Source organism: Amnibacterium kyonggiense, from assembly GCF_004364555.1.
Taxonomy (GTDB): domain Bacteria; phylum Actinomycetota; class Actinomycetes; order Actinomycetales; family Microbacteriaceae; genus Amnibacterium; species Amnibacterium kyonggiense.
Genome location: NZ_SOAM01000004.1, coordinates 114,007 through 171,677 on the forward strand (window position 1 = coordinate 114,007; position 57,671 = coordinate 171,677).

Consider the following 57,671-nt stretch of genomic DNA (forward strand, 5'->3'; position numbering starts at 1 on the left):
CTTGAGGAACGCGACGGACTCCCCCCGCCCCAGCTCCTCCGCACGAGCCGAGAACGCCCGGATGTCCTTCGGCAAGCAGCCGCCGCCGAAGCCGATGCCCGCGTTGAGGAAGCGACGCCCGATGCGCGCGTCGTACCCGATCGCGTCGGCGAGCTTGGTCACATCGGCGCCCGCGACCTCGGAGATCTCGGCCATCGCGTTGATGAAGCTGATCTTCGTCGCGAGGAACGCGTTCGCGGCGACCTTCACGAGCTCGGCGGTCTGGTAGTCGGCGACGACGAGCGGCGTCTCACGGGAGAGCGCGGTCGCGTAGACCTCGTCGAGCAGCGCCTTCGCGGCAGCCGCCGCGTCCTCCTCCGCCGGGAGGCCGTAGACGAGCCGATCGGGCGTGATCGTGTCTTTGACCGCGAATCCCTCGCGCAGGAACTCGGGGTTCCACGCCAGCAGAGCACCGGAGCCGGAGTCCTTCACCTTCTGCGCCAAGCGCGCAGCGGTGCCGACAGGAACAGTTGACTTGCCGACGACGAGGTCGCCGTCGGACAGATGCGGGATGAGTGCATCGATCGCCGCGTCCACGTACGTGAGGTCCGCGGAGTTGGACCCGCGCGCCTGCGGCGTCCCCACGGCGACGAAGTGCACGCGAGCGCCGCGCACCTGCTGCATCGACGTCGTGAACGCCAGCCGCCCGGTGGCTCCGGCCGACTTCAAGATCTCCGGTAGTCCGGGTTCGAAGAACGGCGCCTCTCCCGCGGCGAGCGCCTGCACCTTGCCGGGGTCGACGTCGACGCCGACCACCTCGTGCCCGAGCTCCGCCATCGAGGCCGCGTGCACGGCGCCGAGGTAGCCACAACCGATCACAGAGATTCGCACAGCAGCGCCGTCCTTCGAGTGAGGGAAGAAGGTGCCACAGCCGTTGTGGCGAGGGGATGGGTGGGGTCCACCGCGTTCGCAACCCTATGCAGGTCGGGAGCACCGAATCCAGGGCGGAGGCGGTCGACGACCGGCGACCGCCAGCCCCTCGACGGCCTGCTCCTACGCACGGGCCTCCGAGTCGCCGCGCCCGGCGTGGCTCCGCCCCAGCAGCCGCGAGTCCTCCTGTGCCGGCTGGAGCGCGGATCCGGATCGTGCGACGCGCGCGAGCAGGGTTTCGAACCGGTCGATCGCCGCGGTCTCCGACAGCACGCGCTGCTGGTAGCGCTGCCCGTTCTGGCCGAGTTCGTCGGCCCGCTCACTGTCGTTCCGCAGCTCGAGCGCGGCCGCCAGCAGCTCGGCGGGCGTCGCCGGCGCGATCCGGAGCCCCGCGTCGGCGGCGGTGACCTCGTACGCGGTGACGCTGCTCGGGTCCGTCGCGGCGATCACGGGGCGGCCGCTCGAGAAGTAGGAGGTCAGCTTGCTCGGCACAGCCATGTCCCGGAGGCCCGCGTGCTCGTTGACCAGCAGCGCGTCGGCAGCGCGAAGGGCCGGCTGATACTGATCCGCCGGAAGCGGGTCGAGGAAGCTGACGGAGCGGACCCCTTCGGCGGCGGCCTCGAGCCTCGCTCGCTCTCCCCCGTTGCCCATGAGCACGAATCGGACGGGCGCGCCCTGCTCGTCGGCGAGGCGCCCGGCCGCAATCACGTTGTCGAGGTCCTGCTTCTTCCCCATCGCACCGGAGTGCAGCACGATCGTCTCGTCGGAACGCCACTGGAGGCGCTCGCGGTCGGCCGATCGATCTCCGGGGACGGCCTGCTGCAGGTGGGTCCAGTTCCGGACGACCTCGATCCGCTCCGCCGGGGCTCCCAGCTGCTTGACGACCTCGGCGAACCTGGCGTGAATGACGCCGACGCCGTCCGTCTTCCGCAGCACGGCGGATTCCACTGAACAGATGAAGCGCACGACGGCGCTCCCCTCCGAGCCCCCCTGCGTCTCCACCAGCCCGGAGCTGTAGACGTCCTGCACCCACACCACGGAGGGGATGCTGCCCAGGTTGGCACGGAGCAGGGCGAGCCCGGTGGAGAACAGCGCGGGCGAGACGAAGAGCACCACGTCGGGTCGACCCCACCGGGTCGCCATCGCACGGAGCCCGAACGAGATCTCGGAGGCCAGCCGGCGCACACCGCTCGGCTGGGCGGGCACGTAATGCCGGAGGCGTCGGACCATCACCCCGTCGAGGCGCTCGGTCCTCCCCCAGCCCTCGTAGCCCGGGGTGATCCGCCACTCGGGGTAGTGCGGCATCGTCGTGATGACGCGCACCTTGTGGCCTCGCGCCGCCAGCCCGCGACTGAGCGCAGCCGTGTAGGGCGCGATGCCGGTCGGCTCGGGGGCATAGTTCAGCCCCACGACCACGATCTTCACTCGTCGCCCCCTCGACTCGATGTCCTCAACCTGCCACCCGCCAGTTCCGCCGACCTCGCCAGGAGCGCACGACGAAGCGCAAAGCAGATGGGCACGGGCGGATGCTTAGATCGTCACAAGACTGTGAACGGACTTGGACACCCCATCATGCCGAAGCACTGTTGCGCACACGTTTCGTCGGCCACCCTCCGGAACCGCGCCGCCGCAGCGGAGGACGAACTCACGCTTCTCGCGTCACGACCGCTAGCCTCAACAACGCAGCGTCGCCCAGGCCCGCCGCGATCGGCGTGCCCGCACCCGATCCGCTGACTGTGCGAGGAGCTGAGTTGCAAAGAACCCTCACCGTCGCACAGACCTATCCCCCCACCGACCTCCTTAACGGTCGGAATCCCCCAACCGGCCGGCTCAGATTTTCACCGCGCCGCCTGCAGTGGATCGTCACGCCAACCACGGGTCAGCTAGTGGCTGCCTGCCAACCCCGAACCTTCCGGGGAGATGAAATCCCGAGCCACTCAACCCACAACCGCCTGGCCGTCTCAACGCAGCACACGGCGCGGCACCACCGCGCGTGGCGCGGACTTACGTGAAGTTCGCTGACCGACGCGCCTTTCCCAGAACGAATTGAGCAGAGATTGCCAGCACGGCTGAGACTTCACGACCATCGCGGCGCCCTTCGCCTGACACCGCGTCGCTTGATCGCGGCAGCTATGCGACTGGCAACGTCCGCACGCATTGCCGCCGCGATGCAAGTGCGTAATCTGTTTTCTCGTTCATCCGTGGTCGGGGATGTTGAGGCCGTGGTCAGTCTCACGACTCACGGCCATCGCGCCCACAACGTCCATCGAACAATAGAGAGCATTGCCAGAAGTCCAGATAAACCCCGCAGATTAATCGTATGGCTTGACCCGGACTCCCCCAAAGATCTAACGCCTGGGCTCCGCCGACTAAGAGTTCGCGGATTGGAGATCAGGCACTCTTCAGAGTTCTACGGTCCACACACGAAGTACTTCCCATATGTCTCAATGATTCCGTCCCATGACATCCCGCTCGTCACGGCCGATGACGACATTCTCTATCCAAAACACTGGCTTAGAGACCTGGCGAACAGAGCAGCCTCAGACCGAGACACAATTTTCTGCTACCGAGCACACCGAATAGTCCTCGACGGCGACAGGCTCGCGCCTTACAACGAGTGGTCTTCGGTTCGCGATACAAACGCATCCATCACCAACTTCGCGACCGGCGTCATGGGCGCCCTTTACCCGCCCAAATTCCTAGACGCACTTCGAAATTCAGGCGACGCATTCAAGAGCAGCGCACTCTTCGCCGACGACGTGTGGCTAAACTCAATCGCGAGCAAGAACGGCATCCCCGTAGCTCAGGTAAACCCCTTGAGTGCCGGCTTCCCAACAGAGGTAGGCACGCAACAGGTAGCGCTGCATCACCATAATGTCGCGGACCTCGCCAATGACGAGTACCTCGCTAACACCTACGACGCGCGCACGATCGGCCTGCTCGTCGAAGCCAACCTAACCGAGCGCCCGAGTTAGACACCCGGTGAAGTTATTGCGAGCGAGATTCAAGCAGGTACGGCGACCTAATACGTTCGGAATTGCCATGAACCGAGAGTCTCGACCCCACCCGAGGCCACGAACTCCGGCCATAAAGCGCACAACGTTCAAAGAAGTCACCTAATGACTCCAGCGTATGCCCTGCTGCTCATTGTCACCGCAGGAACGATCACAGCTCAGACACTTATTGCCGCGCGATTCAACGTTGTTTCTCGAATCCTAATTTACGTTGTGGCGACTTACTTCGCACTTTCATACGTGGCTCGACCACTATACCTGACCACCTTTATGCCGGAATTCGGGCAACCGCTTTACGACCCGCGCCTATTCGCTACAGGCTACGCAGCGAGCTTGAATTCGGCGGGATGGATAGTTCTTGTCGGCCTAGTTTCATTCCTGGTGGGCCTAATAGCATGCACGCATATTGCGCGTAGAATTCATCGCTCGACGGAACTCCCGCTAAGGAACGAGCCAGTCGCACACGGGGTCTACTCCGTTCTTCTCGCAATCGCATGGGCAGGAAGGCTTGTAACACTCATCGCCGGTCCAAGCTCTCTTTCAGTCGTTGCTGCAGTCGGCTTGTTCGCGCCAGCGCTCTGGATGCTGACTTCGCGGCTCAGGACGAGATTGGATTTCGCCGCGCTGATTTTAGTGGCACTTGGTGAGGTTGCCTGGTCGGGGATTGATGCCAGCAAGACCCCCATCCTCACTTTCCTTGCAGCCGCCATCATGCGATTCAGCGTCTCGCACGGAATAAAAAGACTGGCGGTTGCACTTCCCGTGGTCGTCGCCTTCACTGTAGCCACCTTCGCGGCAATTCAACCCCTGAAGGGCATCGACACTACAAGCAACATCCTGGCCCAGAATAGTTCCGCACTGCAAGCTGTTTCGGCGACAGTGCTCCAACGCACCGACACCCTGACCACGGTCATAGATGCTATGTATTTTCCAAACCGCCCCTGGCTATCACTAGGCGATTACTTGAATAGCATGATCACTGGTTTCTTGCCGACCGGCCTACATCAATCAGTCGGCTTGCTGTGGACCACAGCCGTGAAGACAGCATCGTTCGCGCAGCAATTTCAAGGGGTTTATATTGCGACCGGAACAACCGCTGAGGGCTACGCCCAACTTGGCATGCCCGGTGTAGTCATCGAGAACTTCATTCTGGCAATCATAGTGCTGGCGCTCGGCCTCGGGCTAAATTCTCGGCGAATTTGGTTGGTCTGCTTCTGCAGCGCTTTCGCTTTCGACGCGTCTTTATACGAGGGCGGCCTACTCCAAATAGCAGAGGTTGGATCGGGAGCCATCCAGACAACATTGATTGTCATCGTGTTGTCCATGCTGATAAAGGCCCTAGGATCTGTCGCGCCGAGTAGTCCAACCACGCGCCTTGCGCCCAAACCGCAATATCAAAGCCCAAGCAGACCGTCGACTATCCGGAGACAACAAAATTGATAACAAACCTCTTGTCAGTCCTTCGACGGAACTTTCTAGTAGTCACAGCAACCTTTCTCGCAAGTATTTGTGTTGGTTTCGGGTATCTACTTGTCGTGCGGCCAACATATACAGCGACGGCTCAATCGTTCGTATCAATAAGCTCTGCTGCCAATGTCTCGGACTTAGCGCAGGGAAACGTCTATCTGCAGCAAATTGTAAGAAGTTATGCCAATGTCGCCGACAGCCCGCTGGTGCTGAATGAAGTTCGTAGCGAGTTAGGTCTGAAGGAGCCCGTTGGCAAACTCCAATCCGCTGTTCAAGCAAGCGTGCCGTTGAATACCGTTATTCTCACCATCTCCGCAAATCAGGCTTCGCCTACAGAAGCAGCCGCTCTTGCTAACAAGGTTTCGGACGTCCTTGCCGCGAAAGTCGTTAGCTTGACTGGCGACGACCAAAACTCCCAAGCACCTGTCAAGATCTCGGTGATCGAGCGAGCAACTCCACCCACCGAGGCGTCGAGTCCAAAGGGGGCGCTTGTCCTCGGACTCTCTGCCTTCATTGGGCTAGCTCTCGGAGCTATTCTCTCGATCGCCCGAGCCACGATCGACACGAAGATTCGATCCATCGGGCAACTCACCTCCATATCGACCGCTCCCTTGCTTGGCAGCATACTTTTTGATCGCACCCTGCGCGCTCAGCGTGCGATCGTACCGAGCCCCTCAAGTAGTCCAGTAGCCGAATCAATCAAGAATCTGAGGACAAATCTTCGGTACGTGGACATCGAGCACTCAAATAAGTCGATAGTCGTTACGTCCTCAGTGCCTTCCGAAGGCAAGTCCTTCACTGCAGTGAATCTCGCCATTGCGTTCGCCGCAGCTGGCCAACGCACTTTGCTGGTGGATGCAGATCTCCGACGGCCGAGCGTTGCTGCCTACCTCGGGCTTGATGGGTCGGTGGGATTGACGGACTTGCTCGCTCAAGAAAGCGAGCTTTCCAATCTTTTGCAGGAGTGGGGTCAACTGGGGCTCCACGTCCTACCCGCCGGCGAAACGCCTCCGAATCCAAGCGAGCTCTTGGAGTCCGAGCGGATGCGCGAACTAATGTCCCAATTTGCTCGGGTGTACGACGTGGTAATTTATGACGTGCCTCCACTTCTTGCCGTAACCGACGCGGCGATCATTGCCGCAAACGCGAGTGGCGCAATCCTCATTGCAGGCTTCGGTCAGGTCCGCACACAACAGGTCCGTGCGTCGCTTGCGCACCTCGAGGTAGTGCGTGCTCGACTGCTTGGCGTTGTCGCGACTATGGTCCCTCCCACAAACAATGAGTATGGGTACGCGTACTACGGCTACGAGGCAGAGCACCGTGCAGCAATAAGCCCCGCTCCGGAACCGGCTTGAGACCGACAACCGGTCTCAATTCGTCGCAGAGCAAGTGAACGCACAGCACACACTGCGAGGGCGCATAGCGCGCGGAGTAGGCGCAACACTCTACGCCCAGGGCGTCACGATAGTCATCCAACTGGCATCAGTGCCCCTCTTCCTGAGCAAGTGGGACTTGGGCACCTACGGAACTTGGTTAGTCATTGCCGCGGTTCCCGCGTATTTGTCCGTCGCAGACTTCGGCATATTGCCGTCAGCCGGGAACCAAATGGCGGCGCTTGTTGCGGGTCGCAGACACTCCGAGGCGGTGATCGTTTTCGCGAACGCGAAGGCACTTGTTTACGCGTCGACGCTTGTGCTCTCTGTGCTGTCGTGCGTTGCATTACTGACACCAATTCTGTCGGGTTGGCTTAACGCAGATGGGAGGACTGCTCTCCTACTGCTGATAGTCGGCGTACTGGCCAGTCAAGTTGGCGGCCTGGCCGAGATGATCTTCCGCGCGACCGGTAGGTTCGCCACGGGAACTTCGACTGCTGTGAGCGTACGACTGCTGGAGTTCTCTGGTTGGGCCGTGGGACTTTGGATCGATGGCTCATTTACCGCCGTGGCTGGCTGGGGACTCGCATTTCGCTTGATCGGCTTAATAGGCCTGATGGTTTTCGGCTCGCGCAGTCAGAACTCATTCAATTACGGCCTTCGCGCCGCCTCCTTCGCAGGCATACGCCCTCTCCTGCTCCCCGGAGCCGCAATCCTTGTCTTGGACTTATATGCAATTGTATCCGTTCAAGGTGTCACGCTCGTTGCAGCCGCCGCTCTCGGACCCTCGGCTGTTGCTGCCTTCAACATTTACCGCACGATATCGCGCACGGCGACGCAGGCAACCTCTGTTTTGAGCACACCGCTAGAGCCAGAGCTAGCCGCTGCGATCGGTCGGTCAGACACGAGCCGCGCCCGATCTGCATACCAGCAAGGACGTAAGTGGACGCTACTTTTGTCCTTGATCGTAGCCGTCATTGCGTTTGGCGCGACCCCGCTCTTTCTCCCTTTGTGGACTCACGGCCAGGTTCAGTGGGATCCACTCCTGGCGTTTGCCCTCCTGCTCTGGGCCGTCGTCGTCAGCGCGTGGTACATGCCTCGCGCTCTGTTGCGGGCGGCGAATCGGCACATCGGCTTGGCAGTGTGGGCGCTTGCGACTGCCGCACTGGGTCTCGTTATCGAATATTTAGCGGCACGTCTTGGTGGGCTTCACGGCCTAGCTTTTGGACTGCTGCCCTCTGAGATTCTCATCATGTGCATTGCAGTTTACTTCGCAAGTATGGAATTGCGGGTCGGACTGCCCACGTCGCCTGCATTCCGCACGACCAAACGTACAGATCGGTAGCAGTTAATGAAAATCCTCATGGTCGGCGTTCTTCGCCCTGGGTCAAATGGGCTTTCGCTAGCGGATGGCTTCCGCGACGCCGGAGCGAAAGTGACTGAGGTCGATCTGTCAGATCTTTCATATCCTAGAAGAGGCACCCGGTCATGGGCGGAGTTGAAGTGGCTGCGCAGGCACGGATCAAGAGCTGCCATGGAATTCTCGCTCCGACTTCGTCGCCAGTCGTTGGACAGATTTGACTTGCTCGTCGCGGTCAAGTGCGTCAACTTCCCTCAAGAACCTCTGCTTGAGTTTAACGCCGACAAACGCGTTCATGTTTCCTTTGACGACCTCGGGAATCCTGAAAATGTGAGCGATGCCTATCTGCGCCATGAACCGTATTGGGATGCGATTGTGACCACGAAGTCATATAACGTCCCAGAGATTCGCTCAAGAGGCGGTGTCCCAATATTCATCAATAATGCCTACGACCCGCGCCTGCATTTCAGCGATCTGCCTCTGTCCGCGCGCCGGTTCGATATCGGATTCATTGGCGCTCGCCGTCGCGACCGTGCTGATCTTGTGCGGGTTATGCACACTCACTTCGCGGAGAAGGCAATCATCTACGGCCCGGGCTGGCGGTCGGAAAGGTCTTCGCTCGTCGAGGTGCGCCCCGCCACCGGCGCCGCGGGCTTCGTCAAGGCGGCCGAGAGTTTCAAAGCTTCTTTAGTCCTCCTCAATAGCGACAACCGGGATTTGCAGACGGCTCGAACCTTCGAGGCGGCCGCCGCTGGCAACCTGGTACTCGCTAAAGACACTCCCGAGCATCGAGAGATCTACAGCGTGAACGAGGCTGTTTTCTTCAACACCCCGAGCGATCTGGCCGACTTAACCGCACGGATGGACCAGGACCCGACGTGGGCTCAACGCGTTGCGACCGCCGGCCACGACCGGGTCGTCGGGGGAAACAACGCATATTTCCACCGAGCAATGCAAATCATCAGCGAGATCTGATTCAGGCCGTGGGGCGAGGTTAAGCAAATGACAACGATTCTTCAATGCATGGCGAGCGTCCGTCCGTCGGCGGGCGGCCCGTCAACTTCATCGCGCGCTTTGGCTGAAGCGCTTCGCAGCCAGGGTGCTCGGGTCGTCACCGTCGGACACAACGACTCCGATAGGTCCTCCGACACTGAGGCTGGCGTTGTAAAACTTCCGATCCGACACCGAGGTCTCCAGTTCTCATTCGCGTACTTCGCGTGGCTCGTGGCCAATACAAGGAAGTTCGACTTCGTTCTCATATACTCACTATTCCTGCCACATTCTATTCTTTGTTCATTAGTCTGCTGGGCTTTCCGTGTCCCTTATGCGGTCCGCCCCCACGGAAGTCTCAATACGTCGGACTTGAGCCGGCATCGTTTCCGAAAAATGGCTTACCTTCGCACCTTCGGTCGATTTACGCTGCACTTCGCGCGTTTCATCTTCTGCACTGGAGTAGCGGAAGCGCAGCAAGCGCAGATCTGGACGAATACAAGGACGGTAGTGATACCGCTTGGTATCGACTGGGCCACTCTGCCAAGTAGTCCCGTTCATAGCGCCGACTCCGCAAGCATCCTATTCCTTGGGCGGATAACGGAGAAGAAGGGTGTCGATATTCTTCTGCGCGCCTTGCACCTGTTGCAGAAGGATGGCTACGCTTTCCGTGCGCGAATTGTTGGTTCAGATGACGATGGACTCTTGGCGAACTACCGAGCACTATCTGACTCGCTTGATCTTCGGGAAACGGTTGAGTTCTTGCCCTTCGCTGGCCCCGATCACCGCAGGAAGTATCTTCGCGAGGCTTCCGTGTTCGCGCTACCATCCAAAGACGAGAATTTCGGGATCGCTGTGGCTGAGGCACTGGGTTCCGGGCTCCCGGTCGTGCTTACACCCGGCGTCAGCCATGCATCCGCGGTCGAAGAGGTTCGCGCAGGAGTGGTAACAGACCGATCTCCCGAAGCTGTGGCCGCCGGTATCGCAAGTATCTTCGATCTGTCGGCTCAGGAGTATCAGTCCATGTCACGATCAGCGCGGCGTCTTGCGGAGACGCGCTTTAGTTGGCCTTCGACTGCTCAGATGCTGCTCGATGAGATTTAGAGATCTCAAGACCATGCGCGCGACTTGTAATGTCGTCGTGGTTATTTTGACAAAGGATGAGTCTGTCCACATCGCAAGGGCAATTGGTTCCGTGCGGCAGATACGACTCGATATCGACGTAGTCGTGGTCGATTCTGGGTCAACCGATGGAACAGTCGAGATTGCGAAGGGTCTAGGTGCAAGGGTTTTACACCGCCAGTTCGACTCGCACGCTCGCCAATTCAACTGGGCGCTATCAGAATTGGCGTCCGCAGAAGCCGACTGGATCATGCGTCTTGATGCTGACGAGGTAATTTCAACTTCCTTAGCGGATGAGATTTCCCGCGAACTTCCTCATCTGCCCGAAGACGTATCCGCCATTTACCTAAATCGACGTCATATTTTTTGGCGTACCTGGATTAGGCACGGCGGTCGTTGGCCGCTTTGGCTTTGTCGGGTTTGGCGTCCTGGGTCCGCACATGTCGAGGATCGCCTCATGGACGAGCACGTTATCGTCGACGTCGGTCGGTCCATCCGGTTTGAGGGCTCGTTTGACGACGTCAACCTCAAGCCGTTCTCCGATTTCGTCCGTAAGCATAATTCCTACTCAGACAGAGAGGCGGTTGACGCGCTATCTGTATGGCTGGGCTCCCGAACGATCGCCCGGAATGAGAGTGAAAAGCTCGGACGACAGGCCCGTGTCAAGCGTCTTCTAAAGCTTCACCTCTACCAGCGGCTTCCGCTATTTACCGGGCCGTTCGTCTACTACACCCTAAGGATGTGCGCTCAGGGAGGTATCCTTGATGGACGCGCTGGTGTCGTTTATCACTTCATGCAGGGATTATGGTATCGACTGCTCGTCGACGTGAAGTCTCGCGAGTTGCGTACTCTGATCAAGGATCTCGCGAATCGCGAGCATATCGTTCAGGTCGTGGCCGACTACAGCAACCTGGATGCAGCACTTGTAGCGGAAATCCTCTTCCCCGCGGCGCGCGCTTAGGCTAAATCAGTCAACTCGCTCGACTAGATATGCGGAGTTGGGCGCTGCTCACCGAGGATCCCCGCGATCTTCGCGATCGCGTACGCCTACGCGTCGTTCGTTTCCGCCAGATGACCCGTCAGGAGGGTGTCTGCCTTGATCGGGTGCGGCGCGGACTTCGGGTCGATGCACGGCGACCCCAAGAACAGGAACCGCTCTACAGCCTGCTCCAGCGCCGCGTCCATGCCGGCTGCGATTCCGTCTAGGTAAATCCCAGGATGAAGCCCGCTGGCTTCGGAGTGCCCGAGCTCGAGGCGCTCATCAATGAAGGTTCGCACTGGGCGCAACCACGAGTGGGCGAATAGTGAGCACGCGACTCATTGCCGCCTTCTCCACAGGCGTGACCCAAAGCCCGTAAGCGTGCTTGACGGCGACCTGCCGGGCCACGTACTCGCAGCGGAACGACCGGTTCGGCGGCAGCCAGGTCGCGGCGTCCTTGTCGCGCTTGTCCTGGTTGGTCGGGCCGTCGACGGCCAGCAGGCTGAGCGGATCGTTCGCGAGGCGGATCCGCTGCGCCAGTGACAACTGCTGCGCGCCGGTTCGCCACGCGTCACCGAGGGAGACGACGTGGTCGACCTGCACCGCCCGCTTGTGTTCCAGCCCCCGCTGGAACCTAATCGTCTCGCCGGTGTACGGGGCGCGCAGCACGCCGGACCGGACATTGCACCGCGTACCCGAGGGGTCGGCGAGGTCGCGCCGGAGGATGTCGTTCCGGGTGTCGCAGCCGTTGCGATCCGCATCGAGCCACGCGGCGCCGAAGTCGTTCGTGCGCTCGTACCCGGTCATCGGTGCTCGACCCCGCACCTGCAGCTCGCCGAGGAGGGTGAGCGCCGTCGCGCCGTCAGCCACTTGAGCAGGCGGCTGAGGCGACGCAGTGGACCGCGGCGATTCGGTCGCGATCGCCGCAGCCGGCACAGCCGGATTTGCGGGTGCGGGGACCGCCCGCTCGACGCCAGCGCGCGGGGCGGCGAGAAAGGCTGCGACGGCCAGTGCCGCGCCCATGCCGAGAGCGAGCCCCGTCACCACCCGTCGACGGGATGCGGGATGCGGTCGAGACCGGCGCCCGGCCGATCCCGCGCCCGGCTCTGTCGCCGCACTGCTGCCCGGCGACCACTGCCAGCGCTCCTGCAACGGATGGGAGGACATCAGCACACCGGCGGCACGAACTACCTCACGTCGGCGTTGGGACATAGTGGCCACCTCCTCGTGGCGCGGGACCGAATCGATCGAGGGAATGCGGGCGGCCAGGGTCGCGCCGCGCGTTAGGCACAGAGCTCGACGCCGTCAGCGGTGAGCAGGACGCGGCGGCTCTCGGCCGCGATCTCCGCTGCCGTCTTGCCGCCGATCGCGACCTCGCGCTGGAACCCACACCACTCGTGCCCCACTCCGGCGACGGAGAGCTGCGTGCTCGCGACGTCCATACCCTCGAGCAGTGCGGCAACGGTCCCCGCACGCTGCTTCGACAACGTGATGTCCGCCGCCTGGCTCGCGCTGCCCTGTGCGGAGGTCGCGCCCGCCACGGTCGTGTGACGGCGGGTCGAGATCATGCTCGCCGCGACGTCCTTCAGCAGCATCTTGGCCGCGGCGAGATCAACGAGTCCTGCAGAGCCGCCTCGGAAGTGGAGCAGGTCGTCTTCAGCACGAGCGGCTTAATCCAAACCGGCTTCAGCGGCACAAAGTGAACGGCAACGGGCGTCATGGCCGGGAGCGCCGAGTTCGGCGTTCCCGGTGAGGTGCTCCGGCAGCAGCTCGAGGCGGGCGCCGGCCTTCGCCAGCACCGCCGACCAGATCGCCGCGAGGTTCTTGCCCGCGGACTCCGTGAGCCGCGTCTGACGCCCGGCGACGTCGGTGATGCCGGACCAGTAGACCGTCACGCCCTTGAGTCCGGTCGGCAGGTCACCGCTCGCATCCATCTGCTGCGCGATCGACGCGGGGTCGCCGTACAGCAGGTCGTTCTCCGCGAAGTCGAGGGTACCTGTGGTCTGCAGTCCGCTCCCGACGACGACGATGCCGAGCGTCTTGCCGGCGTCGGTCGCTGCGGCGGAACCGATCGATCCCAGGAGATCGACTTCCGGCGTCTCCGCGACGCTCTTCGCCAGCGCGGCGCGGACCACCGACTTCGCGTCGTTCTGATCGGCGACGCAGATCGCGTCATCGTGTGCGAGCGAGCCCACCGGGATCGGCTTGGAAATCGTCGGCGTGCCGCTCGGCGTGACGCATGGTGACCGTGCCGTTGGAGGCGGCACAAGTAGCGCGGGTGCTCAATCGTCGTGGGGATGGGCGATCAGAACGACCTCGATGCCGACGAGAGGGTCACGCGATCGAGGCGATCACTCTCGCAGCGCGGTGTGGTGCTCCCGGTACCAGTCGACGGTGGAGGCGAGCCCGTCAGCGAGGCTGATCTTGGCGGTCCAGCCCGCCTCGGCGAGCTTGGTGACGTCGAGCAGCTTCTGCGGCGTCCCGTCCGGCTTCGTGGTGTCCCACTCGGTGTCCCCGGTGAACCCGACCACCTCGGCGATTGTCTCCGCGATCTCCTTGATCGTCACGTCCGATCCGGTGCCGACGTTGACCTGGGCAGGCCCGTCGTAGTGCTCGAGCAGGTGCAGGCACGCGTCCGCCATGTCGTCGACGTGGAGGAACTCGCGCCGCGGCGTCCCGGTCCCCCAGTTCGTCACCGCGTGCACCCCCGCCGCAGCCGCCTCGTCGTACCGGCGGATCAACGCTGGCAGCACGTGCGAGCCCTTGGGCGAGAAGTTGTCGTTCGGCCCGTACAGGTTCGTCGGCATCGCCGAGATCCACGGCAACCCGTACTGCTTCCGCACCGACTGCACGCCGAGGATGCCCGCGATCTTCGCGATCGCGTACGCGTCGTTCGTCTCCTCCAGGTGGCCGGTCAGGAGGGTGTCCTCCTTGATCGGCTGCGACGCGAACTTCGGATAGATGCAGGACGAGCCGAGGAACAGGAACCGCTCCACACCCTGCTCGAGCGCCGCGTCCATCACGTTCGTCTGGATCCGCAGGTTGTCGCTCAGGAAGTCGACCGGGTAGGTCGAGTTCGCGAGGATCCCGCCGACCTTCGCGGCGGCGAGGACGACGACCTTCGGCTTCGCCTCGCGGAAGAACGCGAACGTCTGGTCGCGGTCCTTGAGGTCGAGCTCAGCCGACGTGCGACCGATGACGTCCTCGAAGCCCTCCGCCTCAAGCTTCCGCACGATCGCGGAGCCGACGAGACCGCGATGGCCGGCCACGTAGACCCGCTCGGAACGGTCGAGGGGCGTCGGGGTGAAGGGCACGCCGCCCTTCAGGTCGGTGCCCGCGTCGCTCACGCGTCGACGCCCAGAGCCGCGTTCTTCTTGCTCGTCCAGGAGTCGAGCTTGACCGTGTCGATCCACGGGCGTCCCTCGTGCGCGAGCGCCTCGACGTCCGCGTCGACCATCAGCTTCGCGAGCTGCAGACCGTCGACCGTCGGGGTCCAGCCGAGCTCGGTCTTCGCCTTGGTGGCGTCACCGATCAGGGCGTCGACCTCCGTCGGGCGCAGGTAGCGCTCGTCGAACCGCACGTAGTCGTCCCACTTCAGGCCGACGTGCGAGAACGAGGTCTCGAGGAACTCCCTCACCGTGTAGCCGACGTTCGTGGCGAGCACGTAGTCGTCCGGCTGGTCCGCCTGCAGCATCCGCCACATGCCTTCGATGTACTCAGCGGCGTAGCCCCAGTCGCGGATCGCGTCGAGGTTGCCCATGAACAGCTCGTGCTGCTGGCCGGCTGCGATGCGAGCGACCGCGCGGGTGATCTTGCGGGTCACGAACGTCTCGCCGCGGCGAGGCGACTCGTGGTTGAAGAGGATGCCGTTCACCGCGTACATGCCGTAGGCCTCGCGGTAGTTCTTCGTCACCCAGTAGCTGTAGAGCTTCGCGGCGCCGTACGGCGAGCGCGGGTAGAACGGGGTGTTCTCGTCCTGAGGCGGCGGGGTCGCGCCGAACATCTCGGACGAGCTCGCCTGGTAGAAGCGGCAGTGCAGACCGGCGAGACGAACCGCCTCCAGCAGACGCATCGAGCCGACTCCGGTGGTGTCACCGGTGTGCTCCGGCTCGTCGAAGCTGACGCGGACGTGCGACTGCGCGGCGAGGTTGTAGACCTCCTGCGGCTTGATCTCGCTGAGCAGCGTGACCAGCCGCGCGCCGTCGGACAGGTCGCCGTAGTGCAGGAACAGCCGGGTGCCGATGTCGTGCGGGTCGGTGTACAGGTGGTCGATGCGCGCCGTGTTGAACGTCGACGCGCGACGGATCAGCCCGTGGACCTCGTAGCCCTTCTGCAGCAGCAGCTCGGCGAGATACGAGCCGTCCTGGCCCGTGATCCCGGTGATGAAGGCGACCTTCTTGAACGGCATGAGACTCCAGGTAGGTGGGGAGGCGGAGGGCAGGTTCGTGAACGCCCTCGGGCACGACCACTGTTCATGGTGCCATTTCCGGGCGCCCAGGGGCACCCCGAGGTCAGGTGACAGGAATGGCCTGCGTGCTCACCGAGTCGAAGGCACGGAAGGAGCGCGGCGCGATCACGGAGCGACGCCGTGGATCACGCGCTGCGTTCTGCCCGGGATCGGCTGACGTGCGTGGCGACCACCGAGGCGAGCAGCACGCCGACTCCGGCGCCGAGCGCGTTCGTCACGAAGTCGGTGAAGGACGCGACGCGATTCGGGATCACGAGCTGGATCAGCTCGGCCGACGCGCTCAGCAGCGCTGCCGCAGCGAAGGCGACGGCCCTGCGGCGGAGCAGCAGCTGGGCCGCGGCACCGACCGCTGCGAACATCAGCAGGTTCCCGCCGGTCTCGACGACGAGCCAGGCGAGGCGCTCACCGAACGCGTTCTTCGGCGCGATGGCGACGACGGTCCGCAGCACCATCGCTTCGGGGTGGAAGGGAACGACGAGCACGGCGACGACGAGCAGCAGGATCGCGACGGGGGCGGCGATCCTCCACATCCGAGGCACGATAAAGGTTGCTCGGCCGGTGCGGGTGAGCCGGGCCGGATCCCCGTCCGATCAATCGCGGTCGGCGGTACCGGCCGCGGAGGTCAGAGCTGCTCGAGGTCCTCGTCGATGCGGCGATACATCTCGTCGAGCGTCGAACGACGCCGTCGTTGTCCCTCGTGCTCCCCATCGACGGCTCGACGGAGTTCGCGTGCGGTGACCGTGTGCTGGCGCGGGTTGATCGGGTGAAGCATGGGTGGGTCCTTCGGGTCGGCGATCGGCATCGATCACCTGGTATGGGTGAGCGAATGCAATCGCATAGCACCAACGCGCACCAGTCCCTCGATAGAGGCGCATGGCACATTCGAAGCAGGCAGATACGGACTAGGACGGCGCCGTCGTCCGGGATGCATCGATGAGGACGCCGGGGAGCGCGCAGCCGCTGGAGGACCCCGCCACTGCGCTGCTCACACTGGGATCCCCGCATGACGGCCCACGTCAAATCGTCGTCGCGCCGATTCCGGCACGCGGCAGGTTTCGCACCTGCGGCGTTCTCGCATCTCGTCGACACGCGCAGGACACGGGAGCGACGGGATCATGGAGTGATGCGCATCTGGGGACGGGCGGCGGCGAAGGAACGTGCCCGACGCCGGCAGCTGCGGAAGGCCTACCGTCGCCGGATGCGCGAGCTCCGCCGGAACCACCCCGATGAGTGGCGCTCGGCTCCCTAGCGCGACGCAACGAGCGCACCGCCCCGTACTGGGGCCGCACGGAGTACCGGAATGACTCTAGAGTCGAGTCGTCCGCGGGTGTTGTTCAACGGCAGAACACCGATCTTCCAGATCGGCAGCGCAGGTTCGACTCCTGCCGCCCGCTCCACGCATCGTCGAAGGGCCGACCACCGCATCGGTGGGCGGCCCTTCGACGTCAGGCGGGGAGGACCTGCTCGAGCCGGTCCTTGAGCGCCGGCAGCAGCGTCGCCGAGAGCTGCGCGACGTGCGGCTCGCGCATCAGCGCGCTGTGCTCGCCGTCGACGCGCACCATGGTCGCCCGGCCGGTGAGCAGGGGCTGCCAGGAGTCGACGTCGATGCCGTTCTCGCGTGCCGCGACCACGACGGCGCGACCGGCGTACGGCTGCGCCCGATACCGTCGGCCGGCGAGCACGGACTGGTAGAAGAACGTGTCGAACTGCTGCTGGCCGCGGTAGCGGATCAGGCCGGCGGTCCGCGCGCGGGCGAGCCGGACGAACGCGCGCAGCGGTGACGTGTTCTGCAGCGAGGACTCCGACACGGGCGCGATCACGTGCTGCAGGCGCTCCAGAACCCCGCGCGGCTGCCGCTGCGCCAGCCGGCCGAACTGGCCCGTGACCGCCAGCTCGTTCGTCGCAGTGTCCGGCAAGAAGGTGTCGATGAGGCCGAGCAGGGCGACCTCCTCGCCCTCGGCGCGGAGCCGGTGCGCGATCTCGAAGGCGACCAGGCCGCCGAAGGAGTGCCCGAGCAGCCGGTAGGGCCCGTGCGGCTGCACCGCGCGGATGTGCTCGAGCGCCCGGTGGGCGTGCGCCTCCACGGTCCAGTCCGGCAGGGCTCGTCGCTCGAGGCCGTGCGCCTGGAACGCGGTGACGTCGAAGCCGTCGAGACGGCGAGCGAGCGGGAGGAACTGCAGGGCGAGTGCGCCGGCGCCCGCGAAGCAGAACACGCGACGGTCCTCCGCACCGGAGCGCAGGTGGACGACGTCGGGGTGCCGCTTCGTCGCCGCGGACCCGCGCCGGACGTGCTCCGCGAACGCGCGGAGCGTCGGTGCGCCCAGGAGGTCGGTCGACGCGAGCTCGAGGCCGAAGCGCTCCCCCACGTCCGCCAGCATCTCCTCGACGCTCAACGAGTCCCCGCCGAGGGCCAGGAAGTCGCCGTCCAGCGGCACCTTGTCGAGCCCGAGCACGCTCGCCCAGATCCCGCCGACGACCAGCTCGTGCTGCGTCCACGCGGTGTCGTCGACGTCCTGCGGCGCGTCGTCGGGCTGCGGCAGGTTGAGGCGGTCGATCTTGCCGCGCTCGTTCCGGGGCAGGGCGCTGAGCAGCACGATCGAGCCCGGCACCATGTACTCGGGGAGCTTCTCCCGCAGCCGGCGCCGCAGGTCGGCCACCGAGTCGGACCGGACGCGCGAGTGCTGCGCCACGTACGCGATCAGGCGAGTCGGCGCACCCTCGACGACCACCGGGATCACCACGGTCTCCGACACCTTCTCGTTCGACCGCAGGGCGTCCTCGATCTCGCTGATGTCGACGAGGTAGCCGCGCACCTTGATCGCGGTGTCGGACCGGCCCTGCAGCGTGAGGACGCCCTGCGCGTCGAGCCGCGCCAGGTCGCCGAGCAGGTACGTGCGGCGCCCGTCGGGCAGCGCGCCGAACTTCTTGGCGGTCTCCTCCTCGTTGCGCCAGTAGCCGCCCGAGATGGAGTCCGAGACGACCATCAGCTGGCCGACCTCGCCGGTCGCCACCGGCTCACCGTCGTCGCCGACGATCCGGAGCTCCCGATTCGGCACGGCCCGGCCGGCCGGCATCGCACCGGGGTCGACGGGCGTGCCGGGCGGCACGATCTGCTGGGCCGTCGCGCCGGCCTCGGACGAGCCGAGGCCGTTGACGAAGGTCGCTTGAGGCGCGTGCGCGCGGAAGGCGTCGACCTGGCGGCCGGTGATCCCCTCGCCGCCGGTCAACGCGGCCCGGAGCCCGTCGAGCTGCTCGTCGGGGCGGAGCTCCGCGGTGATCGCGTCCAGCAGGTGCGGGCTCGAGTAGAGCACGGTGATGCGTTCCCGCCGGATGACGTCGATGGTCGCCCGCGGGGTGTGCGTGCGCGCGTCGTGCACGTGGAGCGATGCACCGGTGAGCAGCGCCGCCTCGACGGTGACCGGGCCGAGGACGAACGCCATCGGGAACACGAGCAGGATCCGGTCGTCGGGGCCGGGCGCCCACTGCTCGACCGACACGTGCACCTCGTTGAGATGCTGGAGGTGGGTCTGCACGACCCCCTTCGGCCGGCCGGTGGAACCGGAGGTGAAGACGAGGAAGAGCGGATCCTGCCCGGATCGCTCGGGCACGAGCAGCGACGGGTCGACCGGTGCGTCGTCCGGTACCGCGGCGACGATCGTCGCGATGGGGAGCCCGAGTTCCTCCACCATCTCCCGGTGCGCCTCGTCGACGATGCAGGCGGTCATCCCGGAGAGCTCCGCGATGTCGGCGATGCGCGCCGGCGGCGCGAAGGGGTCGAGGTTCGTCCACACCCTGCCGAGGCGGGTCAGGGCGAGCGGGAGGAGTACGACGTCGACGTCGTGGGCGACCATCACCCCGACGGGCTCGTCACCCGCGGGAAGTCGGTCCCGCAGCCACGCCGCGATCTGGTCGATGCGATGCATGAGCGCCGAGTACGACCAGGAGCCGGACGGGCCGGTCAGCGCGAGCGCGTCCCCGCGCTCGGCGGCGACGCGCTGCAGGTGCGCGAACCAGTCGGCCTCGGCGGAGACGGCGGGCAGGGTCGAGGACGGATCCGGGTGGATCTTGGGGAGCATGAGCGGGCCTCCGCAGGGAGCCGCGGCGCAGCTGGGTGACTGCGCCGATGGGCTCCGGGGTTCGGGTCCGATGACCCTAACGCCTATGAGCACACGATGAACGGAGGCAGCACTGGATCCGAGCGACTCGTGCGCTCGATTCACGCCCTCCGAAATCGGCCGGAGGTGGGAGGGGCGCCCTCCACGAAGGCAGGGCGCCCCGCGCGGCTGATCAGGACTCCTGATCAGGAACTCAAGCGGGTATCGACGCCTCCGCCTGCTCCTCGAGCGCCGGCAGCAGCGCCGCCGAGAGCTGCCCCACGTGCGGCTCACGCATGAGGGCGCTGTGCTCGCCGTCGACGCACACCGTGGTGACCTGCCCGGTGAGCAGCTTGTGCCACGACCCGTCGTCGATGCCGCTGTTCTGCCCCACGATCACGACCGCTCGACCCGCGTACGGCTGCGCCCGGTACCGGCGGGCCGCGAGCACCGACTGGTAGAAGAACGTGTCGAACTGCTGCTGACCGCGGTAGCGGACCAACCCGGCCGTGCGGGCGCGGGCGAGCCGGACGAATGCACGGAGCGGGGTCGTGTGCTGGAGCGACATCTCGGACACGGGAGCGATCACCTGCTGCAGCCGCTCGCGCATGCCCTGCGGCTCCCGCGGCGTCAGCCGGCCGAACTGGCCCGTCACGGCCGTCTCGTCCATCGCCGCGTCGGGGAGGAACGTGTCGATCAGGCCGAGCACAGCGACCTCCTCGCCCTCGGCGCGCAGCCGCTGGGCGATCTCGAATGCCACGAGGCCGCCGAACGAGTGCCCCAGCAGCCGATACGGCCCATTCGGCTGCAACCGCCGGATGTGCTCCAGAGCACGACGCGCGTGCGCCTGCACCGTCCAGTCGGGCTTCGCCCGCTTCTCGAGGCCGTGCGCCTGGAACGCGGTGACGTCGAAGCCCTCGAGACGACGGGCGAGCGGCAGGAACTGCAGGGCGAGCGCGCCCGCACCGGCGAAGCAGAACACGCGACGGTCGGCCGGCCTCACTCGCAGGTGCACGAAGTCCGGATGCGCCTCGTTGGCGGCGGCACCACGGCGGACCTGCTCGGCGAACTCGCGCAGCGTCGGCGAGCGCAGCAGATCCGTGGAGGCCAGCTCGATGCCGAAGCGCTCCCCCACGTCCGCGAGCATCTCCTCGACGCTCAACGAGTCCCCGCCGAGCGCGAGGAAGTCGCCATCCAGGGGCACCTTGTCGAGCCCGAGCACGTTCGCCCAGATCCCGCCGACGACGAGCTCGTGCTGGGTGTACGACGTGTCGTCGATCTCCTGGAGCTCGTCCGTCGGCTTCGGCAGGTTCTGGCGGTCGACCTTGCCGCGCTCGTTCCGCGGCAGCGCCGACAGCAGCACGATGGAGCCCGGCACCATGTACTCGGGGAGCTTCTCCCGCAGCTGACGGCGCAGGTCGGCGACCGAATCAGGACGGACCGCCGGCCGCTGCGCCAGGTAGGCGATGAGGCGCGTCGGCTCCCCCTCGACGACGACAGGAATGACGACCGCTTCGGAGACCTTCTCGTTCGCGCGGAGCGCGTCCTCGATCTCGCTGATGTCCACGAGATAGCCGCGCACCTTGATCGCGGTGTCGGACCGGCCCTGCAGCGTGAGGACGCCGTCCTCGCCGAGCCGCGCCAGGTCGCCCTGGAGGTAGGTCCTGCGACCGTCCGGCAGCACGTCGAACTTCTTCGCGTTCTCCTCGTCGTTGCGCCAGTAGCCGCCGGAGATCAGCTCGCCGACGACCATCAGCTGGCCGACCTCGCCCGGTGCCACCGGCTCGAGGTCGTCGCCCACGATCCGGAGCTCACGGTTCGGCACGACGCGCCCCGCGGGCATCGCGCCCGGCGCGACCTCCATGTCCGGCGACACGATGTACTGCGTCGTCGACGTCGCCTCGGACGAGCCGAAGCCGTTCACGAACGTCACGCCCGGTGCGTGGGCGCGGAAGGCGTCGACGTCGCGGCCGGCGATGCCCTCACCGCCGGTCAGAGCGATCCGGAGTCCGTCGAGGGTCTCGTCCGCGGCGAGCTCGCCGGTGATGGCGGTCAGCAGGTGCGGGCTCATGCAGAGCACGGTCAACCGCTCGCGGCGGACCCAGTCGACCGTCGCACGCGGCGTGTGCGTGCGGGCGTCGTGGACGTGGAGCGAGGCACCGTTCAGGAACGCGACGTCCATGACCACGGGACCGGCGACGAACGCCATGGGGAAGACGAGGGAGACCCGGTCGTCGGGACCCGTGTCCCAGCGCGCCCGGGCGCAGTACGCGTCGTTGAGGTGCTGCGCGTGGGTCTGCACGACGCCCTTGGGCTTCCCGGTCGAGCCGGAGGTGAAGACGAGGAAGAAGGGGTCCTGCCCGGAGCGGTCGGGCAGCGGCATCGTGTCGTCGACCGGTGCGTCGTCCGGCACGTCCGCGAGGATCGTGGTGACGGACACGTCGAGGCCCTCGACCATCTCCCGGTGCGCCTCGTCGACGATGCAGGCCGTCATCCCGGAGAGCTCCGCGATGTCAGCGATGCGCGCCGGCGGCGCGAACGGGTCGAGGTTCGCCCACACGCGGCCGAGGCGGGTGAGCGCGAGCGGCAGCAGCACCACGTCGACATCGTGGGCCACCATCACCCCGACGGGCTCGTCGCCCGCCGGCAACTGGTCGCGCAGCCACGTCGCGATCTGGTCGATGCGACGCATCATCTGCCCGAACGTCCAGGTGCCGGAGACGCCGGTGAGCGCGAGCGCGTCGCCGCGGGCCTCCGCCACGTGCTGCAGGCGCGCGAACCAGGAGCTGAACGCTCCGGGGACGACGAGCGGGGTCAGGGTCCGATCCGAGGGGATCACGGGCTCCATGAGCGGTCCTTCGCGGGGAGCGACGGTGCAGATGGGTGACCGCGACGTCGACTCCGGGTTGGGTGCGACGACCATATCTGCAACGAATCTGCGATGAAATGTGCAGGTCGGTGTCATGCCGGGGTCGGACGCCCCCAATTCGGGGGACGACATCGACCGGTTCCACGACCGTGGGAAATGGTCTCGCCGATGCGCTCGACTGCGGCGTCGAGCGCCGCAGTGCCTGCCCGGGCGACAGGGCTGGCAGTCCATCGCCGCGCCGGTGCACTGGACGATCGCGCACCGCTGAACGGTCCTGACGATCGGCGCGCGCGACGTCGAGCCCGGCCCCTCGCGGAGGGAGTGCGTCCTGCCCTGGGAAGCCAGGGACGTCGGTTGGCCCAGCGGTGGGTCGCGTGCGCTTCTGAGCGAAAGCGTCACCGCGTGTGCTTATGGTTCACGACGATGGACGCCACCGCTTCGACGCCCTCGGCGTCCCGGGCGCCCCGGCCGATCTCCCTCGTCGACGATCACCAGCTCGTCGGGCTCGCGCTCGTGACCGCGCTCGGCGCGAGCACCGATCTGAAGCTCGTCGGCGCGTTCCCGACCGTCGACGCGCTGCTCAGGAAGCAGGTGCGGCCGGGATTGGTCCTGCTCGACCTCCGGCTCGCCGACGGGTCCTCTCCGGCCGCCAACGTCCGTCGCATCCGCGAGGCCGGCGGCGACGTGCTCGTCTTCACCTCCGGGGAGGACGCCTACCTCGTGCGGGAGGCGCTGCACGCCGACGTGCTCGGCCTCCTGCGGAAGTCGACGCCGGTCGAGGTGATGATCCACGCCATCGGCCGGGCCGCGCTCGGCCAGCCCGTCGTGACGAGCGAGTGGGCGCACGCGGTGGAGAGCGACCCCCAGCTGTCGAGCGCCGCGCTGAGCCCGCAGGAGTCGCGGGTCCTCCAGCTCTTCGCGGACGGCGCGCGGTCGCAGCGCGTCGCCGAGGAGCTGCACATCACCGTCGGCACGCTCGAGGACTACATCCGGCGGATCCGCACCAAGTACGCGAAGGTCGGTCGCCCCGCACCGACGAAGGTCGACCTGTACAAACGTGCTGTGGAGGACGGACTGCTTCCCGCTCCGGGACGCGAGTGAACCGGGTCGTCGAGACGCGCGTCCTCCGCACGATCGGCATGCTCTTCGGCGTCGGCGCCGCCGTGTTCGGCCTGCTCACGCTCCCCGTGATCCTCGGGCAGCTGCACGTCACGCCGGTCGCCTGGACCGTCGCCGCGCTGCTCGCGTCGCTCGGCTTGCCGCTGGCGCTCGGCATCGCCTCCGCCTTCGCACCCGTGCGCGCCATCCGCGTGCTCGCCGTCCTCGTCGCGGTCGGCAACCTGCTCGCGCTCGCGACCGAGCCGTTCGTCGCGGGCCGCACCGCCGACGCGGGGGCCTCACCCTGGGTGCTGCAGCTCACCGCGCTCGGGACGACCGGGGCGGCGCTCGGGCTGCCCGTCGCCGCGGTCGTGGCCGACGTGCTCCTCACGGGCGCGCTCGTCGTGATCGACCGCGCGGCCACGAGCGCCCAGCCGCTCGGCCTCATCCCGATTCAGGACGGCGCCTACGCCGCCCTGTTCGCCGCGATCTTCGCCGCGCTCGCGGTCGGCGCCGTGCGAGCGGGACGGTCGGTCGACACCGCAACGGCCGACGCCATGACCGCGGTGCTCGCCGCCCGCGACGAGCGCATCCGCTCGGACGAGCGGGCCCGTGTGAACGGACTCGTGCACGACCACGTCCTCACGACCCTCCTCGTCGCGGCACGGAGCCCCGAACCGATCGCGACGGTCGCGACCGACGCCGCGGAGGCCCTGCGGCGGCTCGGCCGACTCGCCGCACCCCACTCCAGCGACGATCCGCTCGACGCCGGGGAGCTGCTCGACCGCGTACGCGCGCAGCTGACGGCGATCGCGCCCGACGCGGCGTTCGGATTCGAGGGCGAGCGGAGGGCGCCGATCCCGCCGCCCGCCGCGGAAGCACTGCTCGGCGCCGCCGGCGAGGCGCTGCGCAACAGCCGCCGGCACGCCGGGCCGGGCGCGGACATCGAGGTGCACGTCGTGCTGCGCGAGGACCGCGTCGACGTCTTCGTCGTCGACGACGGTGCAGGGTTCGTCCGCGCCGCCGTGCCGGAGAACCGGCTCGGGATCCTGACGAGCATCGAGAGCCGGATGCGGCAGGTCGGCGGCTCGGCGGTCGTCCGCTCGCAACCGGGGCGCGGGACCGCGGTGCAGCTGTGCTGGAGCGACTCGTGAGACGGGGCACGTCGCTCACGCCGCCGCTCGGCACGCCGCTCGCGCGGCTGCTGCTCGTGGCGTTCGTCGCCGTGCACGTGCTGCTCGTGGTCGGGCCGGGGCCGACCTCCCCGCCCGTGACGATCGGCGCACTCGCGGCGATGACCGCTGCGGCGGCGATCGTCGTGCTCTCCCCCGGCCCCGGCCTGAACGCACCGCGCACGCTCGCGGTCGTGCTGCTCGCGGTCGGGAGCACGGCGGCGATCATCCCCTGGCTGCCCGCCACCGGCTGGCCCGGCTACGCGTCCTGGCCGCTCGGCGCGGGCACGTTCGTGGCGATCGGGCTGTCGCTGCGCGACCGCACCGCTGCGGCCTGGGTGCAGCTGGTGCTCGTGACTGGGCTCTGCTTCCTCTGGTCGGCGCTCGGCGGGGCATCCCCGCTGAGCGGCCTCGGGCTCGTCGACCGGCACCTCGGCATCCTGCTGATCGGCACACTGTTCGCGATCGGCCTGCGCCGCACCGCTCGGGCGCACGACGCGCTCGTCGAGGTGCGGCGCGCGGAGACCCTCGAGCGGGACATGGCGGAGGCCGAGCTCGCGGCTCGGCAGGAGGCGGTGCAGCGCGTGCTGGCCGACGCCGGCCCGCTGCTGCGCCGCATCGCGGACGAGGAGACCTTCGACGAGGCCGGACGCAACCAGCTCGCGGCCGTCGAGGGTCGCCTGCGCGACGAGATCTCCCTGGCCCCGATCCGCTCGGACGCGCTCGATCAGGCGCTGACCGCGGCCCGTCAGCGCGGGCTCGACGTGCAGGTGCTGACGGAGCCGGAGCTCGGGAACCTCCCCGCCCCGACGCGCATCCGCGCGGCGGAGTGGCTGGCCGGGCAGCTCGACCGGGCGCGCGGCGGCGAGTTCGTCGGCCGCGTCGTCCTCCGGGGGCGCGACGTGCGGGTCAGCGCGACGGTCGACGAGCGCATCGAGGACCGCATCATCGGCGACGCCGACGGCTGAGCCGCTCGAGGCGGCTCGGGGTCAGCGGGAGATGTGGATCGGGCGGCAGACGCTCACGATCGCGGTGACCTGCTCGACGGCCCAGTTGCGCACCAGCTGGATCGGCTTCGCCACGGATGTCTCCTTCGTCGGGATGTGCGCTCATCCTCGCCATGACCCCCGTTCGAGGGACGGAGCGACACGCCGACGGGTCGCAGTGGCTCGTCCTCTTCGCTGGCCGCGCCGATTCCGCTGGGCATCGAGACGGGGTCAGCCGAGCGCCTTCTTCACCGCCGCTTCCATCTTCGACGCGAGCGTCTTCTCGTCCTCAGCCTTCAGAGCGCTGGGCGAGGACGCCGACTGCTTCGACGCCGGAAGCCAGCCGGCGTCGATGGGGTCGATCCAGGTGGCCTTCGAGATCGCGGCGGCGCTGCGCAACGTGTTCCGGACCTGCGTGAGGTCGGCGTCGCTCGCGCCGCCGCTGATGGGAGGACCCACCACGATGAGCTTCGCGTCCGGCGCCTGCTTCTGCACGGCGGAGAAGGTGTCGGTCGCCGCCTTCGCGAGCGACAGCGGTGCGATGTTCGCGTCGGCCGCCCCGCCGAACACGATCACGACCTTCGCGTTCGATGGCACCTTCGCGGCGGCCTGGACGAACGTCCCGCCCGAGCTCCCCTTCGCGGCGTAACCCCTGCCGCTCGACGCGTCCGTGCTGACTGTGCCGTCGAGGGAGGATCCGAGGAGTGCGCTCCACTTCTCCGCGGTCGTGACGCCCTGGGCGGCGACACTCGTGGTGCCGTCGCCGATCACCGCGATCGCCGGCCCCGTCACTGCCGGCGTCGGGGTGGCGAGCGGCGGCGGCGTGTAGTTCGCGGCCTCCGACGCGGCGATCGCGGCGTCCCGCTGCGTCTTGAGGACGACCGCGGTGATCAGGCCGCCGCACACGAGCGCGAGGACGACGAGGACCGCGATGCCGATCGCCTCGCGACCGAAGCGCTCCCGCAGCGGCCGCGGACGGCGCGGCGGGCGACCGGAGCCGCCGGGGCGCGTCGAGGACGGCCGCGACGAGGGCGCCTTCGCGGCGGCCGCGACGATCGCCGGCGCAGCGACGGCGGCGGCCGTCGCGGTCTCCGCGGTCGGTCCCAACGGCGCATCCTGACCCGGCTCCGTGACCGCTTCATCGTCGAGCTCGGCTGCAGCCACCGACTCGTCCGTCTCGTGCTGCGCAGTCGGCTCGTCATCCGTGCCGCCGTCGGCGGTCTCCGCGGCGTGCGCGGACGATGTCTCCTCCTGCGCCTCCCCGGCGTCGACCGGAGGCGCGTCCGGGCCGGGCTCGATCACCGCGTCGGCCAGGAGCTCCTCGGCGGACGCCCATTCGTCCGCATCCGTCGACTCGGCGGGGTCGTCCTCGAGCTCCGGCTCGGTGGAGGAGGAAGCCTCTTCGGCGACGACCGGTCCGCCTGGCTGCTCGAGCTCGTCGGGCACGAGGAAGGCGTCGTCGAAGGGGTCGCGCTCCTGCTCGAACTCCGGCGCCTCCTCGACCTCGTCGGCGCGGAGGTCATCCGAGGTCGTCCGGTCGTCGGAAGCCCCGGCGGACTCGGACGTCTCGTCGACGATCCCGCTCTCGTCGACCGCTTCGACGGGCTCGGCCGGACCGCTCGCCGGCAGGGTGATCGGGCGGCTGTACAGCTCCTCGGCCGTCGTCCAGCCCCGGTCGCCGATGAACTCGGCGACGACCGGGTCCGGGATCGCCGCCGGCTCCACCCCGAGGTCGACGTCGTCCGCGGCCTCGTCGCGAGCGGCGTCCGGCGACAGCAGCTCGGCCGCGGCAGCGTCGAGGGCCGCTTCGTCGACCGGCACAGCTTCGTGGTCGTCGGCGTGCTGATCGAGCGGCTCGTGCTCGTCCGGCGCGTCGGCCAGATCGGACGCGCCGGACGAGTCGTCTGCAGCGAGGTCGAACTCGTCGCTCTCGGCGCCGCGGTCAGCCGGAGCATCATCGATCGAGGACGCTTCGATCAATTCGCCGTCGTCTGCCGGCTCCTCCGTCGCAAGGTCCCGCGCTTCGTCCTCATCGCTCGCGCTGAACGACTCCGAGTCCTCCACCTCGGGCTCCGGGGTCTCGTTCGCAGTGGCGTCGAGGTCGTCCGGGACCGAGCTCCGGACGTCGTCGGATTGCGGGCCGACCGCGCTCTCCGGATCGTCGCCGTCGGAAGCGGGCTCCTCGGACGCCTGAGAGTCGACGTCAGGCGCCTCCTCCACCGACCCGTCGGTCAGCTCCGGCTGCGGATAGCCGCCGCCAGCCTCTTCTGACGCTTCCGCCTCGGGGATGCCCGCGTCCTCGACCAGCTGCTCGTCGGCATCGCCGCCGGCGAGCGACTGCTGCTCGAACGCCGGTGACGCGTCCGCGTCCGCGGACGGTTCGACCACGGCGTCCGGACGCTCGTGCTCGTTCTCCACCGCTCCGGCGGACGCGTCGTCGCGATCCTCGTCGTCCGCCACGACCGCCGCATCGTCGACCGATGCCGACTCGCGGTCAGTCGGATCTCCGGCGAGCGGAAGCTGCTCCGAGTCATCCTTTGCAAGCGTGTCCGTGCCCTCGGGCCGGTCCTCGTCCTGCTCGTCCTTCGCCGCCACTTCGTCCCCACCGACGTCAGGGGATTCATCCGGCTGCGCCGTCTCCTCGACCCGTTCGAACACGACGGGCTCGCCGTCGGCTGCGGCCGCGTCGACCTCGGCTTCGTGAACCTCGGCGTCGGGCGAGGCCTCGCCAGCGGACCTCGAAGGCTCCTCCGACTCGATCTCGTCCTCGAGGCGGTTCTCGGCGTCATGGCTCGATTCCGCGTCGTCCGGGCGCTCGTCCACGCGGTCCTCCCCCAGGCCGTCGGCGCTTTCAGTCTGCGGCAGGCCGGCATCGTCGGAAAGAGCGACTCCGGCGTCCGCATCCGCGTCCGCCCGCGTCGGCGGCGCGTCGGTGACCGCAGACGACGGGCCGGACTCGGGGACCGTCGGTCCGGAAGCCAGCATCGCCTGCACCGGCGTCGGCCCGACGACGTCCTCGGCATCAGCGGCGAACGCTCGGTGCCGGCTGGGAGGTCCGGGACGCAGCGCGTCCTTGACGCTGCGCCCGAGGCCGCGGATCACGATGGGACCGGTGAGGAGGAGCTTCGCCGACTGCTCGTCGTCCAGCGATCTGTCGTGCTTCCCGCTCACGCCTCGTTGCTCCGATCGATCGCGCCGGGTCAGCGCAGGTCAGGTCGTCGTGTCGGCTCGGATCGCCGCATCCCCTCCATCGGCTCCTCCGCCCCGTCGCGCGCACCGTGGACGTCCAGCGTAGCCAGTCGTTCGGTCGCACCGCCGGGCGGAAGGTATGGGAGGTCGTGCAGCGTATTTGCACAGCGTTCCGCGACGTCCGGGCTACCGTCGAAGCGTGGGCACGAAGGCGGAATCTCCCGACGTCGACGTGACGGCTTCGACGGACGAGGCGCCTGCGCGCGCGTTCGCACCGGGCGCCTCGGTCGTGCTGCTCGCGCCTCGGAAGCTGCGCGGCACGGTGGGCGTCGTGCGACGGCGACTGGCCGAGGGGTGGGAGGTCGAGGTCCGAACGGCGCTCGGCACGCCCATGCACCTCACGCTCCCGGAGCGGGACCTGCACCTGCGCTAGGTCGAGGAGGTGGACTCGAGTCGCTCGCCCGCGCTCGCTTCGCTCCCGGCTCGACCAACGGGGCGGGGTCCGGGCTGCGGTCTCGAGGCTCGCTTCGCTCGCGCCTCGACCGACGGGGAACGGGACGGGGCTGGCGGCGGTCACCCGACGGGCGGGTCCTCCTTCAGCGGGCCGAGGCCCCAGACGCGGGCGATGCCGATCACGACCGCGGTGCCGATCAGGAGGATCAGGGGCAGCCACTCCGGCGAGCTGATGAAGACGCCGCCGGGGATCGCGAGGGCGAACACGAAGAAGGCCAGCGACGTGGTGACGACCGCGGCGACGAGGGGCCGCGTCTGCCGCACGGTCAGCTCGCGGCGCGAGAAGTCCTTGAACTTGTCCCGGAACGCGAGCCACACGAACGCCGCGTTCGCGACCAGCGCGATGACGAACAGCAGCCAGACCGCGGCGACCTTCTCACCGCTCGTGTCCGACGTCTGCACGAGGTTCACGCACGCGACGCCGGCGAGGTAGATCGTCAGCGCCTCGCCCGGCACGTAGGAGACGAGGCTGGCGAGCGCCGCCCGCTCCCCCGAGCCGATCGCAGCCCCCGGCTCGATCTGCGGGATGAGGGGACCACCCGCAGGGGTCTCCGGCTCCTCGACCGAGGCGGCGCCGATGTCGCGGACGGGCACGCCGAGCGCCTTGCCGGTCGTGATCGCCGCGATGCGGCCCGCGGAGCGCGCGCTCACCGGGCAGCGCCGAGAAGGGTCGTGGGCATCTGGAACCTCGCAGGTGGGTGGGCCGACTCCGTGGGTGGCGGAGGCGTGGGCGGCAGGACGACCCTACGGCGACCCACGGCCGCCCGCTTCCCGTCATTCAACCGGGAGCCGGGCGCGCGCGGACTGGGAATCCGCCTGCTGACGCGGTTCAGGCGATCGCGACGAAGCCGCACTCCGTGCAGGCCCAGTAGGCGTCGCCCTTCGAGGACTCCTCCGGCTCCATGCGCAGAAGGCAGTCGGGGCAGTTCGGGGTGTCCAGGGCGACGTCGTCGACCGCGTCCGGCGCGCTCGGCAGCACCGAGCCGCCCGGCCCGTCGCCGTCTCCGTCGCGCATGGGTCCATGGTCGCGCATCCCTCCGACGACGGACAGCGGCCGTTCACGTCCGATGCAGATCCGCGACCGGGGAGAAATCGACCCCCGATCAGGGATCTGTGCTCCGCGGGCCGGCGAGGGCATCGTGGACCGGTGGCCGCGTGGCGCTTTCGGCATCCGACCGCGCTCGCGGTGGTGCTCGCGGTCGCGGTCACCGCCGCCGCGCCCGCAGCGCTGCCGGCCGAGCACGCGGCGCCGGCATCCGCAGCCCGGACGGCCGCTGCCGCGACGGCGTCGGGACGCTACGAGCTCGTCTCGACGGTCGACCCCACCCGGCCGATGCGCTGGCCCGCCTGCCGGCCGATCGAGTACCGGATCAACCCGACGGACATGCCGAGCGGCATGGTCGCGACGGTGCAGCACGCGATGGGCGTCGTCGCACGCCAGACCGGTGTCCGCTTCCGCTTCGCGGGCCGCACAGCCCACCTCTTCGACTCGACGAACCACGCGGCGACGCCGACCATCTACATCGGGTTCACGAACCGGGCGCACGCGTTCGGCCAGACCTTCGGCGGGACGGGCGGCGAGGTCGGCGTCGGCGGGCCGGCCGCCTCCTGGTACCGGAGCGGCGGCCGCACGGTCGAGGCGATGACGTACGGGCGGGTCCTGCTGTCCTCCCGCTTCCGGGCGCCGCGGACCGGTGGCGGCGTCAGCTGGCAGTCGCTGATCCTCCACGAGGTCGGGCACGCGCTCGACCTCGCGCACCAGGGTGGGCCGGGGACGATCATGCACCCGTCGCTCACCGCGGCCACGCCGGCGCAGTTCACCCCGGCGGAGGTGCGCGCGCTGCGCCGCGTGCTGCAGACCTCCGGGTGCGACGACGCGGCGTGGTCGCGGCTCTGACGCCGACGCATTCGGGATGGACGACGGCGCATTCGGGATGCCCCGGTGATCCGGGGCAGCAATGATTCCAAGAATCCTCGAAAGGTGCACACTTCGGCAACTCCCCTGCTCGGCCTGATCCTCCGGAGTCCCGCTCGATGTCGCACGCCACCTCCCCGCTGGTGGGGCGCGCTGCGGTCCTGACAGCGATCGGACACCGCACCCGGGAGGGGCGGAGCGTCGTGCTGATCGGCGCCCCCGGCTCGGGCGGCTCGCGCGTGCTCACCGACGCGTTCACGGCGACCCGCCGGGCCGGCATCCGTACGGCGCGGCTCGTGTCGGGAGGGAGCCCGTGTCCGCTCGCTCCCCTGCTCGACCGCGAAACGCGCGAGTCGTTGCCGAGTAACGACCCGACGGCGGTGCGGGCCGCGACCGCCTCGCTCGGCCTCGAGGTCGTGTTCCTCGACGACGCGCACCTGCTCGACGAGGCGTCGGCGGCGGTGCTCGCCGACCTCGCCCGCTCGGGCACCGCCCTGGTCGCCAACGCGACCGGTGCGTCCGCTGTGCCGGAACCGCTCCGCCGCCTCATCGCCGAGGGACGCGCGGACGCCGTGCCGCTCGATCCCCTCACTCGCGACGAGGTCGCCGAGCTCGCCGAGCACCTGCTCGGCGACCCGGTGGACGGCGACGTGGCGATCGCGCTGACCACGGCATCCGGCGGGCGACCCCGCGCCCTGAGCGAGGTCGTCGACGCCGGCATCGCCGCCCGCTCACTCGTCAAGGCGGACGGGCGATGGCACCTCGCCGCGCCATTGCCGCCCGCCCGCTCGCTGCGCACCGCCGTGCTCGACGCCTACACCGCGCTCTCGCCGGAGCACCGGGGCTGGATCGCGGCGGTCGCGCAGGCGAGGTCGCTCGCGGAGGACCTCGCGCGCCGCATCGCCACCGCGGAGACCGTCCGCGTCGTCGAGGAGGCGGGCTGGACCGCGCGCGACCCCGCGAGCGGCGCCGTCCGGCTGGCGGTCGAGCCGGCCGGCCCGGTGGTGCTCGGCTCCCTGAACCGCAGCGCGCGGACCGCCGTGCTGCAGCGGCTGATCGCCGCGGCGCAGGCGGTGGATCGGCCGCTGCTGCCCGAGGAGCGGGTCGATCTGCTGCGCTGGCGCATGGAGGTGGGGCTGCTGCCGGACCCCGCGGAGGCACGGGCGCTCGCGATGCTGCCCGGCACGGACCCCGCGGCGCGCGAGCTCCTCCTGCGCGCGGCCCTCGACGGCGGCGCGCACGCCGGCGCGGATCTCGCCGACCACCTGCGGCGCACCCGGCGGCCGACCGAGGCGCTGCAGCTCATCGACGAGGCGCTGCCGCGGACCGACGGCGGCGAACGGGTCTCGCTCCTCCGGGTGCGAGCCCTCACGACCGGGGTCGTCGAGCGCCGGTCCGGCGAGACGCTCGCGGCGCTCGACCGGCACCTCCTCGACGCCGAGCCGGAGGCCGAGCTGCTCGCCGTCCGAGCCAGCATGCTCCTGCTCGAGGCGCGTCCGGCCGAGGCCGTCGAGGTCGCGACGACCGTGCTCGACGGAGCCGACCGGTCCGCCTTCGCGACCGGCTTCTCGCTCCTCCAGCTGGCCCTCGGGCAGCGGGAGCTGGGTCGGCTCGAGGCGTCGCTCGACGCCGCCGCGCGCCTGCTCGCGCTCGACGGCGTCGAGCAGGCGTTCCAGGACGGGCGCGGGCTGGCGAGCTGGCTGCCCTCGGAGCTGCTCGTCGCCGTCGGCGCCGAGCCGGAGGCGGTCCGCGCGCGAGTGGGCGACGAGCACGCCGCCGCGCAGGACGGCCTCCAGCAGGCGCGAGCACCGATGTCGTACACGCTCGCGACGATCGCCGTGCACCGGGCCGAGCCCGGTGAGGGCGTCCGGTTGCTCCGGGACGTCGACGCCGCGTCCGGCGCGTGGCGGGAGGGCTGGCAGCCCCGGATCCTCGCGGAGCTCACCATCGCGCAGACGCTCTCAGGCGCGATCGACGACGCCGGAGCGACGCTGGAGCGGCTCGGCCGGATCGCGGTGCCGCCCATCCAGCGCGGGCACGCCGACCTCGCGGCCGCGCAGCTCGCCGCCGCCCGCGGTGACACCGGGCGGGCTCGGGCGATCGTCGCGGAGACCGCGGAGCGCGGGGCCGCTGCCGGGCTCGCGCTCGACGCGTTCGAGGCGACGTTCGCGGGCATCCGGTACGGCGACGACGAGGCGCCGCGGCGCCTGCTCGCGCTGGGCGCGCTGCCCGGCGGGGCCGGTCGGGACGCCCAGCGCGCCTACGCCGCGGCGCTGATCGCGGCCGACGCGGCCGCCGTCGACGCCGCGGCCGTCCGCCTCTGGGAGGTCGGGCTCCGCCTCCACGCCATCGAGGCGGCGCACCGCGCCGCCTCGCTCGGGGACGAGCGCGCGGACCGCCGCCTCGTCGCGTGGCTCGCCCGCACGCCGTCGCTCCGCCCGCCCGAGACCGCGAGCCGCCGCGCGACCGGCCTCACCGTGCGGGAGCGCCAGGTCGCGATGCTCGCGGCCGGCGGCGCCTCCGACCGGGTCATCGCGACGGAGCTCGGCATCACCCTGCGGACCGCGCAGACCCACCTCGGCCGCGCCCTCGGCAAGCTCGGGGTCCACCGCCGGACCGAGCTGCGCGGCCTCCTGCTCGAACCATGATGCGAACGGCATGGCCAGATCACGCAACTGCGTCGATTCGATTCGAGGCGCCGGTGCCCATGATCGTCGGGTCGGCGAAGTCGATTCAGAACGGGCTCGAGCCGTCAGCCGCCCCCTCCCTTGCTCGACAGATCGATGACCCTCAGCACCCCTGAGCTCGTGGGGCGGACCCCCGTGCTCGAGCAGGTCGTCCGGCGGGCGCACCGGGGGGCGTCGACCGTGCTGACCGGGCCGGTCGGCATCGGGCGCAGCCGACTGCTCGCCGAGGCCGCCGTCCGGCTCGAGCGGACCGGCCGCCGCGTGCTGCGGCTCACCGCGACCGCGTCGGCGTCCTCCGTGCCCTTCGGCGTGCTGCTCGGGCTGCTCGACCGGCCGACGATTCTCCGCATCGGCGCCGAGGACGCGCTCGGACGGGCGGCGATCGTCCGCGCCGGCGTACTCGCGCTCGAGTCGGAGGTCGTGCTCGTCGACGAGGGCTCGCTGCTCGACCCTGGCTCGGCCGCCTTCCTGCTCGAGCTCGCCCGCGGGCAGATCGCGGTCGTGGTCGCGATCACCGCCGGCCGCCGGGTCCCGGACGCGATCCGCGCGCTGGTCGACGACGACCTCGCCGCGACCCTCCGACTCGAGCCGCTCGACGCCGCCGGCTGCGGCGACCTCGCCGCCGCGCTGCTCGGCGGCCCGGTCGAGGCGGCGCTGACCGCCGCGCTCGTCGAGGTGACGGAGGCCTCCCCCGCCGCCGTCCAGGAGGTCGTCCGCGTCGCCCGCGCCGCCGACGCGATCCGGATCGATGAGGGCATGTGGCGGCTGCGCGGCGAGCTGCCGGCGCCCGCCGCGGTCCGCCGCCGCTCCGGCGCCGAGTTCCTCGCCCTGCCCGCCGAGGCGCAGGACTGGCTGTGCGCGGTCGCGGTCGCCGACGAGGTCGCGGACGACGTGGCGGAGCGGCTCTGCGACGACGCGACCGCGGACGCGATGGAGCGTGCGGGCTGGACCGCGCACGACGACCGGGCGCAGGCGACCCGTATGCGTCGCACCGCGCAGTCCGAGGCGGTGCTCGAGGCGGCCGGAGCGCGGCAGCGGCGGTCGACCGTGCGCCGGCTGCTCGCCGCGGTGGCGGAGCTCGACCGCCCGCTCTCCGACCGCGAGCGGATCGCCCGCGGGGCCTGGGCGCTCGAGCTCGGCGACGAGCTCGACGCCGCTGAGGCGGTCGACCTCGGTTCGCTCACCTCGCTCGCGGATCCCGACCTGTCCGAGCGCTTCCTCCGGCACGCGGTCGCGACCGGCGGCGGCGCGGCCGCCGAGGTGCTGCTGGCGGAGCAGCTGAAGCGCACGAACCGGCTCGACGAGGCGGAGCAGCTCCTCGGGAGCTCCGCAGCGGCCGGCGATCCGCGGTCCGCGGGCGACGTGGCGAAGGTGCTCGCGCTCGTCGCCGGGTTCGGCTCTCGGAACGCCGGCCGGGCGCTCGCGGTGCTGGAGGCGCACCTCGGGGCCCACGGCGAGCAGGAGGACCTGCTCGCCATCCGTGCCGGACTACTCCGGAGCGAGCTGCGCTACCCGGAGGCGCTCGAGGCGGCGGAGTCGCTGCGCCGCGGCCCGACCTCCTTCGCCTCGGTCTTCGCCGGCATCAACGAGGTGCTCGTGCGGACCGAGTTCGGCGAGCCCTGGGCGGCGCTCCAGGTCGTCGACCTCCTGCGCCGGCCCGCGCTGCAGGTCGTCGACCGCATCCCGGAGGGCCCCGTGATGCTCGACTGGCTGTCCGCATGGGCGCCGGCCGTCGCCGCGCTCGACCTGCGGACGGCCGAGGCGATCGCGGTGCGCGACTACGACCGGACGCTCGAGACCGGCATGCACGCGGTGCGCACGCCGTTCGCGCACCTGCTCGGCACCATCCGGTGCGCGGCGGGCGAGGTCGACACCGCGGTGCACCTCCTGCGGGAGGCGGTCGGACTGCCCGGGATCTGGCGGGACAGCTGGCTGCCGGTGATCCTCGCGGACCTCTCGATCGCGCTGATCCGGAGCGACGACCTGGAGGGGGCCAAGGCGGCGCTCGAGCAGGCGACCTCCGACGCTGTCCCGCCGTCACAGCAGGGCCGGGTCCGCCTCGCGGAGGCGGAGCTGCTCGCCGCGCGGCAGGACCTCGATGGCGCGATCGCGATCGCCCGCGACGTGGCGATGCGGGCCGGCGAGCTGTCGGCGACCGTCGAGCAGTGGGACGCGCGCTTCGCCGCCCTGCGCTTCGGCGATCCGACCGCCGCGGCCGAGCTGCTCGCGCTGCCGGCGCTGCCCGGCGTCGCGCGCGGCCTGCAGCAGGATCACGCGCGAGCCCTCGACGCCGGCGACGTGCCCGCGCTCGACGCGGTCGCGCGCCGCTACTGGACCGTCGGTCTGCGGGCCCTTGCGATCGAGTCCGCGGGCGCGGCGATCCGGCTCCGGACCGACCAGGGCCTGCCCACGACCGCCGCGAGGGAGCGACTCGCGCAGTGGACGGCGGAGGTGCCGGCCCTCGGCGGGCGGAACGGCGGGACGGGCTCGGCGACGACGCTCACGTCACGCGAGCGCGAGGTGGTGGCGCTCGCGGCGCGCGGGCTGCCCGACCGCGGGGTGGCGGAGCAGCTGGGGATCTCGGTGCGGACGGCGCAGACGCACCTGTCGCGCGCGTTCGGGAAGCTCGGCGTGCACCGCCCGTCCGAGCTCGTCGGGCTGCTGGACGACCTCGTCTAGGAGGCGGCGCGGGCCCGCGGCGCCGTCGCGCGCGGCGCGGCCGCCGGGGTCGCCCGGTAGGCGATCTTGCGCCGGTGGTCCTTGTCGGCGAGGTGGATGGCCCGACCGATCACGAGCGCGAGCAGCACGGACACGAGCAGCCATGCGGCCAGCACGCTGAGCACGATCGTCAGGATCACCGGGAACCTCCCCCAAGGTCCCTCCAACCCTTTCGAACACGCGTTCGCGAGGGCATCCCCAGTCCGAGGGGATCTCCGCCTCAGGAGCCGGCGAGGAAGTCCAGGCTGCGGGCGATCTCCGGCATCGCGTCGACCGGCGGGATGTTCAGGTGGCCGTGGAGCATCCCCTCCGCCACCGTGAGCTCGACCGGCACCCCGCTGGAGGCGAGCTGCTGCGCGAAGAGCTCCCCCGAGCTGCGGAGGTCGTCGTACTCGGACACGACGATGCGCACCGGCGGATACCCGGTCAGGTCGGCGAGGCCCGGCGTCTCGGCCGACGGGATGTCGGTGATGCGGCCGAGATAGGCCTGGAAGATCGCGACGACGACCTGCGGGAAGAAGCGGAGCACCGGCGGCAGCGTCCGCAGCTCCGCGGCGAGCGCGTCCTCCGACGCCGGGTTCGGGAAGTGCAGGGCGGGATAGGCCAGCAGGACCGCGGCGGGGCGGTCTGCGCCGGACGTCCGGAGCGTCGCCGCGGAAGCGAGGAAGGCACCGGCGCTCGCCCCGCCGATCGCCGCCCGGGTCGGGTCGATGCCGAGGTCGTCGGCCGAGGCCAGGAGCCAGGCCCACGCGGCCGCGACGTCGTCGACCGGGATCGGGTGCCGGACCGTCTCCGTCGCCAGCCGGTAGTCGACGCTCACGACGACGCCGCGCAGCCGGTGGGCCAGCTCGAGACCGACGACGTGCGCCTCCGGCATGTCGAGGTCGCCCGCCGTGAAGCCGCCGCCGTGCGCCCACAGGACGGCGTGCGCGCCCGCACCCGCGTCCTCGAGCTCGTCGGAGCGGTAGACGCGGAGCCGGATCGGGCCGTGGGGGCCGTCGATCGTCGTCTCGGTCACGGACACCGCCGGCGGCGTGTGCTCGCCGTACGGCGCGCCGAACTGCAGCGCCGTCTCGGGCAGCAGCTCCGAGGGCGTGCCCGGGGCGACGTCGGCGATGAGCGGGAAGCGGGCGGCGATCAGCGGGTGGACGGGCACCGGGACAGTCTTCCGGACGCGGACGCGCCTGCCGTTCGGGATGGTTTCGACACGGGCGCGGAGCGCCGCGCTCGGCCACCGCGGCGCACCTCGGCGGTCGAGGGCGAGGAGAATGGAGGGATGCGCCGATGGATCGCCACGGCCGTCTCGGGGCTCGCCGTCGTCCTCGTCCTGAGCGGCTGCACCACCTCCACCCCTCCGCAGGCGAGCAGCGCGCCCGCGTCGCCGAGCGCGACCGCCTCTGCGCCCGCCCTGACCGGGCCGTCGACGACGGTCGCGGTGATGGGTGACTCGCTGTCCCGCGGCTACAACGCGTGCGCGCACTTCGGCGACTGCCCGTCCATGTCCTGGGCGGGCGGCACGGACGCGCGCGTCGACAGCGTCGCGAGTCGCCTCGGCGCGCGCCTCGACGGCCCGGTGACCGTGAAGAACGTCGCGAAGTCCGGCGCGACGGTCGCCGACCTCGCCGCGCAGGTGCCCGCCGCCGCGGCGGCCGACCCGGATCTCGTCACGGTGCTGATCGGCGCGAACGACGTCTGCCGCGCCTCGCTCGACGACATGACGTCGACGGAGGACTACGCCGCGACCGTCGGCGGCGCGCTGCAGCAGCTCGTGGCGCTCGATCCCGGTGTGACGATCCTCGTCGCCTCCGTGCCGGACGTGACCGCGATCCTCCCCGCGGCCGCGTCGAATCCGACCGCCCGCTTCCTCTGGAGCCACGGCGGCTGCGCGACCGTGCTCGCGGACCCGCAGAGCCGCTCGACGGAGGCGGAGGTGCGCCGGGCCGCGGTCGCCGACCGCATCCGCGAGTACGACGCGGCCCTCGCCGGGGCGTGCGGCGCGCTCCCCCGCTGCGTCTACGACGGCGGCGCGCTGCACGGCTACACGCCGACGCTGGACCAGCTCTCCGCGCTCGACCGCTTCCACCCGTCCGTCGCCGGGCTGAAGGAGCTCGCGGCGACCGAGTGGAAGGTGCTGACGACCTCCCCGCGCGCAAGAGCCCTCCTCGACCGCTGACACCCTCCGTTTCGGAGGAAGCAGCCTCCTACAGAACGGAAGGTCAGGCGGAGGTGCGGGTCGTCAGCGCGACGATCGCGGCGCCGACGCGGTCGGCGGTCGCGCGGACCTGATCCGCGGCGGCGGTGTGCTCCTCGCGGGACCGCCCGTGCCCGTCGACGATGGTCATCGGGTCCTCGGGCTCGACGGGCCTGCTCCACCAGTGCTTCTTCACCGGCTCCGTCGGGACGAGCGGGGCGAGGCCGCGGACGGAGTGCAGCGCCTTGGCGAGCGCCGGGAGGTCCGCCGGGGGCTCGCCTGCGCGGTCGGCGAGGACGCCGAGCAGGGCCTCGACCTCGCGGAGGGTGAACACCTTCGCCTGCGAACCGGGTGCGGCCTGCACCGCGGCGGACCGCTGCTCGCGCTCCATCGTCAGGATCAGGTCGGCCTCCCGGACGAGAACGCCGGTCAGCTGCCGCGCCCGGTGCTCGGTCGCGTAGGCCGTGTCGCCCGGATCGAGGTCCTCCGCGGACACGGGGCACATCGCCTCACCCTCGAGCGCCCGCGTCCCGGCGCTCGACACGACGACGTCGCCGAGCGGCGATCCGGCGAGCGCGTGCTGCAGGGTCCGCTGCGCGAGCGGGGACCGGCAGACGTTGGCCGTGCACACCACGAGCAGCCCATCCGCCCGACGATCGTTCACCTGACCATCGTTCCACGCGCCCGCGGGCGCGACCGCGACCGCCGCGCGGGCCGCGAAGTGTTCCGCACACCGCGGCCCGACCCACTCCGACACGCCGACGAACGGACGACGGGCGGCCGAGAATTCCGCTCCGTCAGAGCGGCCGCGACGGCGATTGGTGACCGACGCCGCGCTGGTTATGGTCGACGCGACCGCCGCACTCCACCTGGGAAAGGCCCGGCCACGATGCGTCCCGCCCCCTCCGCCCCCGGCCTCCCGACGGCTCGCCGTCCGGCTCTGCAGCTCGTCTGATGGGGCGCCACAGCGCTGCGCCCGGCCGAGCGGACGGCCGCACCGATCGCCCGATCGGGCCGATCACGGACCCGCATCTGTTCGACCTGCCGCTCGCGCCCGCCCCTCGGAGGACGCCGGAGCCCTCCCGCCCGGCGCGGCAGACCGCCGCGCCGACCTCGAGACCGGCTCCGGCCGGTCCCCCGCGCCCTCCCGAGGCGAGGACTCCGGAGCCGATCCGGCCGTTCGCACCCGTGCCGGTCCGCGGCGCGACGACGCGCGGCGTCGAGACCGTGCTGCCGCCCGTGTCCGGCGCATCGCTCCTCGGGCCGGCGCGCGACGACGCGCGCCGTGTGCGCTCGGGCGACCTGCAGTACGCGCGCACGGGACCGATCCCCGTCGGCACCACCACGCGCACAGCACCCCCTTCGAGTCTCGGCCGGAAGCGGGACGCTGCATTCGCCGCGGCCGCGATCGCCGTCGTCGGCGCCATGTCCGGTGCCGCTGCGCTGCTGCCCACCGCGGGCGCCGACGCGCAGGCGGGCAGGGCGATCCAACCGGTCACGTCGTCGCAGCCGACATGGTCGAGCAGCCGCACCTCGGCTGCGACGGCGCTCGCGGGGCCGGCGACCTCCTCGGCCACGGAGCAGCGTCAACGCGTCGTGCGACAGCGGACGTCCGCGACCCCGGACGCGAGCACGACCGGGCCGAAGGCGACCCGCTCGCCCCGTCCGTCCGCGACGACGACCTCGCCCGCGACCGGGTCGCCGCCCCAGCGGGCGACGTCACCACGCAGCTCGGGCGCGGGCGTCGTCGCCGGTCTCGCGGCGCTCGGTCCGCTGTCGGGCGGTCTCGCCGACCTCCTCCAGGGCGTCTACAGCATGCGCGACTTCGCGGTGCAGAGCTCCGGCGCACTGGTCTCGGGCAGCGTGCTGCAAGGCGCGGGCGTCGGACGCACCGTGATCCGGATGGCGGAGCACACGTCCACCCGCGCGTCCTCCGTTCCGGACAACGGCAACAACCAGGGCGGCCTCGCGAACCCGACGAACCCGCTCTACCTGCTGCGCGGCGTGAACCGGCTCGAGAACGCGACGATCCAGGGCACGGAGCAGGGGCACCTCTACAACGGCGTCTACATGGCCGGGTCGAACATCGTGATCCGACACGTCCAGGTGAACGCAATCCCCGGGAACTCGAACGCGAACCCGGGAGAGACCTTCGCGGTCAACGTCAATCGGGCAAGCGGCACGAACACCGTCGAGGACCTGACGATCAACGGGGGCAGCGGTGCCCTGACGAGCGCGGCAGGCCTCGCGATCAACAACTCCGACGCGGACTGGCGCATCTCGGACCTGACGACGCGGAACCTCCGGTACTCGGCCGGGATCGCGCTCTGGCAGGTCCGGGGCACCTTCGACATCCGCGACTACGTGCAGCGGGGTGGAGCGCGGAGCCTCGGCGCGGAACGGATGGCCGGGACCGTCAACCTCTACGACCCGAAGTGGGATGCCGGCACCACCGGCCACGACATCACCTACACCTGGGACGGCGGGTACTCGGGCGGCAGCATCAACGTCCGCTACAGCTCCCGCGCGGAGGTGCCGGACCGCAAGATCCAGATCCTCACGAACAAGGCGGCCGGCATCGCCGGCAGCGTCCACGTCTACATCGGCGGAGTCGAGCAGGACGCGAGCCGGTACGTCACCGTGAACTGAATCCGCCCGGTCCCACGGTCTGGGGCTGCCGTCCTCCGCGGTATCGCTTCAGAGTGGTGCTATGCACCTGACCGACATCGAGGCAGCCCTCGGCGCGCCTGCGAGCCCGGACCGCGTCCGCGGCTCCGGTGTGTTCGCGTGGGCGGATCCCGACGGCGTCGTGCTGTTCATCGGCGAGAGCTCCGAAGTGCACACGCTCATGCACCGCCACGAGCTCCTCCGCTCCCGTGTGATCGAAGCGCTGCGGAGCCGCCCGACCGCGGAGATCCCCGTGAGCGGCCTCGGGTCCGTGCTGGCCCGAGCCGGCGGACTCCGCGAGGCCTGCTGGCCCGTGCCGACCGCGGGCGGCCGCCGCGCGCTCCGCGACGCCCTCGTCCGGCTCGCCGCGGTCCTCGGGGCGACGCCCGCCGCGCAGGGCGCGGAGTCCGACGTGTGGCACGAGCTGCGCGAGGGCGATGCGACCTCACGACGGATCATCGAGTCGTGGTCGCAGCCCGATCACCCCGTGCAGCGCCTCGTGCCGTCCGCCCGCGGTTCGGAGTCCCTGCCGGAGGTGCCGGCCGCGCTCGATCCCCCGCCCGCTCGACCACGTCCCGCGACGACGGCGAAGGCCGCCCGCACGCGGGCCGCCCGTCCGTGAGCGCACGTCGTTGCCGCTCCGAGGCGGGCCGACGGTGCGGACGGCCAGGACGCCCCGTGGAGACGGGGCATGCGCCGGATGCCGCTGGTGGCTAGCCTCGTCCGATCGTGAACAGGCGCGCCGTCGGAGCAGTCGCCGCGCAGGGCGTGCAGGCGCTGACGAGCTTCGTGCTCCAGGTCGCCGTCGCCCGCACGCTCGGTCTGTCCGGTCTCGGCGCGTTCGCGATCGTCTACGGCGTCGTGGTCCTCGCCTCCGGGGTCGTCACCGGGTTCGTCGGCGACTCGCTGGTCGTCCTCGACCGGCGGCACCCGCCCGTCCGGGCGGCCCTTCAGCAGTTCGCGCTCGCCCTCGCGATCCTCACGGGCGCCGTCGCCGGAGCGGGAGCAGCTCTCGCCCGGCTGATCACGCCGCTGGAAGCGGCCCTCGTCCTGCTGGCGACCGCCCTCTTCTGCCTCGAGGAGGTGCTCAGGAGGACGCTCATGGCGCGCCTGCTGTTCTGGCGGGTCGCGCTCATCGATTCCTGCGGGCTGGTCGTCGTGATGGCGATCGTCGGATCGACCGCCCTCCTGACGGCGCCGACGCTCGCAACCTTCCTGCTCGCGCTCGCCGGCGGTCAGCTGGTCGCCCTGCTCCTCGGTGTCGTGATGCTCCCCCGGGACGAACGGTTCCTCGCGCCCTTCCGTGCGGCCGATCGGCGCACCGTCGCGCGCTACGGGACCTGGCGCTCGCTGCAGCAGTTCCTGCGCCCGGCGCTGCTCACCGCGGTCCGGTCCGTCGTCGGCGTCGTCGTCGGCCTCGGTGCGACGGGCCTGCTCGAGGCGGCGCGGGTCTACACCGCCCCGGCGCTGCTGCTCGTCAGCGGGCTCTCGTCCTACCTCTTCGCGTCGTACGCGAAGGAGCGGTCGGGCGCGGGCGGCGTCCGCCGCGCTGATCGGGCGGTCGGGGCGCTCGTCGCGATGACGGCCGCCATGGCGGTGGTCGCCGTCCTGCTGCTCCCGCTCGTCGGCCCGCTCCTGTTCACGGCCACGCCCGACCTCATCGCGGTGGTCGGGTGGCTGCTGTACACCGTCTCCGTCGCCGCCGTCACGCCCTACGGTGCGCTCGCCGCGGTGGCCGGCAGGCAGGCGGTGGTCTTCGCCGTCCGCGCCGGTGACACGGTGATCTCCCTCGCGGTCGTCGTGCTGGCACTGCTGCTCGGCGCCGATCCGGCTTGGGCTCCCGCCCTGCTGGTCGTCGGGTCGCTCATCGGCGGCCTGGTCCTCCGCCGGGTCGCCGTCCGCGCCGGATCGTCGGCCGCCGCCCCGGTGGAGCTGAGCACGACGACGGTCTGACCCCACGACGAGGGGGTGGTGGGCGGGTTCCCCGCGATCCAGACTGGTCCGACTCGCTCGCGCTCGGAACCCACCGCCCACCCAGACGGACCGCGCGCGCGGAACGGAACTCACCCGAATGGATTCCAGCGGACTGCTGCGCTCACTGCGCCGCCACGCTCGGCTCGTGGTCGTCGTCACCATCGCGAGCGTGCTGCTCGCGGTCCTCGTGTCCGCCCTCATCCCGCGGACGTACACGGCGAAGGCGACGCTGTTCCTGCGCGTCCAGGCGGCGAGCGCCACCCTGACGCAGCGGTCGCAGTTCGCGCTCGAGCGGATCCAGTCGTTCCCGCAGCTGCTCGAGTCCCCGCAGCTACTCCGGGGCGTCATCGCGAAGCTCGATCTGACCATCACGCCGCAGCAGCTCGCCGAGCACCTCTCGGCGGTGGTCCCGACGAACACCGTCCTGCTCGAGGTCTCCGCCGAGGCCGGTGACCCGCGTCAGGCCGCGACGCTCGCGAACGCTGCGGCCACGGCCCTCGCCACCGACGTCAACACGCTCGAGAACAGCGAGACCAACTCGCGGAACGCCGTCATGCTCGTGCCGAGGGTCGTCGCGCAGGCGCCGTCCGGGCCGAGCACGCCGAACGTGCCGGCGATCCTCGGCCTCGGACTGCTCGCCGGACTCGTCGCCGGTCTGCTCGCAGCGCTCGGCCTCGAGCGCTGGCGGCCCCGGCTCCTCGACGCGGAGGACGTGCGCCGGGTCACCGGTCTCCCGCTGGTCGCGCAGCTCGGCCCCGCACGCAGGGACGGGCCCGTGGTCGGCGGCCAGACCGCCGCGTCGAGCCTGCGCGCACTCGGGCGCGGATCCATCGCCGAGTCGATCGTGCTCGCACCAGCCGGGCCACCGGTCGCCGACCACGCCGTGCTGCACGAGCTGGCCCGTGGCATCGCCGACACCGGGCGGCGGGTCGCGGTCGTCGGCACGACGTCCGACGGCGACGACGCTGCCGACGGACCCGGTCTCGCGGAGCTCCTCGCCGGGACCGTCTCAGCGGATGACGTCATCGCCGCTCGCACCGGCGAGGTGGACGTGATCGTCGCCGGCGACCCCGACGTCCTCCCATCCGGACTCGCGATCGAGCGCTCGTTCGCGAGCGCCGTCCGCCCGGTCGTCGACGCCCACGACGTGACGCTGCTGCAGTCGGCGATGGACGACGGCCCGGTCGACCTGACCATCACGGCGCGCGGCGCCCGCTGGGTGATCATCGTCGCCTCCCGCCGGACGACGACGGAGCAGGAGGTCCGCCGCGTGCAGGCGGCCCTCCGGTCAACCGAGGTCCGACCGATCGGCGTCGTGCTCACCGATGGGCGGCCGATCGCGACCATCGACCTCGCGACGTCTTGGCTCGAGGACGACTTCGTCACCGCGGAGCCGGCAGCGCAGCCGGAAAGCGAGCCCAGCGACGTGGTCCGCGCGCTCCGACGTCCCCGACGGATCGATGCGGCGCCGCTCATCCGTGACGAGGCTCCGGAGTCCGTGCGCGGCGAGCGATGAGCACGTCCCGACGTCGACTCGCGGCGACGGGCGGCGTGTGGCTGCTCGTCCTCGCGAGCGTCGTGTCGTGGCGGAAGGGCGTCCTCTACACGGGCGGCGTGGATCCGGTCGTCGTCGCCAAGGCGGTGCTGGCGGTCGCCGCGCTCGGCGCAGCGGTCCTGCTCCGTCGCACGTCGCCCTCGATCCGTCCGGTCGCGATGTGGCCGGCGCTGCTCGTCAGCGGCGTGGTCGGGCTGTCGCTCGTCGGCGCGCTCGCCGAGGGCGGCTTCGTCGCCGACGCGGTGCTCGCCGTCCGGATCGCGCTGCTGGCGGCGACGATCCTGCTGCTCGTGTCGGTGACCGCCGCGTCGGAGCTGCTCGCGACCCTCCTCTCGGCCATGGCGCTCGCCGGCCTCGTCGCAGCCGTCACGGGGATCCCGACGCTGCTGACGTCCCGAGGACGTCTGGGCGGCGGCGTCCCGCCGCTCGAGCCGAACGAGGTCGCGACGCTGCTGCTGCCGCCGGCGATCGGGCTGCTGTTCGTCGTGGTCCGGGTCGGCCTCCGCCCCCTCCCCGCCATCGGTCTCGTCGTGCTGAGCGGGACCGTCGTCGCCACCGGCTCCCGCACGGCTCTGCTCATGCTGCCCGTCGCGCTCCTCGTCGTGCTCCTCGTCGAGCGGAGGCTGTCCGCGGGCACGAGCGCCGTGCTGCTCCTCGGCGCGCTGGCCGCGTACGTCGTGCTCGCGTTCAGCTCGATCCTGTCCTCCGTCGCCCTCCGCGGCGAGGGCGTGGGCAAGCTCCTGACCCTCAACTCGCGGACGATCTCCTGGAACGTCGTGCTGAGCACACCGACCGACTCGTGGGCCTACTGGGTCGGCCGCGGCCTGACCGTGAAGTCGGTGCCGGTCGTCGGGCAGTACTGGGACACGCAGGTCTTCGACAGCAGCTGGATCTCCTCCCTCGCCCAGGACGGCGTCGTCGGCACGCTCCTGCTCGCCGCCTACGCCCTCGGCACGCTGCTCGCCACGCGCCGGCTCGGGGCCGTCCGAGCCCTCGGGGCCGCCTTGGCCACCACGATCCTCATCCGGAGCTTCGTGGAGAACGGCCTGCTCGAGTCGAGCACCACCTTCCTCGTGTTCTTCACGCTGGCGGCGCTTGCGTGGCCCGGCACCGCGACGCTCCTGCCGCGGGTGAAGCGGGAGCCCGCGCTTCCGCATGCGCTGGCGGACGCGGACCTCGTCACCGCGGCTCACTAGGGTCATCGGCACCGCACGCCGGGGGGTCTCCGACGGCTCTCCGCACGCCCGTCCACCGCTGAGCGGTCCGTCGGGCGCGCGGTGCGCTTCCGTGACGGCGTTCCTGAGGCGCGTGCGCCCTCGGTGGTGCGGTGTCGTCGGCGGGTCCGGAGCGCCGCGGCATCAACGCGGTCCACCGAACCGGAGCGCGATCCGCGCCCGCCCGCGGGACCGGCCCCAGGGCCGGGGCCTTGGATCCGGACCGGGGCGGCGCTCAGGGCGTCCAGCTCGAGCGCGGAGCGCCGCTCGGCGCTCCAAGCCGACGACCGCGGCTCAGCTCGTCGGCGCGGCGCCCTTGAACGCGATCACCGGGTTGCTGACCGAGGTGTCGACCGTCACCTGGACGGCGCTCCGCGACGCCTTCGGGATGTTGAAGACGAAGACGCCGGTCGCCGTGGCGCCGTTCGCCACGGACGACGGGAACGGCTCGCCTCCCGGGGCGGCGAGCGCGATCGCCGGCGTCAGGTCAGGGCCGTAGTAGGCGTTGACCACGGTGCTCGACAGCGGGACGGCCTTCCCGGTGGTGTTCACGATGCGGATCGTGAACCGAACCGCCGGCCCGGCGATCTCGCCGGGTTCGGCCGCGGCGCCGGTCACCGCCTCCATCTTCGTGACGCTGACGCCGAGCTCCTTCTTGATCACGGCGGGCGTGGACTGCGTGATCGGCGCGGCCTTCGTGGCCTGCGGCGTCGGCGCGGAGCGGACGGTGGGCTCCGCAGTCGCCGAGGGTGTCGAGCTCGCGGAGGGCGTCGCCGTCGGCACCGGAGTGCTGGTCGGCGTCGGCGCGGCACTCGAGGCGGGCGCCGGCGCCGCGGACGTCGCCGGGGGCGCCGGCGGTACGGCAGCGGCGGTGATCAGCCCGACGACCGCGACGATCACGACCACGGCGAGGAGGACGCCGACGATGATCACGGTCGTCCGACGGGTCGGCTTGCGGAGGGGCTGGTCGGACATGGGCGGGTCCTTCGGGTGTCAGGCGGCGGGGTCGAGCGCGCGCATGTCGCGGAACCACTTCGGCAGCGCGAGCAGCAGGTAGCCGAGGTGAGCGGCGAACAGGAGGGTGTAGACGACGGCGAAAGCAGCGGGCGCGCCGAGCAGGAGGAACACGAACACGAGCACGCCGTAGTCGGTCGGCGCGCCGGCGAGCGACCGCAGCGGTGTGCTGCCGGTCCGGATGACGCTCGTGGTGTCCCGGCCGGCGCGCGCCGCCTTGAGGAGGTCGTTCAGGAGGAAGACGGAGAACGAGACCGCCGCGACCGCCATGAAGCCGAGCGGCACCAGGAGCCACGTACGCTGATCGGTCGGCACGAGGAAGCGGTAGGCGGTGATGAGGACCGCGGCGTGCAGCGTCGACGACTTGATCGCGTCGACGACGTGGTCGAGCCACTCCCCCGCGGCCGATCCGCCGCCGCGCAGCCGGGCGAGCTGCCCGTCGGCGCTGTCGAAGGCGTAGCCGGCGGCGAGGAGGACCGTCACGGCGAGCCCGAGCCAGAAGGTGGGCGGCACGAGCGCGAGGAGCAGGACGGCGGCGAACGTCAGCGTCGCACTGATCGCCGTCACCTGGTTCGGCGTCAGTCCGGCGCGGTAGGCCGCGGCCGCGATGAATCGGCCGAGCCTGCGGTTGACGTAGACCGAGTACGCGGGCGCACCTCGGCCGGCCGGCTTCTGGGCCGCCCGCAGTCGTCGAAGGGTCTCCTGGTACGTCTCGGGGACGGTCGCGGCACGGGGCCGCTCGTCCACCCGGGGTTCGGTGGGCATGGGGCGATCCAATGGGTCGTTCCGCGCTGGGTGACGCGGAGACCCGATCGTACGTCCGAGCCCGGCTCGAGGTCGCCCCCTCCTTCGAGGGGCGGATCGGCCCTACGGCGTCGTCGTCACGTACGCGATGCCCGAACCGGAGAACGTCAGCACGCCCTCGTCGGGCGTCACGAGCGCGGCGTCGCCGCGCCCCAACGAGATCGCGTCCTTCGCGCCGGTGATGGACAGCCCGCCGGTCACGACCAGCACCTCAGCGGGGCCGGAGAGCGCGAACGACGTGGACTCGGGGCCGGCCAGCGTGTACCCGTGGACGGCGGCGGCGTCGCCGAGCGCGACCTGCGCGAGCACGAAGTCGTCCGCCGTCGGCCGCCAGACGGTGATGCCGGGCTCCGGGCTCGTCGGCTGCACGATCGGCGTCGGCAGCGCCTCGAACACGACGATCTTCAGCAGCTCCTCGACGTCGACGTGCTTCGGCGTGAGGCCACCGCGGAGGACGTTGTCGCTCGCGGTCATCACCTCCACCCCGAGTCCCGAGAGGTAGGCGTGGAGCGCCCCAGCCGGCAGCGCCAGCGCCTGCCCCTGCTTGAGGGAGATGCGGTTCAGCAGCAGGCTGATGACGACGCCGGGGTCGCCCGGGTAGGCGTCGGCCAGCTCGCCGACGGTCGCCCACTCGCGCGCGAAGCTGGACTTCGAGAGTCGCGGCGCGGCCGCGACCACCGCCGCGACGAGGCGCTCGACCTCGTCGCCGCCGCGGAGCAGCCACTCGACAGTCTGCTCGAGCGGGTTGCCCGCGCCACGGTGTTCCGGGGTCGTGTCGCCCGCCTCCGAGTACCCGTCGCGGATCGTCTCCTGGCTGCTGCCGGTCGACGCAGCCAGGGCCGGGTCGCCCGACGCGAGCCGGTCGGCGAACCGGGAGATCGCCGCGCGGTCCTCCCCCGACGACGCGGTGATCAGCTCCGCGAGCAGCATCCGGCTCTCGCTCACGTGCCGGAACCCGGCGAGCGCCTCGAACGTCGCGGACAGCGCGAGGATCAGCTCGGGCTTCGCGGAGTCGTCCTTGTAGTTGCGCGTGTCCGAGTCCAGCGGGACGCCGTCGGCGTTCTCCCGCTCGAAGCCCGCCTTCGCCTGCTCCGGGTCCGGGTGCACCTGCAGCGACAGCGGCGCCTCGGCGGCGAGCACCTTCATGAGGAACGGGAGGCGCGTGCGGCCCGCGCCGAGGAAGGCCGACGGATCGCGCTCGATGACCTCGTCGAGCCGCTGCCCGGCCAGCGCCGGCGTCGCGGAGGTCACCGTGCTCGGCCAGCCGGGATGGGCGCCGAGCCAGAGCTCCGCCTCGGGACCGCCGGACGCGGACCGGCCGAGCAGCTCCGCGATGGCGGTGCGCGAGCCCCAGGCGTAGTCCCGCGGCGTGTTGGTGATCCCGACGAACATGGCTCATTCCTACCGCGGGCGCCCTGCGGAGCGTCCGCGAACGTCACGGCTCGGTCACCGCTCCGTGCGGCCGGGTCCGCTCATGGCCGCACCTCGTAGGGTCGGACGGTGCGGCGATGGGCGAGGGACGGCTACGTGCTGGTCGCCCTGTTCTCGCTCTGGAACGGCGACGGCATGCGCGACCTCCTGAGCTGGTGGGGGTTCGGCGCGGTGTCGCTCCTGCTCCTGGCTGGCGCGATCGTGCTGATCTCCCGCGATCGCGCGCGGGCGAAGGCCCTGGTGCTCTCGTGGCACGCGGTGCCGATCCTCGCCTTCATGGCGCTGTGCCTCATGTCGACCGCCTGGTCCGACTACCCGGCGATCACCCCGGTCGGGTGCTTCATCCAGCTCGCGACCGCCACCGTCGCGGTCGGCCTGTGCCTCGCCCGGCCGCCCGTGCGACTCGCGGCGCTGTTCGCGATCATGCTCCAGGCGACCCTCGTGATCTCGCTCGTGTTCGAGGTCGCCGTCGCCCTCTCGCCGGCCGGGCAGATCCTGCCGCTCTGGACGAACTACAGCGCCAACGTCCCTGGCGCCTACTACTGGAGCAACGGCCTGATCTTCGAGGGCGGGCGCATCCAGGGCTTCACCGCGAACGCGAACCTGCTCTGCTTCCAGGCGCTGCTCGCCGCCCTCGTCACGACCACGCTCGCGCAGGCGCACGTGATCACGCGTCGGCTTCTCGTGCCCGCGCTGCTGCTCGACCTGCTCGTGATCGCCCTGACCCGCTCGGCGACCGTGATCATCGCCGCCGGCGTGGTCGTCGTCGGCGCGCTCGTGATCGGCGGCCTCCGCCGCTTCGGGCGGCGGGGTCGGATCGCCGTGCTCGGCGGCTCCCTCGGCTTCGTGGCGCTCGTGGCGCTCGGGTCGTCCCGCATCGCGGAGCCGTTCCTGCGCCTGCTCGGGAAGGGCGACGACTTCACCGGCCGCCTCGAGATCTGGCGGCTCGTCGGCGTGCTCGTGAAGGACCGGCCAATCCTCGGCTACGGCTGGATCAGCTACTGGGCGCCCTGGGTGGACCCGTTCCGCGGCCTCGTCATCCGCGACGGCGTGCAGTACCTGCAGGCGCACAACGCCTACCTCGACATCCAGATGCAGCTCGGGATCCCCGGGCTGCTCGCCCTCGTCGCCGTCGTCGGCTCCGTGGTCTACCGGGCGCTCCGGGTCGCGCTCACCGACCGGCCGCTGGCCGTCCTCCCCCTCCTGCTGCTCGCCGCGCTGCTCACGCAGGCGATGGCCGAGAGCCGCCTGCTGATCGAGGGGAACTGGGCGCTGCTCGTCGCGCTGTCCGTGGCGCTGCCGCTGCCCCAAGCGGTCGCGGCGCGCCCTCACGATCAGCAGATCCTCAGCTCAGCGCGCTGATTTTCCCCCAAATGGGGGGCGGCATGCCGAGCAGGTGACCAATAGGGTCGACCTCACTACGTGTTCCGGCACCCACCGGACTCCGCGTAGCTACCCCTCTCGCCCCCGATCTACCCGTCGGTGCGGCGATGCACGACCCGTCACCCAACGATCACCACGCCGAGCCCACGGCGGCCGGCGCGGTTCTCGCACCCGAATCCGAGGACCCTCCACATGACCTCGCTCCAGTCCGCTCCCCCCAAGCACCGCAGAGAGGTCGCCCCCCTCAGGATCGCGATGCTGGGCACGCGCGGCGTCCCCGCCAACTACGGCGGCTTCGAGACCGCGATCGAGGAGATCGGCCAGCGACTGGTCGAGCAGGGCCACGCGGTGACCGTGTACGGCCGTTCCACCGAACGCACCGCGCCGACCGAGTACCTCGGGATGCGGCTGGTCAACCTGCCGGCGCTCCGGTCCAAGACCCTGGAGACCCTGAGCCACACCGCGCTCTCCGCTGCGCACTTCTCGACCCAGCGACGCCACGACGTCGCGTTCGTCTTCAACGCGGCCAACGCACCGTTCGTCCCGCTCATCCGCGCCCGCGGCGCGGCCGTCGCCGTGCACGTGGACGGTCTCGAGTGGAAGCGCGACAAGTGGGGCAAGTGGGGGCGCCGCTACTACCGCATGGCGGAGCAGCTCGCCGTCCGCGAGGCGGACGCGCTCATCGCCGACGCGCAGGGCATCGCCGACTACTACGACGACGAGTTCCATGTGCCGACGGAGCTGATCAGCTACGGCACCCGCATCCTCCGGAACGAGGCGACCGACGCCGTCGAGGCGCTCGGCCTCATCCCCGGCGCCTACCACCTCGTCGTCGCACGCTTCGAGCCGGAGAACCACGTCGACGTGATCGTCGAGGGGTACCACCGGTCGAACGCGACCCTGCCGCTCGTCGTCGTCGGGTCCGCGCCCTACTCGGCCCGCTACACCGACTCGATCGGCGCGGTCGCGCAGCGGGACGACCGCATCCGGCTGCTCGGCGGCGTCTGGGACCAGCGCGCCCTCGATCAGCTCTACGCGCACGCGCTCAGCTACCTGCACGGCCACTCGGTCGGCGGCACCAACCCGTCCCTCCTCCGCGCGATGGGCGCCGGCACAGCGGTCGTCGGCTGGGACGTCGTCTTCAACCGGGAGGTCGCCGGCACCGCCGGGTCGTACTTCTCGACCCCCGCCGAGCTCGCGCGCAGCGTCGAGGAGATCGAGCAGTACCCGTTCCGCTTCCGCGACATCGGCGAGCACATGCAGGAGCGCGCCCGGAAGCACTACGACTGGGACATCGTCACCGAGGCGTACAGCAGCCTCGCCGGCCGCCTCGCCCGCGGGTACAGCACCCGCGGCATGAGCACGGGGCGCCGGTCCGACTCGGCGTGGTCGGTCGAGCCACTGCCGGTCGAGGTCGGCCGTGGCTGAGACCTCCGCTCGGCGGACGGCGCTCATCGCGCACCCCGGAGCGGAGCTCTACGGCTCCGACCGAGTGATGCTCGAGACGATCGCGGCGCTCGTCGAACGCGAATGGCGCGTCGTCCTCGCGATTCCGACGGACGGCCCCCTCGTGCACGAGGCGACCGCACTCGGGGCGGAGGTCGTCGTCCTCCCGCTGCCCGTCGTCCGCAAGCGCGCGCTGCATCCCGCCCGCCTTCCCGGTTTCATCGCCCGCTCCGCCGTCGGTGCGCGCCGCGTCGACCGGCTGCTGCGCAGCGTGCAGCCGCACGTGCTCTACGCGTCGACGCTGACCGTGCCGCTCTGGTCGGCCCGAGCTCGGTCGACGGGCGTCCCCGTCGTCGTGCACATCCACGAGAGCGAGCGGCAGGCGCCGGTCCTGCTCCGCAAGGCCCTGGCGCTGCCGCTCAGGATCGCGGACCGCATCGTCGTGAACAGCGCGTTCAGCCTGACCAGCCTGACCGAGGTCATGCCGGGGCTCGCCGATCGGTCGACCGTCGTCTACAACGGCGTTCCCGGTCCGGGGAACGTCGTGGAGCCGCGTGCCTCCGTCGCCGACGGTCTGCGGATCGTCTACGTCGGTCGGATCTCGCCTCGCAAGGGCGTCGACGTCGCCATCGACGCGCTGCACCTGCTCACCGCGAGCGGCATCCCCGCTTCACTCGACCTCGTCGGTGCCGTGTTCCCCGGCTACGAGTGGTACGAGGAGCAGCTGCGCGAGCAGATCGCGCGGCTCGGGCTGCAGGACCTGGTGACCTTCCACGGGTTTCGGACGGACGTCTGGCCCGTGCTCACGAACTCGGACGTGGCGGTCGTGCCGTCGCGTCTGGACGAACCGTTCGGGAACACGGCTGTGGAGGCCGTGCTCGCCGGACGACCGGTGGTCGTCAGCGCCATCGGCGGCTTGGCGGAGGCGATCGACGGGTTCGCCTCCGCCATCCCGATCCCCGCTGACGATCCGGCGGCCCTCGCCGGCGCACTCGAACGCGTCGCCCGGTCGTGGAGCGCGTTCCGTCGCACCGCGCTGGCGATGGCGCCGATCGCGGCGCAGCGCTACGCGACCGAGACCTACCGTCGGCGCATCGTGGAGCACATCGACCACGTCGCCACCGGCACCCGCGACCTGCACCGGGTGCAGCTCACCCCTGAGGAGGCGTGATCGTGGACTCCCCCTCGACCGCTCGATCCCTGCGCATCGGCTACGCCGCAGGCGCGTTCGACCTCTTCCACATCGGCCACCTGAACCTGCTGCGGCACGCGAAGAGCGAGTGCGACCTGCTCATCGCCGGGGTCGTCTCCGACGAGATGCTCCAGGTCACGAAGGGCATCACCCCGGTCATTCCGCTCGCCGAGCGCATGGAGATCGTGAGCCACATCTCCTACGTCGACCGCGTGCACGCGGAGGTCGTGCCGGACAAGCTCGACACCTGGCGCGAGGTGCGCTTCACGCACTTCTTCAAAGGCGACGACTGGCGCGGCACGGAGAAGGGCCTTCGCCTCGAGCGGGAGTTCGCCGCCGTCGGCGTCGAGGTCGTCTACTTCCCGTACACGATGTCCACCTCGTCGACCGTGCTGCGCCGCGCGCTCGCCGCCCTGAACGGGGACGGCGAGCGCGTCACCGGCTGAGCCGGCCTACCCGCACTTCGCGGTGTCGTAGGTCACCGGGACCGGCCGCACCTTCGGGGTGTGGCTCACCGACACGGTCTTGCTGTTGTCCGTCCCACCGGTGAACACAGCCTTCACGGTGACCGAGTCGGCGGCGGGGATCGTGATGTTCACGACGCCGACCGGACGGTCGTACATGTTCCCCTTCACGGCGGGCCGCTTGTTGTACGCGCCGGTGGCGGCGTAGTTCGTGTTGAGCTCGGGCAGCAGGTTCGTGCCCCACGTGACCTTCTCGCCGTCGATGTACACCGCGGACAGCTTCGAGCCGACAGGCCCGTAGACCTGGACCCATTGCCGGTCGCCGCCGATCGGGATGCGCTTCTGGTGCGCCTTCACGTACTCGGGCAGCGAGTAGATCTGGTTCAGCGGCAGGGTGTTGATGACCTTCGCCGACATCGTGTACTTCGGCGTCGGCGTGCAGGTGTTGGTCGTGACCTTGACCTGCTCGTCCATGTAGTAGCTCATCTTCGACGTGGCGTCGTCGTTGTTGTAGACGCCCAGGACCGTCGCGTCGCTGTTGTCCTTCGGCAGCATGTTGCCGAGCTGCGAGTCGAGGAGCAGCTTCTCCTCGTCCGCCCGCGTGCTCCACATCTTGAGCCGCTGCTCGTCCATCATCGGCTTGAGCTGGTCGAGGTACGCCTGCGGCGAGCCCTGGCCGTTCGTCACCGCGGTGAAGATCGCCTGCGCTGCGGAGGCGAAGACCGCGTCCTGCACGCGCGGGTCCGTGTACTTGGCATAGACCTGATTGAGCAGGAACGGGACGGCGTTGTTCGAGTCGATCACCGTGCCGTCCGCAAGCTTCACCGGCCCGGTCGCCTTCATCAGGTACGAGAGCGCCACCGGGTCGAAGGAGATGACGCCGTCGACCTTGCCGCCGTAGACGTTCCGCCACATCGCGCGAGCGAGCTTCGCGTTCGTCGGGTAGTCGGGCGTCATGGTGATGTTCGTGACATAGGTCGACGCGTAGTTCGTGTAGATCTTCGACCAGTCGCCGTTGCCCTTGCCGCTCGGCGTGTAGGGCGGGACCGTGTAGGGGTGGGGGAAGTCGCCCGAGTTCCCCTGTCGACCGAGCTTGATCTTGCCGTCATTCACCACGAGCATCGCCATCGACGCGGGATTGCCGCCGCTCGCCCGCTCCTCCGCGTTGTTCTGGAAGATCAAGAGGTAGTGGCGAGCGCCCTCACCACCGAGCGCGGGGTAGAGCACCGGCATGACCTTGCGGAGCTCGTGCGTCGCGGGCGCCGCCTGCTCGAGCAGCGACTGGACCTGAGCGATCGGCCCCTTGAGCTGCGGGACGACGTCCTTCGTGTCGATCGCCTTCGCGCTTCTGTCCGCGGCGGTGATGGCGTCGTCGATGTCGCCGATCGCGGGCGTCAGCTGCTTCAGCGGCTGGATGTCGATCCCGCCGTTCTTCGGCTTCAGGCTCTCGACGCTGATGCCGTCCGCCGCCTTCGCGAGCGGCCCGACGCCATCGTGAACGAGGGCGTTCACGAGGTCGGCGGTCTGCCGGAAGGCCTTGAGGTTGGGCCCGACGACGGGGATCTGCTCGTAGAACGACCACACCGGATCGTCCACCTGCTGCGCCGCCTTCGCGGTGTTCGCCTGCAGCTGCTCGTAGAGCTTCGCGGTGCTCGGCGCGTTCGGCTGCCCGAGCGCGGATTTGAACGTGGTGAGCCGCCCCTGCGCGGCCTGCAGCTGGTCCTTCGCGATCAGCGCGCGGTTGCCGACGTAGACGGTGAGGAGCACGACCGCGACGATCCCGAGGCACAGCGCGACGACGCCGCCGATCGTGATGCGTCGGCGGATGCGCTGTGCACGTGTGCGCTGCTTCTTCTGCTTGCGGGCTTTGGGCACGGTCGAACGTGGTCCTTTCGGGAGGGCCGGTCGTCGGGCGGATGCACCCTATTCGAGGGTCACGCGTCCCGCCGGGAGGAGCCGCGGAGCGTCGCCTCCCGACCAGCGGCAGGTCCTCCCCGCTCCGCGGCGCGCCTCGACCGTCCCGCATCGGGCCGCCGCAGGATTGCCCCCGCCCATCCCCCTGACCGAACGGACTCGTCGTGGCCGACACCGCCCCCTCTCGGCGCAGACACCTCGTGCGCCGGCTCGGCGGCTTCGGATCCTCCGTCGTGATCAACGGCGTCATCAGCCTCGCAGTGGTGCCGATCGTCATCACGCAGGCGGGGGCGGACCTGTGGGCCGGGATCGCCGTCGCGCAGTCCATCGCCTCATTCGTCGCGGTCGTCGTGACATTCGGTTGGGCCGTGACGGGCCCGGCCACGGTCGCAGGCCTGAGCGACGAGGAACGAAGCGGCTACTTCCGCGCCTCGGTCGCGGCCCGGGTCTGGCTGGCGGTCCCCAGCGTGCCGATCATGATCGGCGCGGTGATCTTGCTCGCTCCAGGAGACCGGTTGGCCGACGTCCTGGCAGCCCTCGCGCTCCTGCTTCCGGCGCTCGGGTCCTCGTGGTTCTTCGTCGGGGAGGGCTCGCCGCGGCGGCTCCTGCTCAACGAGACGGTCCCGCGCGCAGCCGGGACGGCCCTCGGAGCGCTGCTGCTGCTGACGACGCACCTGCCGCTCGAGGTGTTCGCCGGCGGCCAAGCGCTCGGCGCCGTCGCGGCCGTCGCCCTCGGATGGCGATCCGTCCTGCGGCGCTATCCGGGCCGGCTGCGATTCGACCTGCGGGCCGACGTGCACCGCCTGCGCGGCCAGACCGGCGGTGTCGTCACCGCGGTGACCGCGGCGCTCTACGTGAACCTGCCCGTCGTGCTCGCCGGCGTCCTTCTGCCGAACCAGGTCGCCGTGTACGCGGTGGTCGACAAGCTCCAGAAGCTCGCGCTCACCGCGCTCGGGCCCGTGTTCCAGGTGACTCAGGGCAGCGTGGGGAGCGCGGACCCCGTGCTGCGACCTGCCCGGGCGCGATCGGTGGGGCGCGTGGCCCTCGTGCTCGGCGCGGCGGTCGCGCTCGGGTTCGCCCTGCTCGGCGGCCTCGGCGTCCAGATCCTCTCGTCGGGCCGGATCAGCGTTCCGCCGCTACTGGTCGCCGCACTCGGCGTCGCACTCGGCGCCGTCAGCACGAGCGCGATCATCGGCCTCTCGTGCCTGACCGCGCTCGGCGCGGTGAAGCAGGTCGCGGTGAGCACCGTGCTCGGCGCGATCGTCGGGATCCCTGCGATCCTCGTCGGCGGGATCCTCTTCGGCGTGACCGGCATCGCGATCGCGGCGGCCCTGTCGGAGGTGGTCGTCGCGGTCTACCAGGTCCAGGTGCTGCGTCGCCGAATCGGCGCGTCGGAACGGGGGTCCGATGTGTCCCCCTTGTTAGGGTCACCCACGTCCTGAAGCCACGCGTCCCCCTCGCGGTCGGCAGCGAAGGAGATCTCCCATGCCCGGTACCGC

At 70.2% G+C, this 57,671-nt stretch carries 46 protein-coding genes, 1 tRNA gene and 2 pseudogenes (2 of these 49 only partly in view); 27 read left to right on the top strand and 22 right to left on the bottom strand.

Features of this window, described 5'->3' with window-relative positions:
* Together CLV52_RS16840 and CLV52_RS16845 are read right to left on the bottom strand one after the other, a co-directional pair.
* On the bottom strand, nucleotides 1-870 hold the 5' portion of the coding sequence (locus CLV52_RS16840; protein ID WP_133767565.1) for a UDP-glucose dehydrogenase family protein. It extends 447 nt beyond the left edge of the window; only the first 870 of its 1,317 coding nucleotides appear in the window; it begins with the start codon at nucleotides 868-870; the stop codon falls past the left edge of the window.
* 162 nt (nucleotides 871-1,032) lie between these two features.
* Complete coding sequence (locus CLV52_RS16845; protein WP_133767566.1) at nucleotides 1,033-2,334, bottom strand: WcaI family glycosyltransferase; 1,302 nt, start codon at nucleotides 2,332-2,334, stop codon at nucleotides 1,033-1,035.
* Nucleotides 2,335-3,293: 959 nt separating this feature from the next.
* Between CLV52_RS16845 and CLV52_RS16850 the strand changes: the two genes are divergently transcribed.
* From CLV52_RS16850 to CLV52_RS18995, 7 genes and pseudogenes are all read left to right on the top strand, one after another.
* On the top strand, nucleotides 3,294-3,884 hold the full coding sequence (locus tag CLV52_RS16850; protein WP_133767567.1) for a hypothetical protein: 591 nt from the start codon (nucleotides 3,294-3,296) through the stop codon (nucleotides 3,882-3,884).
* 144 nt (nucleotides 3,885-4,028) lie between these two features.
* A complete protein-coding gene (locus tag CLV52_RS16855) occupies nucleotides 4,029-5,363 on the top strand; it encodes a hypothetical protein (RefSeq protein ID WP_133767568.1) in 1,335 nt (444 codons plus the stop codon).
* Between the two features lie 11 nt (nucleotides 5,364-5,374).
* Nucleotides 5,375-6,745, top strand: coding sequence for a tyrosine-protein kinase domain-containing protein (locus CLV52_RS16860; protein ID WP_246018210.1), 1,371 nt, complete (start codon nucleotides 5,375-5,377; stop codon nucleotides 6,743-6,745).
* Between the two features lie 1,552 nt (nucleotides 6,746-8,297).
* Nucleotides 8,298-9,098, top strand: coding sequence for a glycosyltransferase family protein (locus CLV52_RS16865; RefSeq protein WP_162850917.1), 801 nt, complete (start codon nucleotides 8,298-8,300; stop codon nucleotides 9,096-9,098).
* A 48-nt stretch (nucleotides 9,099-9,146) separates the two neighbouring features.
* On the top strand, nucleotides 9,147-10,217 hold the full coding sequence (locus CLV52_RS16870; RefSeq protein ID WP_162850918.1) for a glycosyltransferase: 1,071 nt from the start codon (nucleotides 9,147-9,149) through the stop codon (nucleotides 10,215-10,217).
* A gap of 13 nt (nucleotides 10,218-10,230) precedes the next feature.
* Nucleotides 10,231-10,632: pseudogene (locus tag CLV52_RS19165) on the top strand (glycosyltransferase family 2 protein); the annotation flags it as partial.
* Nucleotides 10,633-10,692: 60 nt separating this feature from the next.
* Nucleotides 10,693-11,196, top strand: coding sequence for a glycosyltransferase family protein (locus tag CLV52_RS18995; RefSeq protein WP_246018197.1), 504 nt, complete (start codon nucleotides 10,693-10,695; stop codon nucleotides 11,194-11,196).
* A 92-nt stretch (nucleotides 11,197-11,288) separates the two neighbouring features.
* Here the strand turns inward: CLV52_RS18995 and CLV52_RS16880 are convergent.
* From CLV52_RS16880 to CLV52_RS16915, 8 genes and pseudogenes are all read right to left on the bottom strand, one after another.
* Nucleotides 11,289-11,420 (bottom strand): annotated as a pseudogene (locus CLV52_RS16880) (GDP-L-fucose synthase); the annotation flags it as partial.
* Nucleotides 11,421-11,496: 76 nt separating this feature from the next.
* A complete protein-coding gene (locus CLV52_RS16885; protein ID WP_246018198.1) occupies nucleotides 11,497-12,261 on the bottom strand; it encodes an HNH endonuclease family protein in 765 nt (254 codons plus the stop codon).
* Between the two features lie 236 nt (nucleotides 12,262-12,497).
* Nucleotides 12,498-12,863 carry an OmpA family protein gene (locus tag CLV52_RS16890; protein ID WP_281276105.1) on the bottom strand — a complete coding sequence of 122 codons (366 nt, stop codon included), beginning with the start codon at nucleotides 12,861-12,863 and terminating at the stop codon, nucleotides 12,498-12,500.
* Between the two features lie 21 nt (nucleotides 12,864-12,884).
* On the bottom strand, nucleotides 12,885-13,349 hold the full coding sequence (locus CLV52_RS16895; protein WP_133767573.1) for a hypothetical protein: 465 nt from the start codon (nucleotides 13,347-13,349) through the stop codon (nucleotides 12,885-12,887).
* A 216-nt stretch (nucleotides 13,350-13,565) separates the two neighbouring features.
* Nucleotides 13,566-14,561 carry a GDP-L-fucose synthase family protein gene (locus CLV52_RS16900; protein WP_425455728.1) on the bottom strand — a complete coding sequence of 332 codons (996 nt, stop codon included), beginning with the start codon at nucleotides 14,559-14,561 and terminating at the stop codon, nucleotides 13,566-13,568.
* Nucleotides 14,558-15,622, bottom strand: a complete 1,065-nt coding sequence (gmd, locus tag CLV52_RS16905) for a GDP-mannose 4,6-dehydratase (RefSeq protein ID WP_133767574.1) — start codon at nucleotides 15,620-15,622, stop codon at nucleotides 14,558-14,560. Before gmd ends, CLV52_RS16900 begins: the two co-directional genes overlap by 4 nt.
* 185 nt (nucleotides 15,623-15,807) lie before the next feature.
* Nucleotides 15,808-16,212 (bottom strand): VanZ family protein, encoded by a 405-nt coding sequence (locus CLV52_RS16910; protein ID WP_133767575.1) that lies wholly within the window; start codon nucleotides 16,210-16,212, stop codon nucleotides 15,808-15,810.
* Between the two features lie 92 nt (nucleotides 16,213-16,304).
* Nucleotides 16,305-16,484 (bottom strand): hypothetical protein, encoded by a 180-nt coding sequence (locus CLV52_RS16915; protein WP_133767576.1) that lies wholly within the window; start codon nucleotides 16,482-16,484, stop codon nucleotides 16,305-16,307.
* A gap of 521 nt (nucleotides 16,485-17,005) precedes the next feature.
* On the opposite strand from CLV52_RS16915, the gene CLV52_RS16920 reads away from it, so the two are divergent.
* Nucleotides 17,006-17,079: transfer RNA gene (locus tag CLV52_RS16920), tRNA-Gly, on the top strand.
* A gap of 48 nt (nucleotides 17,080-17,127) precedes the next feature.
* Here CLV52_RS16920 and CLV52_RS16925 read toward each other — a convergent pair.
* Nucleotides 17,128-19,758, bottom strand: a complete 2,631-nt coding sequence (locus CLV52_RS16925) for a non-ribosomal peptide synthetase (protein ID WP_133767577.1) — start codon at nucleotides 19,756-19,758, stop codon at nucleotides 17,128-17,130.
* A gap of 232 nt (nucleotides 19,759-19,990) precedes the next feature.
* Nucleotides 19,991-22,624: an AMP-binding protein gene (locus tag CLV52_RS16930; protein WP_162850919.1), complete on the bottom strand. Its 2,634-nt coding sequence runs from the start codon at nucleotides 22,622-22,624 to the stop codon at nucleotides 19,991-19,993.
* 444 nt (nucleotides 22,625-23,068) lie between these two features.
* Here CLV52_RS16930 and CLV52_RS16935 point away from each other — a divergent pair, with 444 nt between their 5' ends.
* From CLV52_RS16935 to CLV52_RS16945, 3 genes are read left to right on the top strand one after another with little or no spacing between them, the layout of a single operon-like run.
* Nucleotides 23,069-23,746 (top strand): LuxR C-terminal-related transcriptional regulator, encoded by a 678-nt coding sequence (locus CLV52_RS16935; RefSeq protein WP_133767579.1) that lies wholly within the window; start codon nucleotides 23,069-23,071, stop codon nucleotides 23,744-23,746.
* The gene (locus CLV52_RS16940) at nucleotides 23,743-24,897 is read left to right on the top strand and encodes an ATP-binding protein (protein ID WP_133767580.1); all 1,155 of its coding nucleotides are present in this window, start codon (nucleotides 23,743-23,745) and stop codon (nucleotides 24,895-24,897) included. The genes CLV52_RS16935 and CLV52_RS16940 overlap by 4 nt, the downstream gene beginning before the upstream one ends.
* The gene (locus tag CLV52_RS16945) at nucleotides 24,894-25,883 is read left to right on the top strand and encodes a hypothetical protein (protein ID WP_133767581.1); all 990 of its coding nucleotides are present in this window, start codon (nucleotides 24,894-24,896) and stop codon (nucleotides 25,881-25,883) included. The genes CLV52_RS16940 and CLV52_RS16945 overlap by 4 nt, the downstream gene beginning before the upstream one ends.
* Before the next feature lie 249 nt (nucleotides 25,884-26,132).
* Here CLV52_RS16945 and CLV52_RS16950 read toward each other — a convergent pair whose 3' ends face one another.
* Nucleotides 26,133-29,072 carry a hypothetical protein gene (locus CLV52_RS16950; protein WP_133767582.1) on the bottom strand — a complete coding sequence of 980 codons (2,940 nt, stop codon included), beginning with the start codon at nucleotides 29,070-29,072 and terminating at the stop codon, nucleotides 26,133-26,135.
* A gap of 217 nt (nucleotides 29,073-29,289) precedes the next feature.
* Here CLV52_RS16950 and CLV52_RS16955 point away from each other — a divergent pair, with 217 nt between their 5' ends.
* On the top strand, nucleotides 29,290-29,523 hold the full coding sequence (locus CLV52_RS16955; RefSeq protein ID WP_133767583.1) for a hypothetical protein: 234 nt from the start codon (nucleotides 29,290-29,292) through the stop codon (nucleotides 29,521-29,523).
* Nucleotides 29,524-29,663: 140 nt separating this feature from the next.
* Here CLV52_RS16955 and CLV52_RS16960 read toward each other — a convergent pair whose 3' ends face one another.
* Complete coding sequence (locus CLV52_RS16960) at nucleotides 29,664-30,254, bottom strand: hypothetical protein (RefSeq protein ID WP_133767584.1); 591 nt, start codon at nucleotides 30,252-30,254, stop codon at nucleotides 29,664-29,666.
* Between the two features lie 178 nt (nucleotides 30,255-30,432).
* On the bottom strand, nucleotides 30,433-30,618 hold the full coding sequence (locus CLV52_RS16965; RefSeq protein ID WP_133767585.1) for a hypothetical protein: 186 nt from the start codon (nucleotides 30,616-30,618) through the stop codon (nucleotides 30,433-30,435).
* Nucleotides 30,619-30,750: 132 nt separating this feature from the next.
* On the opposite strand from CLV52_RS16965, the gene CLV52_RS16970 reads away from it, so the two are divergent.
* The 3 genes from CLV52_RS16970 to CLV52_RS16980 all read left to right on the top strand — a co-directional run bounded on the left by CLV52_RS16970 (nucleotide 30,751) and on the right by CLV52_RS16980 (nucleotide 36,884).
* Nucleotides 30,751-31,500, top strand: a complete 750-nt coding sequence (locus CLV52_RS16970) for a matrixin family metalloprotease (protein ID WP_133767586.1) — start codon at nucleotides 30,751-30,753, stop codon at nucleotides 31,498-31,500.
* A 221-nt stretch (nucleotides 31,501-31,721) separates the two neighbouring features.
* Entirely contained in the window at nucleotides 31,722-34,166 is a 2,445-nt protein-coding gene (locus CLV52_RS16975; RefSeq protein ID WP_133767587.1) for a helix-turn-helix domain-containing protein, read from the top strand.
* A gap of 135 nt (nucleotides 34,167-34,301) precedes the next feature.
* The gene (locus CLV52_RS16980) at nucleotides 34,302-36,884 is read left to right on the top strand and encodes a helix-turn-helix transcriptional regulator (RefSeq protein ID WP_133767588.1); all 2,583 of its coding nucleotides are present in this window, start codon (nucleotides 34,302-34,304) and stop codon (nucleotides 36,882-36,884) included.
* On the opposite strand, the gene CLV52_RS16985 is transcribed toward CLV52_RS16980, so the two are convergent.
* Both CLV52_RS16985 and CLV52_RS16990 read right to left on the bottom strand, forming a co-directional pair.
* Nucleotides 36,881-37,063, bottom strand: a complete 183-nt coding sequence (locus CLV52_RS16985) for a hypothetical protein (RefSeq protein WP_133767589.1) — start codon at nucleotides 37,061-37,063, stop codon at nucleotides 36,881-36,883. The two genes, CLV52_RS16980 and CLV52_RS16985, sit on opposite strands and share 4 nt — an antisense overlap.
* Nucleotides 37,064-37,143: 80 nt before the next feature.
* Nucleotides 37,144-38,079: an alpha/beta hydrolase fold domain-containing protein gene (locus CLV52_RS16990; protein ID WP_133767590.1), complete on the bottom strand. Its 936-nt coding sequence runs from the start codon at nucleotides 38,077-38,079 to the stop codon at nucleotides 37,144-37,146.
* Between the two features lie 120 nt (nucleotides 38,080-38,199).
* On the opposite strand from CLV52_RS16990, the gene CLV52_RS16995 reads away from it, so the two are divergent.
* Entirely contained in the window at nucleotides 38,200-39,096 is an 897-nt protein-coding gene (locus CLV52_RS16995) for an SGNH/GDSL hydrolase family protein (protein WP_133767591.1), read from the top strand.
* Between the two features lie 43 nt (nucleotides 39,097-39,139).
* Here the strand turns inward: CLV52_RS16995 and CLV52_RS17000 are convergent, their stop codons facing one another.
* Nucleotides 39,140-39,778: an arsenate reductase/protein-tyrosine-phosphatase family protein gene (locus tag CLV52_RS17000; protein WP_162850920.1), complete on the bottom strand. Its 639-nt coding sequence runs from the start codon at nucleotides 39,776-39,778 to the stop codon at nucleotides 39,140-39,142.
* A 524-nt stretch (nucleotides 39,779-40,302) separates the two neighbouring features.
* On the opposite strand from CLV52_RS17000, the gene CLV52_RS17005 reads away from it, so the two are divergent.
* The 5 genes from CLV52_RS17005 to CLV52_RS17025 all read left to right on the top strand — a co-directional run bounded on the left by CLV52_RS17005 (nucleotide 40,303) and on the right by CLV52_RS17025 (nucleotide 46,506).
* Entirely contained in the window at nucleotides 40,303-41,763 is a 1,461-nt protein-coding gene (locus CLV52_RS17005; RefSeq protein WP_133767593.1) for a hypothetical protein, read from the top strand.
* A gap of 61 nt (nucleotides 41,764-41,824) precedes the next feature.
* A complete protein-coding gene (locus CLV52_RS17010) occupies nucleotides 41,825-42,403 on the top strand; it encodes a hypothetical protein (protein ID WP_133767594.1) in 579 nt (192 codons plus the stop codon).
* A gap of 107 nt (nucleotides 42,404-42,510) precedes the next feature.
* Nucleotides 42,511-43,734, top strand: coding sequence for a hypothetical protein (locus CLV52_RS17015; RefSeq protein ID WP_133767595.1), 1,224 nt, complete (start codon nucleotides 42,511-42,513; stop codon nucleotides 43,732-43,734).
* Nucleotides 43,735-43,852: 118 nt separating this feature from the next.
* Entirely contained in the window at nucleotides 43,853-45,271 is a 1,419-nt protein-coding gene (locus CLV52_RS17020; protein ID WP_133767596.1) for a Wzz/FepE/Etk N-terminal domain-containing protein, read from the top strand.
* Entirely contained in the window at nucleotides 45,268-46,506 is a 1,239-nt protein-coding gene (locus CLV52_RS17025) for an O-antigen ligase family protein (protein WP_133767597.1), read from the top strand. The genes CLV52_RS17020 and CLV52_RS17025 overlap by 4 nt, the downstream gene beginning before the upstream one ends.
* 312 nt (nucleotides 46,507-46,818) lie before the next feature.
* On the opposite strand, the gene CLV52_RS17030 is transcribed toward CLV52_RS17025, so the two are convergent.
* From CLV52_RS17030 to manA, 3 genes are all read right to left on the bottom strand, one after another.
* Nucleotides 46,819-47,499, bottom strand: coding sequence for a hypothetical protein (locus CLV52_RS17030; RefSeq protein WP_133767598.1), 681 nt, complete (start codon nucleotides 47,497-47,499; stop codon nucleotides 46,819-46,821).
* 18 nt (nucleotides 47,500-47,517) lie between these two features.
* Nucleotides 47,518-48,303 carry a CDP-alcohol phosphatidyltransferase family protein gene (locus tag CLV52_RS17035; RefSeq protein ID WP_133767599.1) on the bottom strand — a complete coding sequence of 262 codons (786 nt, stop codon included), beginning with the start codon at nucleotides 48,301-48,303 and terminating at the stop codon, nucleotides 47,518-47,520.
* A gap of 102 nt (nucleotides 48,304-48,405) precedes the next feature.
* On the bottom strand, nucleotides 48,406-49,734 hold the full coding sequence (gene manA / locus CLV52_RS17040; protein WP_133767600.1) for a mannose-6-phosphate isomerase, class I: 1,329 nt from the start codon (nucleotides 49,732-49,734) through the stop codon (nucleotides 48,406-48,408).
* A 108-nt stretch (nucleotides 49,735-49,842) separates the two neighbouring features.
* Here manA and CLV52_RS17045 point away from each other — a divergent pair, with 108 nt between their 5' ends.
* The 4 genes from CLV52_RS17045 (at nucleotide 49,843) to CLV52_RS17060 (ending at nucleotide 54,240) form a co-directional block, all read left to right on the top strand.
* The gene (locus CLV52_RS17045; protein WP_133767601.1) at nucleotides 49,843-51,135 is read left to right on the top strand and encodes an O-antigen ligase family protein; all 1,293 of its coding nucleotides are present in this window, start codon (nucleotides 49,843-49,845) and stop codon (nucleotides 51,133-51,135) included.
* Nucleotides 51,136-51,348: 213 nt separating this feature from the next.
* On the top strand, nucleotides 51,349-52,584 hold the full coding sequence (locus CLV52_RS17050) for a DUF1972 domain-containing protein (RefSeq protein WP_133767602.1): 1,236 nt from the start codon (nucleotides 51,349-51,351) through the stop codon (nucleotides 52,582-52,584).
* The gene (locus tag CLV52_RS17055; protein ID WP_246018199.1) at nucleotides 52,577-53,773 is read left to right on the top strand and encodes a glycosyltransferase; all 1,197 of its coding nucleotides are present in this window, start codon (nucleotides 52,577-52,579) and stop codon (nucleotides 53,771-53,773) included. Before CLV52_RS17050 ends, CLV52_RS17055 begins: the two co-directional genes overlap by 8 nt.
* A 2-nt stretch (nucleotides 53,774-53,775) precedes the next feature.
* On the top strand, nucleotides 53,776-54,240 hold the full coding sequence (locus CLV52_RS17060) for an FAD synthase family protein (protein WP_133767603.1): 465 nt from the start codon (nucleotides 53,776-53,778) through the stop codon (nucleotides 54,238-54,240).
* A gap of 6 nt (nucleotides 54,241-54,246) precedes the next feature.
* Here the strand turns inward: CLV52_RS17060 and CLV52_RS17065 are convergent, their stop codons facing one another.
* Nucleotides 54,247-56,133 carry a DUF4012 domain-containing protein gene (locus CLV52_RS17065; protein ID WP_133767604.1) on the bottom strand — a complete coding sequence of 629 codons (1,887 nt, stop codon included), beginning with the start codon at nucleotides 56,131-56,133 and terminating at the stop codon, nucleotides 54,247-54,249.
* A gap of 203 nt (nucleotides 56,134-56,336) precedes the next feature.
* On the opposite strand from CLV52_RS17065, the gene CLV52_RS17070 reads away from it, so the two are divergent.
* Nucleotides 56,337-57,614 carry a polysaccharide biosynthesis protein gene (locus CLV52_RS17070; protein ID WP_133767605.1) on the top strand — a complete coding sequence of 426 codons (1,278 nt, stop codon included), beginning with the start codon at nucleotides 56,337-56,339 and terminating at the stop codon, nucleotides 57,612-57,614.
* Between the two features lie 43 nt (nucleotides 57,615-57,657).
* On the top strand, nucleotides 57,658-57,671 hold the 5' portion of the coding sequence (locus CLV52_RS17075) for a glycosyltransferase family protein (RefSeq protein ID WP_133767606.1). The gene runs 1,186 nt beyond the window's last position; the window shows 14 of its 1,200 coding nt (coding positions 1-14); it begins with the start codon at nucleotides 57,658-57,660; the stop codon falls past the right edge of the window.

Bases quoted from the DNA above. Each gene is read 5' to 3' on its own strand.
- CLV52_RS16855 (WP_133767568.1), top strand. From the start codon at position 4,029: ATGACTCCAGCGTATGCCCTGCTGCTCATTGTCACCGCAGGAACGATC.
- CLV52_RS16865 (WP_162850917.1), top strand. From the start codon at position 8,298: ATGGAATTCTCGCTCCGACTTCGTCGCCAGTCGTTGGACAGATTTGAC.
- CLV52_RS16870 (WP_162850918.1), top strand. From the start codon at position 9,147: ATGGCGAGCGTCCGTCCGTCGGCGGGCGGCCCGTCAACTTCATCGCGC.
- CLV52_RS18995 (WP_246018197.1), top strand. From the start codon at position 10,693: ATGGACGAGCACGTTATCGTCGACGTCGGTCGGTCCATCCGGTTTGAG.
- gmd (WP_133767574.1), bottom strand. From the start codon at position 15,622: ATGCCGTTCAAGAAGGTCGCCTTCATCACCGGGATCACGGGCCAGGAC.
- CLV52_RS16910 (WP_133767575.1), bottom strand. From the start codon at position 16,212: ATGTGGAGGATCGCCGCCCCCGTCGCGATCCTGCTGCTCGTCGTCGCC.
- CLV52_RS16915 (WP_133767576.1), bottom strand. From the start codon at position 16,484: ATGCCGATCGCCGACCCGAAGGACCCACCCATGCTTCACCCGATCAAC.
- CLV52_RS16925 (WP_133767577.1), bottom strand. From the start codon at position 19,758: ATGCTCCCCAAGATCCACCCGGATCCGTCCTCGACCCTGCCCGCCGTC.
- CLV52_RS16930 (WP_162850919.1), bottom strand. From the start codon at position 22,624: ATGGAGCCCGTGATCCCCTCGGATCGGACCCTGACCCCGCTCGTCGTC.
- CLV52_RS16935 (WP_133767579.1), top strand. From the start codon at position 23,069: ATGGACGCCACCGCTTCGACGCCCTCGGCGTCCCGGGCGCCCCGGCCG.
- CLV52_RS16965 (WP_133767585.1), bottom strand. From the start codon at position 30,618: ATGCGCGACGGAGACGGCGACGGGCCGGGCGGCTCGGTGCTGCCGAGC.
- CLV52_RS16980 (WP_133767588.1), top strand. From the start codon at position 34,302: ATGACCCTCAGCACCCCTGAGCTCGTGGGGCGGACCCCCGTGCTCGAG.
- CLV52_RS16995 (WP_133767591.1), top strand. From the start codon at position 38,200: ATGCGCCGATGGATCGCCACGGCCGTCTCGGGGCTCGCCGTCGTCCTC.
- CLV52_RS17010 (WP_133767594.1), top strand. From the start codon at position 41,825: ATGCACCTGACCGACATCGAGGCAGCCCTCGGCGCGCCTGCGAGCCCG.
- CLV52_RS17020 (WP_133767596.1), top strand. From the start codon at position 43,853: ATGGATTCCAGCGGACTGCTGCGCTCACTGCGCCGCCACGCTCGGCTC.
- CLV52_RS17025 (WP_133767597.1), top strand. From the start codon at position 45,268: ATGAGCACGTCCCGACGTCGACTCGCGGCGACGGGCGGCGTGTGGCTG.
- CLV52_RS17030 (WP_133767598.1), bottom strand. From the start codon at position 47,499: ATGTCCGACCAGCCCCTCCGCAAGCCGACCCGTCGGACGACCGTGATC.
- CLV52_RS17035 (WP_133767599.1), bottom strand. From the start codon at position 48,303: ATGCCCACCGAACCCCGGGTGGACGAGCGGCCCCGTGCCGCGACCGTC.
- manA (WP_133767600.1), bottom strand. From the start codon at position 49,734: ATGTTCGTCGGGATCACCAACACGCCGCGGGACTACGCCTGGGGCTCG.
- CLV52_RS17050 (WP_133767602.1), top strand. From the start codon at position 51,349: ATGACCTCGCTCCAGTCCGCTCCCCCCAAGCACCGCAGAGAGGTCGCC.